Source organism: Ihuprevotella massiliensis (assembly GCA_900095835.1).
In the GTDB taxonomy this organism is placed as follows: Bacteria; Bacteroidota; Bacteroidia; order Bacteroidales; family Bacteroidaceae; genus Alloprevotella; species Alloprevotella massiliensis.
In genome coordinates this window covers 851,173-896,328 of the sequence record LT608321.1, presented here as the reverse complement: position 1 = coordinate 896,328, position 45,156 = coordinate 851,173, and the positions used below count along the sequence as shown (strand labels likewise).

The 45,156-nt window shown below is 48.0% G+C and carries 30 protein-coding genes and 1 tRNA gene (1 of these 31 only partly in view); 13 read left to right on the top strand and 18 right to left on the bottom strand.

The window, feature by feature from the left end:
* Window positions 1-7 precede the first annotated feature (7 nt).
* From BQ2633_RS03785 to infC, 6 genes are all read right to left on the bottom strand, one after another.
* The gene (locus BQ2633_RS03785) at window positions 8-889 is read right to left on the bottom strand and encodes a glycoside hydrolase family 25 protein (RefSeq protein ID WP_075565213.1); all 882 of its coding nucleotides are present in this window, start codon (window positions 887-889) and stop codon (window positions 8-10) included.
* An 80-nt stretch (window positions 890-969) separates the two neighbouring features.
* Complete coding sequence (locus BQ2633_RS03780) at window positions 970-2,610, bottom strand: diphosphate--fructose-6-phosphate 1-phosphotransferase (RefSeq protein ID WP_075565211.1); 1,641 nt, start codon at window positions 2,608-2,610, stop codon at window positions 970-972.
* Window positions 2,611-2,743: 133 nt separating this feature from the next.
* On the bottom strand, window positions 2,744-3,538 hold the full coding sequence (locus BQ2633_RS03775) for a tRNA1(Val) (adenine(37)-N6)-methyltransferase (RefSeq protein WP_075565209.1): 795 nt from the start codon (window positions 3,536-3,538) through the stop codon (window positions 2,744-2,746).
* A 198-nt stretch (window positions 3,539-3,736) separates the two neighbouring features.
* Window positions 3,737-4,081, bottom strand: a complete 345-nt coding sequence (rplT, locus tag BQ2633_RS03770; protein ID WP_009437356.1) for a 50S ribosomal protein L20 — start codon at window positions 4,079-4,081, stop codon at window positions 3,737-3,739.
* A gap of 115 nt (window positions 4,082-4,196) precedes the next feature.
* Window positions 4,197-4,394: a 50S ribosomal protein L35 gene (rpmI, locus tag BQ2633_RS03765; protein WP_075565207.1), complete on the bottom strand. Its 198-nt coding sequence runs from the start codon at window positions 4,392-4,394 to the stop codon at window positions 4,197-4,199.
* Window positions 4,395-4,579: 185 nt separating this feature from the next.
* Window positions 4,580-5,257, bottom strand: coding sequence for a translation initiation factor IF-3 (gene infC / locus BQ2633_RS03760; RefSeq protein WP_075565205.1), 678 nt, complete (start codon window positions 5,255-5,257; stop codon window positions 4,580-4,582).
* Window positions 5,258-5,594: 337 nt separating this feature from the next.
* On the opposite strand from infC, the gene BQ2633_RS03755 reads away from it, so the two are divergent.
* Window positions 5,595-6,038, top strand: a complete 444-nt coding sequence (locus tag BQ2633_RS03755; RefSeq protein ID WP_075565203.1) for a DUF2147 domain-containing protein — start codon at window positions 5,595-5,597, stop codon at window positions 6,036-6,038.
* A 358-nt stretch (window positions 6,039-6,396) separates the two neighbouring features.
* Here BQ2633_RS03755 and glsB read toward each other — a convergent pair whose 3' ends face one another.
* The 6 genes from glsB to BQ2633_RS03720 all read right to left on the bottom strand — a co-directional run bounded on the left by glsB (window position 6,397) and on the right by BQ2633_RS03720 (window position 15,537).
* Entirely contained in the window at window positions 6,397-7,371 is a 975-nt protein-coding gene (gene glsB, locus BQ2633_RS03750) for a glycine N(alpha)-acyltransferase GlsB (RefSeq protein WP_075567174.1), read from the bottom strand.
* Window positions 7,372-7,470: 99 nt separating this feature from the next.
* The gene (gene glsA / locus BQ2633_RS03745; RefSeq protein ID WP_075565201.1) at window positions 7,471-8,310 is read right to left on the bottom strand and encodes a lyso-glycine lipid O-acyltransferase GlsA; all 840 of its coding nucleotides are present in this window, start codon (window positions 8,308-8,310) and stop codon (window positions 7,471-7,473) included.
* A 284-nt stretch (window positions 8,311-8,594) separates the two neighbouring features.
* Window positions 8,595-8,667 (bottom strand) — tRNA-Met (locus BQ2633_RS03740).
* Window positions 8,668-9,052: 385 nt separating this feature from the next.
* Window positions 9,053-11,413: a collagen-like domain-containing protein gene (locus BQ2633_RS03735; RefSeq protein ID WP_075565199.1), complete on the bottom strand. Its 2,361-nt coding sequence runs from the start codon at window positions 11,411-11,413 to the stop codon at window positions 9,053-9,055.
* A gap of 120 nt (window positions 11,414-11,533) precedes the next feature.
* The gene (locus BQ2633_RS03730; protein ID WP_346048100.1) at window positions 11,534-13,525 is read right to left on the bottom strand and encodes a hypothetical protein; all 1,992 of its coding nucleotides are present in this window, start codon (window positions 13,523-13,525) and stop codon (window positions 11,534-11,536) included.
* 638 nt (window positions 13,526-14,163) lie between these two features.
* Window positions 14,164-15,537, bottom strand: a complete 1,374-nt coding sequence (locus tag BQ2633_RS03720; RefSeq protein ID WP_075565194.1) for a UDP-N-acetylmuramoyl-tripeptide--D-alanyl-D-alanine ligase — start codon at window positions 15,535-15,537, stop codon at window positions 14,164-14,166.
* Window positions 15,538-15,650: 113 nt separating this feature from the next.
* On the opposite strand from BQ2633_RS03720, the gene folP reads away from it, so the two are divergent.
* The 8 genes from folP to BQ2633_RS03675 all read left to right on the top strand — a co-directional run bounded on the left by folP (window position 15,651) and on the right by BQ2633_RS03675 (window position 27,048).
* Window positions 15,651-16,508: a dihydropteroate synthase gene (gene folP, locus BQ2633_RS03715; RefSeq protein WP_075567173.1), complete on the top strand. Its 858-nt coding sequence runs from the start codon at window positions 15,651-15,653 to the stop codon at window positions 16,506-16,508.
* Between the two features lie 158 nt (window positions 16,509-16,666).
* Window positions 16,667-17,434, top strand: a complete 768-nt coding sequence (gene cdaA, locus BQ2633_RS03710; RefSeq protein WP_075565193.1) for a diadenylate cyclase CdaA — start codon at window positions 16,667-16,669, stop codon at window positions 17,432-17,434.
* A 413-nt stretch (window positions 17,435-17,847) separates the two neighbouring features.
* Complete coding sequence (locus BQ2633_RS03705; protein ID WP_075565191.1) at window positions 17,848-19,242, top strand: MFS transporter; 1,395 nt, start codon at window positions 17,848-17,850, stop codon at window positions 19,240-19,242.
* Complete coding sequence (locus tag BQ2633_RS03700) at window positions 19,242-20,246, top strand: glycoside hydrolase family 130 protein (RefSeq protein WP_075565189.1); 1,005 nt, start codon at window positions 19,242-19,244, stop codon at window positions 20,244-20,246. Before BQ2633_RS03705 ends, BQ2633_RS03700 begins: the two co-directional genes overlap by 1 nt.
* A 2-nt stretch (window positions 20,247-20,248) precedes the next feature.
* Window positions 20,249-22,483: a GH92 family glycosyl hydrolase gene (locus BQ2633_RS03695; RefSeq protein WP_075565187.1), complete on the top strand. Its 2,235-nt coding sequence runs from the start codon at window positions 20,249-20,251 to the stop codon at window positions 22,481-22,483.
* Window positions 22,473-24,740 (top strand): GH92 family glycosyl hydrolase, encoded by a 2,268-nt coding sequence (locus tag BQ2633_RS03690; protein ID WP_075565185.1) that lies wholly within the window; start codon window positions 22,473-22,475, stop codon window positions 24,738-24,740. Before BQ2633_RS03695 ends, BQ2633_RS03690 begins: the two co-directional genes overlap by 11 nt.
* A gap of 194 nt (window positions 24,741-24,934) precedes the next feature.
* Window positions 24,935-26,047 carry an ROK family protein gene (locus tag BQ2633_RS03680; RefSeq protein ID WP_428829833.1) on the top strand — a complete coding sequence of 371 codons (1,113 nt, stop codon included), beginning with the start codon at window positions 24,935-24,937 and terminating at the stop codon, window positions 26,045-26,047.
* Window positions 26,048-26,055: 8 nt separating this feature from the next.
* On the top strand, window positions 26,056-27,048 hold the full coding sequence (locus BQ2633_RS03675; protein WP_176720131.1) for a type I phosphomannose isomerase catalytic subunit: 993 nt from the start codon (window positions 26,056-26,058) through the stop codon (window positions 27,046-27,048).
* Between the two features lie 254 nt (window positions 27,049-27,302).
* On the opposite strand, the gene guaA is transcribed toward BQ2633_RS03675, so the two are convergent.
* Entirely contained in the window at window positions 27,303-28,913 is a 1,611-nt protein-coding gene (gene guaA, locus BQ2633_RS03670; protein WP_075565181.1) for a glutamine-hydrolyzing GMP synthase, read from the bottom strand.
* 220 nt (window positions 28,914-29,133) lie between these two features.
* Window positions 29,134-29,562 (bottom strand): large-conductance mechanosensitive channel protein MscL, encoded by a 429-nt coding sequence (gene mscL, locus BQ2633_RS03665; protein WP_075565179.1) that lies wholly within the window; start codon window positions 29,560-29,562, stop codon window positions 29,134-29,136.
* Between the two features lie 181 nt (window positions 29,563-29,743).
* On the opposite strand from mscL, the gene gap reads away from it, so the two are divergent.
* The gene (gap, locus tag BQ2633_RS03660; protein WP_075565178.1) at window positions 29,744-30,757 is read left to right on the top strand and encodes a type I glyceraldehyde-3-phosphate dehydrogenase; all 1,014 of its coding nucleotides are present in this window, start codon (window positions 29,744-29,746) and stop codon (window positions 30,755-30,757) included.
* 285 nt (window positions 30,758-31,042) lie between these two features.
* On the opposite strand, the gene BQ2633_RS03655 is transcribed toward gap, so the two are convergent.
* Both BQ2633_RS03655 and BQ2633_RS03650 read right to left on the bottom strand, forming a co-directional pair.
* Window positions 31,043-32,536, bottom strand: a complete 1,494-nt coding sequence (locus tag BQ2633_RS03655) for a hypothetical protein (RefSeq protein WP_075565176.1) — start codon at window positions 32,534-32,536, stop codon at window positions 31,043-31,045.
* 114 nt (window positions 32,537-32,650) lie between these two features.
* The gene (locus BQ2633_RS03650; protein ID WP_141700126.1) at window positions 32,651-33,619 is read right to left on the bottom strand and encodes an ROK family protein; all 969 of its coding nucleotides are present in this window, start codon (window positions 33,617-33,619) and stop codon (window positions 32,651-32,653) included.
* A 309-nt stretch (window positions 33,620-33,928) separates the two neighbouring features.
* On the opposite strand from BQ2633_RS03650, the gene BQ2633_RS03640 reads away from it, so the two are divergent.
* The 3 genes from BQ2633_RS03640 (at window position 33,929) to BQ2633_RS03630 (ending at window position 38,089) form a co-directional block, all read left to right on the top strand.
* Window positions 33,929-35,098: a porin gene (locus BQ2633_RS03640; protein WP_083233932.1), complete on the top strand. Its 1,170-nt coding sequence runs from the start codon at window positions 33,929-33,931 to the stop codon at window positions 35,096-35,098.
* A 365-nt stretch (window positions 35,099-35,463) separates the two neighbouring features.
* On the top strand, window positions 35,464-36,936 hold the full coding sequence (locus BQ2633_RS03635) for an AAA family ATPase (protein WP_075565174.1): 1,473 nt from the start codon (window positions 35,464-35,466) through the stop codon (window positions 36,934-36,936).
* On the top strand, window positions 36,923-38,089 hold the full coding sequence (locus BQ2633_RS03630) for a hypothetical protein (RefSeq protein WP_075565172.1): 1,167 nt from the start codon (window positions 36,923-36,925) through the stop codon (window positions 38,087-38,089). The genes BQ2633_RS03635 and BQ2633_RS03630 overlap by 14 nt, the downstream gene beginning before the upstream one ends.
* Window positions 38,090-39,673: 1,584 nt before the next feature.
* On the opposite strand, the gene BQ2633_RS03625 is transcribed toward BQ2633_RS03630, so the two are convergent.
* Window positions 39,674-40,066 carry a phage minor head protein gene (locus BQ2633_RS03625; protein ID WP_075565171.1) on the bottom strand — a complete coding sequence of 131 codons (393 nt, stop codon included), beginning with the start codon at window positions 40,064-40,066 and terminating at the stop codon, window positions 39,674-39,676.
* 1,154 nt (window positions 40,067-41,220) lie between these two features.
* Window positions 41,221-45,156, bottom strand: the 3' portion of a protein-coding gene (locus BQ2633_RS03620; RefSeq protein WP_083233930.1) for an Ig-like domain-containing protein. Its footprint extends 12 nt past the window's final position; 3,936 of the gene's 3,948 nt are visible here — the last part of the coding sequence; the start codon falls outside the window, past its right edge — the gene reads right to left on this strand; it ends in the stop codon at window positions 41,221-41,223.

The window sequence follows — 45,156 nt, the reverse complement described above, 5'->3', positions numbered from 1 at the left end:
GAAAGCGTTATTGTTTCTCCGTATCCTCTGGTTCTTGCTCACCGATGGTGAGTTGTTGCAGATCGTAGGAAGAGCCGTTGTAGACATTCAAATCCACATCGCCAGAGATGCCATCAATCTTACCACGATCGGTGAATTGCCAAAACTTCCATTTGCCCTTGTAGGACAATTGTTTCACGTAGTAGTGCGCTATCCAAAAATGATAGCGATTGAAAGTAGGTGTGTTGAGATATTTCTCCTTAAACTTTAGTCCCGTGTAGATGATAGGCGTGGTGTTGTAGTGCTTTTCCACGATGTTGAGCCACTCAGCCACTTCACTGCGCAGTTGTTCTGCAGAGAGTGTGCCGATGCTTTCCACGTCGAGCACAGGAGCTAAATCACCTGGTTCGAGATGTACTTGCTTGAGATAATGCTTCGCCTGCACATCGCCCGAAACGAGGGGAGAAAAAAAGTGGTAGGCACCGCGAATGAAGTCGTATTGCCCGATTTGGTAGAAGTTGTCGTTGAAATTCTTGTCCACATGCTCCTTCCCTTCGGTGGCTTTGGCAATGACGAAGCGAATGGGTTGTTGGTCAATCTTGGCAGCTGCCACCTTTTCCCAGTCTATCTCACTTTGATAGCGACTGATGTCGATGCCTCTCACGGCATATTCTTCGGGATATTTGGTGGTGCCAAAGAGCCCCTGCCACAAGTTGGACGTAGGGGCAACGATGTATTTGTAGGTAACGAAAAGATACACCCCTGCCGCAATGATAAGACCAATCCAGAACACGCGTTTGTAGCCGTGTCCAAAGGAGCGTTCAGCCCAAGTGATGGTGCTCTGCTTGCTGTTGCGCGAGGAGCGACGTCTCTTTTTGGGAGGAGTGGAGGAGCGTTTCTTTTGAGTCATGAATAGAGCAGAAAACGAGGGGTGCAAACTTGCGCTTGCACCCCTGGTTGAGTCAATGTCTTATGCGATGCAGACGCTGATTATTTCGCTTGTTCGAGCGCGAGCGTCTTGGTGCATTGGTCGCAAACTTCCGTGGGACCCCAGTATTGGATAGGACCAGGATAAACGAAGGCAGTTTGTTCAGCCCATGCTTCGCGTTGTGCAGCGAAGGTCTTGAAGGGTGCACCGTCGAGTTCAACAAGAGCCTTGCGGATAACGGGCTTCATTTCGCCGTGACGACGCTCCATGTTCATCATCATAGTGATGGGCACACCGCCAGCCACCCATTCAGCAGCAGGAGCAGTGGTGTTCTTCACGATCGCCATGTAGCCAGTCTTGCCGTTAGCTACGAGCTGAGCAGCAGAAGCACCGAGAGCGTAGCAGTAGTCAGCATCGAAGTTGGAAGGAGCTGCGCAACGACCTTCGTAACCGAAGAAGTGGTGGAGAGCAGCAAACTTGCCAGTGTATTTGCCTTCCTTCTTCCATGCAGCGAGCTTTTCAGCCACCATTTCAGAGAGGAGCTTTTCAGTTTCGATGAGAGAAACTTGTACGTTGCCGTGGGGGTCACGTTCAGCAGTGAGTTGCTTAGCCACACCTTCGGGGAGAGAAGCGTAGATAGCTGCGTTTTCAGCAGAAAGACGGCTGAGCACCCATGCACGTTGGTCGGCAGCTTCCACTTGAGCAGCTTCGGGAGTAGAGAGGAGGTCGTTGAGTTCAGCGATGAGCTTCTTCAAAGAAGGAATGAACTCGATGAGACCTTCGGGGATGAGCACCGTACCGAAGTTGTTGCCAGCAGCAGCGCGCTTAGCCACTACTTCAGCGATGTAGGTCACTACGTCGTCGAGGCTTTGTTCCTTAGCTTCCACTTCTTCAGAAATCAAGCACACGTTGGGTTGCACTTGGAGTGCGCACTCGAGAGCGATGTGAGAGGCAGAGCGACCCATGAGCTTGATGAAGTGCCAGTATTTACGAGCAGAGTTAGCATCGCGTTGGATGTTACCAATCACTTCAGCATACGTCTTACAAGCAGTGTCGAAACCGAAAGAAGTTTCAATTTGGTCGTTCTTCAAGTCACCGTCGATGGTCTTGGGGCAACCGATCACTTGCACGCCATACTTCTTAGCAGCGTAGTATTCAGCGAGTACGCAAGCGTTGGTGTTAGAGTCGTCACCACCGATGATCACGATAGCGTTGATGCCGAGTTGACGAATCACTTCCATACCCTTCTCAAACTGAGCTTCTTCTTCGAGCTTCGTACGACCAGAACCGATCATGTCGAAACCACCAGTGTTGCGGTATTCGTCGATGAGTTCATCGGTCATTTCGAGGTAGTTGTGGTCTACCAAACCTCCAGGTCCCATGAGGAAGCCGTAGAGCTTAGAGTTGGGGTTTTGCTTCTTCAAGCCATCATAGAGGCCGCAAATCACGTTGTGACCGCCAGGCGCTTGACCACCAGAGAGGATGATACCGATGTTGATGGGAGCATATTCCTTCTTCTCGTCCGTAGGCTCGAAGTTGACGAGGGGCATGCCATAAGTGTTGGGGAAGAGGGCTTTGATTTCTTCTTGGTTGTCTACACTTTGGGTGGGTGCACCTTCTACGATTTTCACGTTACCGCGAAGACCTGCGGGGAGTTTGGGCTGGTAGGCAGCACGAGCAATTTGCAATGCGCTTTTTTCCATATTGATTGATAGATTGGAGTTTGAAATTATGTGCTACAAAATTACTTCTTTTCTGGCGAACAGACAAGATTTCGCCTTGTTTTCTCTCTGCTTTTTGCGGTGTGGTGTGGATATTTGCAAAGCGAGATGGTTTTTAGCTCTTTTCGTCCTTGGAAGCCCTTGCATCGAGTTGTCCTTGCGTGAGATAGAAATCGGCACAAAGTTGCTGATATTGTGGACTGCGCTCGCCATTTTCTTGCAAGATAAGTTGATCGGTTTGCAAGAAATCGCCTATGATGGTGTGCCCATTCTCGTGCTGTGTGGGAGGTGTGAAATGGAGTTGAAAACGGAGCATCACGCGTTTGGGGGCTTTGCGTGCCACGGTGTGCACGTCGGTCTGACGGATGAGGGTAAATCCGGCATCTTGTGCACAGCGCACGAACCGCGATTGTGCCGTCTTGGGGATAATCACTTGCAGCCATCCCCCACTCTTGAGGAGTTGTACACTGCGCTGGGCGAGGGCTTCAAAGGTGAGTCCGTGGTGCACGTGCCGCGCTTGTGCGCGCTGCTGATTGGGTGAGAGGAGGGTTTCCTCAAAATAGGGAGGGTTGCTCACTATCATGTCGAAAGGTTGCAGCTCTTCTCGCCAATCTTCGCTCATGATGTCGCCTTGTTTCACCACGATTTGGGAAGCAAAGGGCGATGCTGCCACGTTTTCGATGGCTTGTGTGGTGGCATCGGCATCGAGTTCCACGCCCACGATTTGCAGCTGTGGATAGCGCTGTGCGAGCATCATGGCAATAAGTCCACTTCCCGTGCCGATGTCCAGTGCTCGTGCTGCGGAGGGAGTAGGCGGCATTTGGCACCAGGCTCCGAGGAGTACGCCGTCTGTGCCCACTTTCATGGCGCACCGGTCGTCGTGGATGGTGAATTGTTGGAATTGGAACATCGTTAGGCAATTAGCGTGGAAGAGGATAAGGGAATGAAGGAGTTGGCGTGAGAGGTAGTGTTAGCGTAGTAGAGAATGACGTTAAGCCAGATAGGGTGTGCGAGAGAAGGGACAAGTCCACAAAAAAAGGCGACTTCTGGGAAGAAGCACGCCTTTCGATTGGATTGGGAATAGTTGTTTGATTAGGCCAAGCCTGGCTTATTTCGCCTTCTCAACGATAGCTTTAAAAGCTTGAGGGTTGTTTACAGCGAGGTCGGCGAGCACCTTACGGTTGATCTCGATACCGGCCTTGTGAAGACCACCCATGAGTTGAGAATAGCTCAAGCCTTCGAGGCGAGCCGCAGCGTTGATACGCTGAATCCAGAGAGCGCGGAAATTGCGCTTCTTGTTGCGACGATCACGGAACGCATAGGTAAGACCCTTTTCCCAAGTGTTCTTGGCAACGGTCCATACGTTCTTACGGGCACCGAAGTAACCGCGGGTGAGCTTCAGGATTCTCTTGCGCTTAGCGCGAGATGCGACATGATTTACTGATCTTGGCATAGTAATGTTGTTTTTGATTGCTGGCGGCTACTCATTAGCAGCTCTTGTGAGCCAGACATTCGATGAAATAAATGACTTTGGTAGGAGGTTTTGTAGAGACAAAAACCAAAAGAGATTAGCGCATGCAGAGCAATTCGCGAACTTGCTTCACGTCGCAGTTGTCAACGAGACCAACGTGTACGAGGTTACGCTTTTGCTTCTTAGTCTTCTTCGTGAGAATGTGACTGTGGAAAGCATGCTTTCTCTTGATCTTACCGGTTCCGGTGAGCGCGAAACGCTTCTTAGCACCAGAATTAGTCTTTACTTTAGGCATTTGTTTGTAAATTAAATGATGAATGAATGTGTGCGGTTGCGCATACCTGGCACAACGCGCGACTATAATAAAACACACAAGCGTAAGCGCCTCGACGGATGCTTTTTAGTGATGTATGGAAACTGGGGTAGTTCCGCCGAGAATGTCCACTTGCATGGATTATCCAATGGGAAAATGGGAGCAGATTAGAAGTCTTCGCCTTCCACCTTAGGACCGGTGTATTCGCGACGTTCCTTCACTTGAGGGGCTTTCTTCGCAGGAGCCGCCTTTACTTCTGCTTCAGCAGGAGCTTCGTGTACTTCTTCCACTTCTACGTCCTTCTTGCGCACTGGCGCTTTCTTAGGAGCGAGATACATGGTCATGCGCTTACCTTCGAGCACGGGCATTGATTCTACCTTACCGTATTCTTCCAAATCGTTGGCAAAACGGAGGAGCAATACTTCACCTTGTTCTTTGAAGAGGATGCTACGGCCACGGAAGAATACATAAGCTTTCACTTTGTCGCCTTCGCTCAAGAAGCCCTTAGCGTGCTTGAGCTTGAAGTTGTAGTCGTGATCGTCGGTTTGAGGACCAAAACGGATTTCCTTCACTTCTACCTTCACTTGCTTGGCCTTGAGTTCTTTTTGGCGCTTCTTCTGCTCGTAGATAAATTTGGAAAAGTCCACTAATCTACAAACAGGGGGTTGTGCGTTGGGGCTGATTTCTACTAAATCTACGCCTTGTTGTTGTGCCATGCGGAGTGCCTCGCGCGAAGACATCACCACGCTATCTCCTTCTTCAGGGATTACACGCACTTCTCGCGCACGAATTTGCTCGTTGACGCGATACTGCTGCTTGAGTTTATCGTTTTTATTGGGTCTCAAATGTCGATAAATTTGGGTTTGTAAATTAGAGAGTCTATTTATTGCGCTGCAAAAGTAAGCATTTCCTAGCAACCTGCAAAGTTTTCGCCCAAAAACATCGACTATTTTTTGCCCTCCTCCATTTTCTTTTCTGCTAACTTGTGCTATTTGACGGATAAGTTGTAACTTTGCACAGTATTTGCGATAGTGTGCAATCTTGAGTTGTGTGTTATGCTCTGCCTACAGCTTCATTTTTTGTGGCTTTGCAGATGGTTCATGTGCCTCTAACGCCCTCCTTAATATATAGATTTCTCAAAATTTCAATCTCATAGTTTCTCAAATTTCAACTCATTAGTTTATGAAACGCATTCTTTCTTTCCTCCTTATGGCTTTCATTGCCACCACGCTCACGGTGTCTGCCCAGTCGGCTGCGGATAAAATCGTGGGACTGTATCACGTGGTCAAGGACGGTCGCAACTCAAAAGTCAAAATTTTCAAGTATGGCGATGGTTATCGTGCTCAAGTGGTATGGCTCGAAAATATGAAGAATCCCGACGGTAGCCAGCGCACCGACCAGAAGAATCCAGATCCCAAGAAGCGCAACACGCCTTCCAACCAAATCGTGTTGGTGGAAAAGGTGACTTTCGACGGCGATGACACTTGGGAGAATGGACATATCTACGATCCCACGAGCGGGAAGGTGTATCGTGTGGAAATGTATTTCGACAAACCCAACGTGCTCACTGTGAAAGGTAAACTTGGACCTTTCTTCAAACGTGTGTATTGGCAGAAAATCCAATAATCGTGGTGTAATGCAAGCCACCATGGCGCTGCAGATTAACACCGCACGCGAGATTGGCGCAGATGAGCCCTGCATGACCCAGTACATACAGCGTTCTGGTCGCTTCGAGGGGTGATGGCACAGAAGGTTCACTAAGACCAAAAGAAAAGAGGATGTACTCAAAGCGAGTGCATCCTCTTTTGGATTGTTATGTCGTTGTTGTCTTTCGGGGTTGCTCCGCCTTTCTCTTGTAAGCCGATTCCTAGGGCATCGTCCTACCTTGGTGTCTTCTGGAGTGGGCACGGTTGTAGACTGGTGTCCTACGGTGGGGGAGTCTTGGTCGGCTGTTAGTGGAAGAAGGGTAGAGTGCCGAGGGGGATTATCTAGTTTCTTCAAAGAAGAGTTTGGGAATGTCGGTCAGGCTCTGAGGATCGACGTAACTTTCGATGTGACGTTTGCGCTTGTCTTCGAGAATTTCATCCACTGCGATGAGAATGCTCGTTTCCTCCACGTTGCCAAATTCGTTGTTGATGGCAGTGCCAAAGACGCGCATGGTGGGGGAGAGGTTCATATAAGCATTGACCAAGGGAGGAATGTTGAACCCGCGTTCGCGCACAGCTTTATTCAAAATCTTGTAGTCTGCGCGGAAGTCCGTTTCGACAAAGATTTTCTTCAATTCCTCTTCGGGAGTTTCGAGCAACACGGGATTGTTGACCGTGATGAGTCCATCGCGATCGCCAAAGTGACGATTGAGGAAGTAGAGAATCATGTCGCGCGCTTGTCGGTCGAAGCTAGGATACATGGTCATCTTGCCGAAGAAATACTTCAAATCGGGCATGATTACGGTGAGTGCTCCCAGTCCGTCCCAGAGGTTGTCGAGGGCGTAGAGACTTTTGGCAAGGTTGCGCGTGCTTTGGTATTCGAGGGTCACGAAAGATCGTCCCAACTCCACGGTTTGTGGGAGAAAGTTTTCGATGAAATTGTCCGAGAAGGTGAACATGTGACCTGTTGCCAGATAGGGTTGTCCATTTTCGCGGAAGGTGATGTCGCTAGGAGGCAGGAAGCGATAGCCCCCAAGGATTTCTTCTGCATCGGGATTCCACACGATGAGTTGATAGTAGGGGCGTTCGCAAACGTCAAACTCATCGAGGTCCAAGGCTTGTCCCGTACCTCCTCCAGCTGCGCGGAAAGCGATTTCGCGCAATCTGCCGATTTCGCGCATCACGTTGGGTGCGTTGTGGTGGGTGATGATATAAATCTCGTTGCCTGCTTTGTTGGTCTTGCGCAACTGCAACTCTGGAGTGAGTTCGCGACGAAGCAAATCACGAGATACGGGTTCGATGATAGCTTGCATATTGTGGGAGGTATGATTTCCAAAACGGAGCTCCATGCTCGATGTTTCCCCTTGTGTGGGAAGATGGGGAGGGAGTGCTCAGAGTTTTTAGAGAAATAATCAGTGTTGTACTGAGGAAGGGAGGGTGTACACCAGATTTCTCACTTCGGCAGCCCATGCAGTGGGGGACTTCTCCGAGGTAAACGACTGCCAAGGGATAGGCTTGCCGATGTGGATGTCGAAGGTGCTGTGTTGGTGCTGGTAGAGTTCGTCTACGAGATAGAGCATTGCCAAATTGAACTTGATGCCTAGTCGCTTGCTCCAATTCGCCAAGCGATAAAAGAAATCGGAATTTCTGCCACCAAAATGGATGGGAACTACATCGCGTTGATATTCGATGCTTTTGCTCACGAAGGTTTTTGCCCATGGCACATCTTGAATCTGTCCATCAATGCGGCGCGAACATAAGCCAGCTGGAAACATGATCAGATGCTTGTCGCCTGCAAAAGCGGCATTTACCATCTTGGGAAATTCGCGACCTTGACGCCCCGTCTTGTTGATGGGCACAAAGAGAGGGGCAATGCCAGTGAGGTTCATGAGCAAGTCGTTCGCCAGATAGCAAATGCGACCATCATAGTGGCGGCCGAGGATGGCTCCCAATATCACACCGTCTGCTCCGCCCAAGGGGTGATTGCTCACAAAGGTGAAACGACGTCCATCGGCATCTGAGGGCAAGTTTTCCAATCCATGCACATTGAGCTTTAAATCAAGATGGTGCATGCAGTCTTCTAGCCATTGCACGCCTTGAATCTCCCCCTCTTTTGCGATAAACTGGTTAAGCCAATCTTGGTGGATTGTCTTTTTGAGATAGCGCACCAAAAAATCAGGAATGAAACGTGCTTTACGTCCCATCTTGTTGCGCAAAATCTGGTCGATGTCGATGAGATAGGGTTGTGCCATAGAGGAGAAGGTGGATGTGCGACTTGTAGAAGCACGCACATTTATGTCGTGTATGGGTTTGCAAAGTTAGCAATAAAAACTAAAACTTCGGGCTAAAATGACTTGTTTTCTGCACTTTTTTGCCGTTTTGCGCAGTTTTTTGTAGAGTGCGCAAAGTCTGTTTTTCTTGCTTCAAACGCTTCTTTTGCAGGTGAAAAAAGAGGTGGCAGTGAGAGGGGGAAAAGAGGGAGGATAGGGAGAAAAAAGAAAAGCACCAATCAAAATGATTGATGCTTTGGCTTGAGTTGCGGAGGCTCGACTCGAACGAACGACCTCCAGGTTATGAGCCTGGCGAGCTACCAACTGCTCCACTCCGCGATATGATGTTTTGCGCATCGGTTGTTCCCGAATTGCGATTGCAAAGGTAGTGACTTTTTTGTTATCCTCCAAATTTTTGAGGAGAAAAATATACTTTTATGCGCATTTTCTTGTTTTCACTCTGTTTTCACTGGTGGATTTGAGCAAAATGGGGTGGAAACGGAGAGAAGATGGTAAGTGCCTTTCGCATTGGAAAAGCGCCAGCGATGAGGAAAAAAAGAGAAAAGGCTGAGTGCCCAGATAGGGACTCAGCCTTGTTGTGTGGAGTGTGCTACGAGAGGAAGCCGGGGAGTGATGGGCATTCGCACTAAATTAGGGTGCAGCCTATAAAGCGCAGTGCTATAAAGTGCAGTGCTAAAATAGGGCTTCCGCGCTCGAGGTTGGTTTAGAATTCGTCGACAGTGGGGTCAACATTGCGGATACCTTCGATTTCACCGAGGTGGTCGGGTTGGTCGTTTACAAGACCGATGTTCACAGCACCGTCCTTCGTCATGGTTTGTACAGAAGAACTGTAGCCAGGAAGTGTGGGGTGTAGGCGATAAGCTGTGGTGCCGACACAGAAAACGATTTGTCCGCCAGGTCCGGGAATGTTGAGCTGACGAGGATATTCCTTCGTACCAGAAGCAATGACCTTACGCACCACTTGACCATTGGGGCGGGTGTATTCGACCATGAGCTTGAAGTTATTGGAAGATCCTGTGGGGAAGCTCGCAAATTCACCAGAGAGGAGCTTTGTAGCAGGATTGTATTTCGCCACATTGCGAGCGCGGGTCACAGAGAGCAAACCAGCAGCGCCTACTCGTTCGCCACTTACAGCAAGGTGACTGTTGATCTGTGTGCCAGAAGCCAAGTTGAGCACCACCTTAGAGGCGTCGAAAGGTTCACCGGCAGGAAGTTCGAGCCACTTGTGAGGATCTACCATGTAGAAGCGCGTGAGCTGTGAGGCTTTATGCAAACGGATGGTTTGGAAGTCAGAGCGGTCGTTGCTTTGGTAGACGGTCTGTGCCACGTAAGTTTCCCAGGGGATGGGGTGGAAGTAGGCAGCTGAGCCGCTGACACGGATTACACCATTGTCGCCTTGGTGGCTCACCACGAGGAGATATTCGTGGGGTTGCACGTTGCTAGGCGTAGCAGAGTAAGAGATGGCCTTGAGCGAGTCGGTGTGGTAGATGAAGTCCTGCATGAGGAACTGCTGATTGTTCATCGCAGGGTTCTTTTGGAGGATATAAACCACCATGCCGCGCAAGTGCTGCGTGAGAGCAGACGAAGGAATGCCATAGGTTTGCGTGTCTTCCCATCCTTCGATGCCTGTGTAGGTGCCATCGTCTTGGAGGATGAAGCGAGCAAATTCGTGCACAAAGCCAGTACGATTTCGGAGATCAAACTGGTTGGTGCGGCCCAAAGGTGACTGAGTGGGCACAGAAGAGAGTGGATTGTAGAAATAATTGACAAAGGTGCCCTTAGGAAGCATCAACTTGAGGTTGCGGCTGTAGGTGTTGCCCTTGTCGTTGCGTGCCATGAAGACCACTTCGTTGTCGATTTCCACATCGTTGAGGCGTGCCATAGGAGGAGCCGTGATGGTGATGGTCTTGTCAGCTTCGTTGACCTTGTATTTCCAGTTGGCAGGCATAGAAGCGTAGACCGCCTTCAAGTCGTCTGCTTTGGTGAAGGGGAAGGTCATGGTTTGACCTGGAGCAAAGCGAAGTTCGCGAGTGGTGGGCACGTAGCGTCCGCTCATGTCGCTGTTGTCGTCGGCATCGACGCTCTTCTCGGGTTGGATGTCGAAGTTGAGATCGGGAAGTACGGGGATGCGCACCACGGGAAGGGTGGGATAGGTGGTGTTGATAATGATGGAATCGCCAGCCGCATTGAAAGAAATCTTAGAAATAGGGCTGATCACACCAGGTTGTCCGTTGTCTCCCTTGGGACCTTGAGGGCCTTGAGGGCCACGAGGACCAGTTGCGCCGTTCTTACCGTCCTTACCGTCCTTACCATTGACACCGTCTTTTCCGTTGACGCCATCCTTACCATTAACGCCATCTTTACCATTAATGCCATCTTTACCGTCCTTACCGTCTTGGGCTTTTGCCAAAACCTTTTCACCATTTGCCATGACGAACTCGGTGCGGCCGTCACACCAAGTGACAGTCCAGTAGAAACGAGGGTCGCTGTTGTTGTCTTTGTCTTGTGCAGCGCCGAAGACGGGGGTGCAAGCATCTTTACCATTAACACCGTCTTTTCCGTCTTTACCATTCTGACCAGGAAGACCTTGAGGACCTTGTGCAGGCTTGCCAGTATTGTTGCCATTGATATACCAGTTGCCATCGCCACCGATGGTTACTTCAAAGGCAGGAGTCATACCGTCTTTACCGTTGATGCCATCCTTACCATCCTTACCATCCTTACCGTTGACACCGTCTTTTCCGTCGCGACCGAAGGGCACAAAGATGGTGGTGTTGCCGAGTGTGAGGTAAGCACCAGTGGTGTCGGCGTCGTTTTCGACAGCATAGATGAGCTTAGACACGGGTTCGCGATCGCGAATCATGTTGATGGCTTCTTGCAAATCGTTGACTTGACGATTGAAGGCATCGGCTTGGTTTTGGAGATCTGCCAAAGCCACGCTGGTGGTATATTGACGCTGATAGAGTTCTTGAGCATCCTCTTTGTAGCAACTGTGCAAAGTGGCCAAGGATGAGGCAGCAAGACCCAACCAAACGAGCGTTTTAGTGGTGAAATATTTTTTCATTTTGATAGAGCTATTCGTTATAAGTCTGCTTCCGACGCTTTGTTTGACGTGAGTGTCCAAAGCGTCTGAGAGTGCAGTGCCCGGAGTGAGCACTGAAGTCTCTCAAAGCAATGGATGATGTTATCTCAAAGTGATGCGTTGCAAGTTTTGGAGTGCGGCAGGAGCGTCAGAGATTTGGAAGAATTGACGTGCAGCATCCCATTGTCCGTTGCGTGCGAGGGCTACCCCCAAGAGGTTGTAGTAAGCCCCGTCGTTGAGTTTGAAGCTCTGGAGCAAGCGGAGGGCATCGGCATTTTGTTGTGCTTCGAGCAATTGGTGTGCGCGGCAGAGTTTTGCCAAAGGAGCATCGGGGTGGATGCGTTGTAAAGTGGCAAGTGCTGTTTTACCTTCGGCAGTGTTCACACCATAGTCGAGTGCTACGGCAAACATCTCTTCTGCGCCCACGTTTTCGGGTTGCGTCTTCATCATTTCCTTAGCCTCAGGAAGAGCGTAAGCGCGGACGTCAAACTGCACCGTGTAGGAACTCTTGCGGAGATAGGGGTAAACATTTGCCAAAAGTTCGGGATAACCTGCGATACGTTTGATTTCTTGCTTCACCACCTCCGTGTCGGGTTGACGTTGGAGGAGAGCGAGCACTTCGCTAGCGCTGGGGAGGTTTGGATTTTTGGTCAAGGTGTCGCGCAGACCATCCCAGTTTTCTGTCATACGACCGATTTGGAATTGACCACGATCGAGTTGTGGGTTGTGCGCCACGAGATAGTCGATGATGGATTGCGCACGGCCGGTAGACAAACGGAAGTTGTTGTTGAGCGGACCTTCGGGCGATGCAAAACCTTCCACGCGGATATTGCGCACGCGGTAGTCCTTGTTGGCGGTGATGTTGCGGAGTTCGTTGTCCACACGAGCTAACTCAGCTGCATTGTTGTGGAGGTTGCGCACGATATACGTCTTGTTGAGCGGATAGGTGAGCGCGATGCTTGCAGAGTAGTTGCGGGGCTTAGCCTCGGGAAGGGTGATGCGTTCGGGCAATCCCAAGAGGAGTTGTGCAGCCAATTCGGGAGTGAACTGCTGACGTGGTTTTTGTGGCATCACGGGAGAGGGCGCGGGCATGGGTTCGTAGGCCAATTGTGGGGCTTCTTGGCGGAACTTATAGACGAGACCCACAGCCGGTTGCCACACATAGCTGTCGTAGGCATGGCGGATGCTACGCACACCATCGATGGCGCGGTCGTGTTGCCAGATGAGGCGATTGTTCACATCGATGGCCCAGCGTGGAGAGAGGTTGAAGCGAACAGCCACATCACCACCGAGACCGAAGGTGAGTGACTTGTTAACATTAGGAGCAACGGTTTTCCCTGTTTCGCGATTCACGATTTTAGCATCGTAGTGGCTCAAGTAAACCCCAGGGCGCAACCAGAGTTCTACGGGTTTTTCGGTGTAAGCCGATGCGTAGAACAAGCGAGTGAGATTGAAGTTGGCGTTGATAGAAGCCTGCCAGAAGCAGATTTGGCTCTTGAGGTTGGGGAAGGGAGTAGCGGCGATTTGCACTTGCTGCGGATTGTTACCTTGTTCCCCGATGAGTGTTTTTCCGTCACGACTATTGGTAGGGAAATGATACACCGTACCATCAATCATGGTGTAGGGATAGTAGGTGTAAGCGTCGTGCTGACCAAGATAGAAATTGCGTTGGAAGTTGTTGGAGAAGGCATGGCTGCGTCCTGCGCCAAAGGCAGCTTGCAAACCAAATACCGAGGTAAATTGGTATCCACCGCTGAGTTGTGCACCAAGACCCAAGTGAAGATTGCCTTCGTTGGTCCAAGAGTAAAGCGTTCCAAAGGTGAGGGGAGACATCACTTCAGCACCAACAAACCAGTAGTTGGAGCGATATTGACGGCGAGATTCATGGCGAGTCTCTGTGGGATCGGTAGATGCCGTTGCCGTCTTGCTGTTGTTGGACAAAGCTACGACGTTTTCGGCAGAAGTCAGAGGAGAAGTAAGGCTGCTATTACTTGCAAAAGCAGGAATAGAGGTTGTGCTCACCGCCAAAAGTCCAAGAGCCAGCATATAACTCTGAGACTTGGCAGCACGCTTCTTAGTGTTCTGTAGATTCATTTTCATTGATATGATTGTTGTGTAATAAGCTGATTAACTCCAATCGGTCATTAGACTGTTATAGCGCAATTCGTTATAGAGAAGATAACTTCCAGTCATCTTTCATTTTCTTGTTGGCATCTTGTTTCTTGTTGGATTTCATCCTTCGTTTTCTCGCCATGGCATAACTCGAGCAAGCTCGGTTCTGCTCATTTGGCTTAACGAAAACGTTCGTTCTCGACGTAGCCCGCTACGCCTTCGAACGCACAACCAACCATCTGCTCAGCAATCCAATGAAATCTGTTCAGGATCTAATGACCGATTTGGGTTCACAAAGAGTGTGAATAGGCACACTTGCTCATTCGCGCTCCTTAGAAATATCTAAAAGTTCGCCCACATCTGGACTGAACGTAATATGTATGCAGATTTTATGCTGCGAAGATACTGCTAATTCATCGATAAATCCCTAAGAAACTTGGGATCAGGGTGATGATTTAACTTATTTTGCATGTAATAACGTAGGTAGACACGTCAAATACATCATTCAGACTCTTTCTAGTTTTTTGTAAACAGGGTTCTTTCTATCAGTTACGTAACACTTTACGTTGTCGTTTGAATACGAAAGGATTTTGTAGAGTTTTAGGGAAAACATTAGCGCGCTACAACAATTCGGGGAGTTGGAACAGACGCGTGCCGTTGGATCCCTTGATGAGAATGAGGTGGTCGTTGAGAGGGTGCGCTCCGAGTTCGGCTTTCACCGCTTCCACATCTGCGAAGGTGCGGAAGAGGGCAGCTTGGTCGGCAGAGAGAGTGGTAAGGGCTTGGGAAAATTCGCTGCCCACGAGCCACACTTGTTGGCAACCGGTAGTGAGCGCCAGTTGCAACACCTCAGCATGAGCATCGGCAGATGCTGTGCCCAGTTCGCGCATATCGCCGAGAATCATCATCTTGTGCGCATCTTCCGTCTGTGCAAAGCTGTGGAGCGCTGCGTGCATGGAAGAAAGGTTGGCATTGTAGGCATCAATGATGAGGCGGTTGTGCTGGGTCTTGCGATATTCCGAGCGGTTGTTGTTGGGGGCATAGTTGCGCAGTGCCTTGTCGATGGATGCCACGTGGACATTGTAGGTGAGTCCTACGAGAACTGCCGCCAAAGCATTGTCGAGATTGTAAGCCCCGATGAGCTGCGTCGCCACTTCGTGCCATTGTCCTCCGTTTTTACGCCAACGGAAGGTGAGGAAGGGGTCGCATGACACCACTTCGCCCTCGACCACATATCCGTGGTCGGGCGAACCATAAGTGAGGGTGGGCAGTCCTTCTGCACGGGGAGCAAGGTAAGGATTGTCGCCATTGAGGAAGACGAAGAGGGGAGTAGAGCCTTCGCGGAATTGTACATTGCCTTCTACTTCCTCGAGCAACTCCATGTTGCGTTTGCGGATGTTCTCATAGAGTTCCGTTTTCGCTTGGATTACTCCTTCAAACGAACCGAAACCTTCGATGTGCGCTTTGCCCACATTGGTGATGAGGCCGCAGTTGGGCTTCACGATGTTGGAGAGCAAAGCAATTTCCCCGATGTGGTTAGCCCCGGTTTCGATGACGGCAAACTCGTGTTCGTCGGTGAGACGGAGTAGGGTGAGAGGCACCCCGATGTGGTTGTTGAGATTGCCCTCAGTAAAGAGTACATTTAATTTTTCAGCAAGCACAGCAGCCACCAGTTCTTTGGTGGTTGTCTTGCCGTTGGTGCCGGTGATTTGAAGGATGGGAGTGTCTAGTTGACGACGATGGTAGGCTGCCAAAATTTGGAGGGAGATGAGGACATCTTCCACCAAAATGCAGCGCTCGTCTAGTTGAGCTATTTGAGCATCGTCGACCACAGCGTAAGCACATCCAGCTTCTAGGGCTTGGAGGGCAAACTGGTTGCCATCAAAGCTCGCACCTTTGAGGGCGAAAAACATGCTGTCTTTCACCAAATGGCGCGTATCGGTGGAGATGTGGGGGTGACGAAGAAAGAGTTCGTAAAATTCTGCTATAGACATAATCTAAAGATTTAGGTGCAAAAGTAGCAGTTCTCGGCGAATAACAAAAAATATAATCCAATTATTTGCCTGTCGAGAAACAAAAAAGTACCTTTGCAGCAAACTCAAAGACCATGTTTCCTGCTCCACAGTATACAATGAACCTCCGCGGAAAGCTCGTGGATTTGCAACGCCCTTGGGTGATGGGCATCTTAAACGTCACCCCCGACTCATTTTATGCCGATTCGCGCACTCCAATGGCTGAGCCAGAACGCATCGCGCAGCGAGTGCGCCAAATGTTGGCAGAAGGGGCAGATGTCATTGATGTAGGAGCTTATTCGTCACGTCCGGGAGCCGACGACATCTCTCCGATGGAAGAAATGCGCCGTTTGGAGGTGGCGCTCACTGCGGTGCGTGAAGTGTTTCCCGAGGTCTATGTGTCGGTCGATACATTCCGTTCAGAGGTGGCGCATCAGTGCGTGGAGCACTTTGGCGTGGATATAATCAATGACATTTCGGGGGGCGTGCTCGATCGAGCCATGCCCAAGGTGGTGGCGCGACTAGGTGTGCCCTACATCATCATGCACATGAAGGGGAATCCCGAAACGATGCAGACGTCTCCCGAATATCAAGACGTCTTGGCAGAAGTCTTGGAGTTTTTGGCGCGTCAGCAACAGCGATTTTTCGATGCTGGTGGTAAAGATGTAATCATCGATCCTGGATTTGGTTTTGGAAAGACCTTGCTGCACAACTATCGCTTGATGGACCGTCTCGAAGACTTTCACGAACTTCATGCACCGCTCTTGGTGGGCGTGAGTAGGAAGTCTATGATTTATAAATTGCTGGAAACGACTCCTCAAGAAGCCCTCAATGGGACAACCGTGCTCCACACGATTGCTATGATGAAGGGCGCGCATATCTTGCGTGTGCACGATGTGCAGGCGGCTGTGGAAGCGCGCACCCTTGTAGAAACCATGTGGCAAGCCTGTTGACCCTAGGCACTGATATGGCTCACTCCATACTATATAAGGACTGAGCGTTGTTTGTACAAAGGATTATCGTCCTGTGGTCGGAGGAAGAGAGTAATAATCAAAGGAAGAGACTAGCGTCTGACAGCGCCTAGCATCTCAGAAAAGATAAACATCGATTCATGTTAGAATTAGGATTTAAGGACATCTTAGATATAGTGCTCGTAGCACTGTTGTTGTTCTATTTGTATCGCTTGATGCGCGCCTCGAGTTCTGCCAATATCTTCACGGGCGTGCTCGTGTTTATAGTGGTGTGGATTTTGGTGTCGCAGGTGTTAGAGATGCGTTTGTTGGGCGGAATCTTCGACCGCATGGTCAATGTCGGTTCGCTCGCCCTCATCGTTTTGTTTCAAGGGGAGATTCGTCACTTTTTCTCCACCATCGGCACCCAGCGTGCCACGCGCCTGTTCAAATGGCTGCGACGCACTCCGCAAGAAGAGGTGTCGCGCGAACTCATCATGCCCATCGTGCGCGCTTGCATGGCGATGGGGCGTCAAAAGGTGGGAGCACTCATCGTGGTAGAAGGCATGGGAAGTTTGCAAGATGAAATCAACACCGGTGAAATCATTGACGCGGCTATTTCGCAACGCCTCATTGAAACGATTTTCTTCAAGAATTGTCCGCTCCACGATGGAGCAATGATTGTGGGCAAAGGACGGGTGAAGGCTGCGGCTTGTATTCTCCCCGTGTCGCACAACAATAACATTCAGAAAAACTTAGGTTTGCGCCACCGCTCAGGCTTGGGCATCTCTCAGAAGACTGACTGCCTCTCCATCATCGTGAGTGAGGAAACGGGTTCTATCTCTATTGCTTACCAAGGCGAACTGAAATTGCGCCTTACTTCTGAGGAACTCGAGGAACGCTTGGCACACGCTGTGGAACTTTGGTAATCCATTATCCCAAATAACCACCTGCTTATGCGACGAGGCTGTTGGGCATTGTGCCTGACAGCCTCGTCGCTATAGAGATACTTTGTGAAAGGACTTTGCTATAGATGGACTTTGTGCAAGATGATGGACTTTACTATTGTCGGACTTTGCGAAACATTCGTTATGCGACACGCAGAATAAGTAGGCACAGACCACCGTTGTGCTGTGATTTGATGAAAAATAATTCGGGTTTTATTCTGTATTCTCTCAGATTTCATTATCTTTGCGAATAGATTATTCGAGCAGAACCAGGCATTTTGCCGTACAGAAGAGTAGACCAACCCGAACTATACCATATTTCTGCCTTAGCGCACGTCTTCTTCTTGATATTCAGATGCTTGATAGTCTTCCTTGGTTCAGAAAGATTTACCACCATGACAACCGATAATACCAAAACTTCCCTCCGTGAAAAAATAGGATACGGACTCGGTGATATGTCTTCCAGTATGTTTTGGAAGATATTTTCGTACTACCTCCCTATTTTCTATTCCGATGTGTTCGGGCTTCATCCTTCCGATGCAGCAATACTGCTCTTGATTACCAAACTTTATGATGCTGTGTCAGACCCTGTGATGGGACTGATAGCTGACCGTACTCGCACGCGCTGGGGACGCTATCGTCCGTGGTTGTTGTGGGTGGCTTTGCCCTTCGCCTTGGTCGGCATCTTGTCGTTCTACACTCCCGATGCTAGCTACTCCTTTAAGCACGTGTATGCCTATGTCACCTATCTGATGATGATGACGGTCTACACGGCTATTAACGTGCCTTATGGTGCGATGCTGGGTGTGATGACAGAAGATAGCAACGAAAAGTCTGTGTTCTCATCCTATCGCATGTTCTTTGCCTACATCGGTAGCTTTTTGGCGATGGGATTGTTTGGACTCTTCGAGAAAGAAGTCATCGGTACTGTCAATGAAGCTGGCAAGGTCATCAAAGGTGTGGGCGATGCGTCTCCCATGCAGTGGACCTTGATTGTGACGGTTATTGCTGCGCTTTGCGCCATCCTCTTTGTGTTGTGCTTTGCCATGACGCGCGAACGAGTGCAGTTGCCCGAACAGAAAGAAAAGCAATCTATCAAGGAAGATATGAAGCACCTGCTCAAAAATAGCCCTTGGTGGCTGTTGTTGGGTGCAGGTATCGGACAACTCTTGTTTGGTTCCATCCGTGGTGGTGCCGCAGCTTATTATTTTGCCAACATCTTGGGCACAGATGTGCTCATCACCTGCGCGGTGTTCTTGACCATCGGCGAATTGGCACAGATGGCAGGTGTGGCATTTGCTGTGCCTCTCGCACAAAAAGTTGGTAAGAAGACCACTTTCTTTGCTTCTCTCATCTTTATTGCGGTGGTGAGTGCTGTAATCTGGTTCCTCCCCGTCGATACGAATGCCGGCATGATTGGGCTTATCGCCAGTCAAATCGCCATTTGCATCGGCATCGGTGTGGGCGCGCCCATGATTTGGTCGATGATGGCAGACGTAGCCGACTATTCCATCTGGAAACACGGCAACGCTAGTACGGGATTAATCTTCTCTTCTTCGTCCATGGCACAAAAGTTTGGTGGTGCTATCGGTGGTTTCATCCTCTTGCAGGTGCTCGCTTTTGCAGCCTATAACAAAGATGTCACTGTTCAAGCTCCCGAAACCTTGGCGGCTATCAAGGCATTGATGAGCTGGATTCCCGCAATAGGAGCACTTATAGGAGCTTTGTGCTTGTTCTTCTATCCCTTGACCACGAAGAAAATGACTGAAATACAAAATAAACTATCATAATGGATAACAAACTGACCATACAAGGAGCACCGCTCCCCAATATGCCCTGGGAGAATCGTCCCGAATCTTGCAATGATGTTTTGTGGAGATATTCCGCAAACCCCGTGATTCCTCGTGATCTCTTGCCCGACAGCAACAGTATCTTTAACTCTGCTGTAGTTCCTTTCAAAGACGGTTATGCAGGTGTGTTCCGCGTGGACGACAAAAACCGCCGCATGACCCTCCACGTGGGTTTTTCCAAAGATGGCTTGAAGTGGGACATGAATCCCGATACCATCAAGTTTGAAGGTGCTGCTCCCGAAGTGGCAGAGTGGGGCTATGGCTACGACCCTCGTGTGGCTGAGATTGATGGCCGCTACTATGTGTCGTGGTGCAACGATCATCACGGACCTACTATTGGCTTGGCTTGGACCGATGACTTTGTGACCTTCCACCAACTGGAGAATGCCTTCTTGCCCTACAACCGCAATGGTGTGCTCTTCCCCAAGAAAATTAATGGTCGTTTTGCCATGCTTTCTCGTCCTTCCGACACGGGACACACTGCGTTCGGTGACATTTTCTATAGCGAATCTCCCGATCTCGAATTTTGGGGACGTCATCGTCACGTGATGGCGCCTGCAGAGTTCAAAGAGAGCGCATGGCAGTGCATGAAGATTGGGGCAGGTCCTGTGCCTATCGAGACTTCTGAAGGCTGGTTGCTCATCTACCATGGCGTGCTCCATTCTTGCAATGGTTATGTCTATGCCTTCGGTTCTGCGCTTTTAGATTTGGAACAACCTTGGAAGGTGCTGGCACGTAGCGGACAATACTTGATTTCTCCTCGTGAAATCTATGAATTGGCAGGCGATGTGCCCAATGTGACCTTCCCTTGCGCTTCATTGCACGATCCCGAAACTGGAAGAATCGCCATCTACTACGGATGCGCGGACACCGTGACAGGATTGGCGTTCGGATATATCCCCGAAATCATTGAGTTTACTAAACGCACCAACATATTAAAATAGCAATGAGATTTCTTGTCGCCGTAATCGCTCTACTCATTCCCTTCTTTTCCAGTGCGAGACAGCTGACGGATTATGTGCATCCATGGGTGGGGTCGTCCAATTTTGGGACGACCAACCCTGGTGCCGTTTGTCCGAACGGCATGATGAGCGTCTCTCCCTTCAACGTCACTGGATCGGAGAAAAACAAGTGGGACAAAGACAGCCGATGGTGGTCTACTCCCTACACTTCAGACAACTGCTGGTTTACTGGTTTTTCTCACGTCAATCTGAGTGGAGTGGGATGTCCAGAATTGGGAACGATCCTCACGATGCCAACTTCTGGAGAGCTTTCAACCGACTATCTGTTGTATGGGAGCGAATACACGGGCGAGACGGCGCAACCAGGCTATTATGCCTTGAAACTCTCAAAATATGACATCTTGGCGGAGGTGGCATCTACAATGCGCTCTTCCATCGAACGCTACACTTATCGCAAGGGTAAGGCGCATGTCATTGTCAATCTCGGACAAGGTCTCACGAACGAATCGGGTGGTTTCATCCGAAAGGTTAGTGACACCGAAATTGAAGGCATGAGATTGTGTGGTGGATTTTGCTATCACTCTCAAGCGGTCTTCCCACAATATTTTGTGATTCGTGTGAACAAGAGTCCTAAAGAAGCTGGTTTTTGGAAGAAGCAACCCAACATGACCGCCGAAGCAGCGTGGGACGAACATGCAGGCAAATATAAGGTTTACACCGATTATGCCCGCGAAATGGCAGGCGATGATCTCGGTTATCGTTTCACCTACGACGCAGAGGATGGAGAACAAATCTGCGTGCAGATGGGCGTATCGTTCGTGAGTTGTGAGAACGCGCGCCAGAATCTAGATGCTGAACAGCTAGGGTGCAACTTTGATCAAGTGCGTGCTGAGTCCCATCGCCAGTGGGAAGAAGCCCTCGAAAGAGTGAAAGTGAGTGGCGGCACCGAAGAACAGAAGGAAATCTTCTACACGGCACTCTATCACGCGCTCTTGCATCCCAATGTACTCAATGATGTCAATGGTGAATACCCCTTGATGCAAGGCGGAAAGTATGCTGCACAAAATGGCATCGAGGTGGTGCGCCCCGGCATTGGTAAGGTGGCAAAAGGTCACAATCGTTACACGGTGTTCTCCCTTTGGGACACCAGTCGCAACCTGCACCAGTTACTCACCTTGGCATATCCCGAGAAACAAATAGACATGGTGCGCAGCATGGTGGACATGTACAAAGAATGGGGCTGGATGCCTAAGTGGGAACTGTATGGTCGCGAAACTTTCACCATGGAAGGCGACCCCGCTATTCCAGTGATAGCAGACACCTATCTAAAAGGACTGACCGACTTCGACATCCAAGCGGCATATAAAGCCTGCCTCAAGTCTGCCAACACACCGGGCAAAGACAATAAGATTCGCCCTGACGTGGATCCTTACATCGCGAAAGGCTACATTCCTCTAGGTTATTTCGCGCAGGATTTCTCTGGAGATAACTCCGTGTCTCACGCTTTGGAATATTATGTGGCCGACAATGCTTTGGCTTTGTTGTCTGACAAACTAGCACAAGAAGCAAAGAGTAGCGCGCAGAAGGCAGAATACCAAAAGTATGCAAAGGAGTTTAGAAAGCGCTCCAAAGGTTGGCGCCATTACTACAGCAAAGAGTCCGGTACTTTGCGCCCCTTGAACAGCGATGGCACGTTCCTCGCTCCCTTCAACCCCAAAGATGGGGCAGACTTCTCCAATACCCCCGGTTTTCACGAGGGTAGTGCGTGGAACTATACCTTCTACGTGCCCCACGACATCGAAGGTCTGGCGAAGGCTATGGGCGGTGATAAAGCCTTTGTAGCCAAACTCCAAAAAGTGTTTGATGAAGGACTTTATGATCCAGCCAACGAACCCGACATCGCTTATCCTTTCCTCTTTAGCCGATTCAAGGGTGAGGAACACCGTACGGAAAAAACTGTGTCTGCCCTCTTGAAGAAGTATTACACCACTCGCCCCGATGGCATTCCTGGCAACGACGATACAGGAGTGATGTCTGCATGGGCAGTATTTAGCATGATCGGAATGTATCCCGATTGTCCTGGCGAACCCCAATATACGCTTTTCTCTCCTGTCTTTGACAGTGTGGAAATCAATGGGAAATACGTCATCCGCAAGGATCAGAAAATAAAGAAACACCGTATCACACACCAAGAATTTGTCAGAGATTATGCAAAATAACGGAGGATTCAGTCTCAAAGAGGCTTTCAGAGGCTTCCGCACGATAGCGCTATTTACCGCTTTGTCGTGCAGTGCTTTGTCGTGTGTCAATGCGAAGATGGACACTTACGCCAAACACGTAGACACCCGCATAGGCACCGGAGGACATGGTCACGTCTTTGTAGGGGCGAATGTACCCTTTGGTATGGTTCAGTTGGGACCAACCAGTGTGCCGCAAGAATGGGACTGGACATCGGGCTACCATGCTTCGGATAGCACGGTGATTGGATTTTCCCACACCCACTTGAGTGGTACGGGAATTGGCGATTTGTTTGACATCACCGTCATGCCTGTGGTTGGTAAGTCTGTGTATGAAAGAGGCAAAGTGGGACAACCCGAAACGGGGCTTTGGTCGTATGCCGATCGCTCCAAAGAAATTTCTATCCCGGGATATTACAGTGTTCCCCTCACCCGCTACGGCATTTTGGCAGAACTCACCGCCACTGACCGAGTGGGGCTCCACCGCTACACCTTCCCAAAATCGGATGAGGCAGCCATCGTGCTCGATCTTGAGAATGGTGGTTGCTGGGACAAGGCACAAGATACTCACATCGAGGTGGTAGACGGCAATAGCATCCGTGGTTGGCGTCACTCCAAAGGATGGGCAAAAGCGCAAAAGATGTTCTTCTATGCTGTGTTTTCTAAGCCTTTTGAAAGGAACGAGAAAATGTTTATCCAAAAAGATGGACAGACCAGATATGCCCGATTCTCTTTCCGTACGCAGCAAGGCGAGCAGGTGTTGATGAAAGTCGGCATCTCTGCCGTAAGCATGGACGGTGCGAAGATGGCTGTGGAAAAGGAACAACCTGCATGGGAATTTGAAAAGACGAAAAAGAAGGCTTGGGAACGCTGGAACAAGGAACTTTCTAAAATCAAGATTGAGACCTCCGACGAACCTTCTCGCAAAATCTTCTACACTGCCCTCTACCACACGATGGTAGCACCTTCGCTCTTCTCAGATGTCGACGGAGCTTATAGAGGTGCTGATGGAAAGGTCTACAACAAGTCGCGCAACGTCTACACGACCATGTCGCTTTGGGACACTTACCGCGCTGCGATGCCCTTGTATCACATCATTCATCCCTCCAAGCGTGCGGATTTGATCAACACGATGTTGGACATCTTCGACGAACAAGGGAAGTTACCCGTATGGCATCTCATGGGCAACGAAACCGACTGTATGGTAGGTAATCCTGGGGTGATTGCCGTGGCTGAGGCCATCGTCAAAGGAATAGAAGGCATCGACAAAGAGAGAGCTTATAAGGCTTGTAAGGCTTCGGTGATGCTCGACGAGCGCGGACAAGATATTCGCAAGAAATATGGTTACATCCCTTGTGACTTGTACGAAGAAGCCTGTGCCAACGACATGGAATATGCCATTGCCGATGCTGCTGTAGCCAATGCGGCTCGCGTGCTAGGTCATCATGAAGACGAAAAGTTCTTCAGAAATCGCAGCCACAGTTGGAGAAACTTCTTTGACAAAGAGACCCAGTTTGTGAGAGGTCGCACTGCTGATGGCGGTTGGCGCACTCCTTTCAATCCTTTCTCCGCTGAACACCGCGCCAATGACTATTGCGAGGGCAATGCTTGGCAATACACGTGGCTTGCTCCTCACGATTTGAAAGGATTGCTCGAGGCTTTCGGAGGCAGAGAAAAGATGACGCATCGTCTCGACTCTCTCTTTAAAGCTCCCTCAGTACTTGGCAAGGACGCGTCTCCCGACATGTCTGGCTTGATTGGGCAATACGTTCATGGCAACGAACCCAGCCACCATATCATCTATCTCTACACCATGTCTGGGCAACCTTGGAAGACGGCTGACAAGGTGCGTGAGATTCTCGAAAGTCAATATCACGCAGCCCCTGATGGACTCTCGGGCAATGAGGATGTGGGTCAAATGTCGGCTTGGTACATCTTGACTGCGATGGGCTTCTACAACGTAGAACCTGCTTCGACAAAGTATTGGTTTGGTAGTCCCCTCTTTGACAAAGTTTCGATTGTAGTGAGCAAAGACGGCAAGACGAAGTTTGACATCAACACGGTGAATAACAGCAAAGAGAACAAATATATCCAAAGAATCACACTCAATGGCCAAGAGTGGAACAAGCCTTATATAGAATATGGCGACATCGTCAAAGGTGGCAAACTCACTTTCTACATGGGGGCACAACCTGCAGTGTGGTATAACTGGGAAACTGCCAATGAAGCGGCAGAATAAGTCATCCCCAAAGCCGACAATAAAGACTTTTCTTGGGATTTAGCTCAGGCACTACTGGCAACATTACTTCTGAGTTTTGGGAGGATAGGGTGAACGTTTCCCCATCCTCACCAAGAGCGGAAGCCGTGATGCGCAAGCCCAAGACTTTTCCCTCCTTCTCGAACAAATCTTTGAACAACGCAAAATAGCAAAGCATGAATATATATGAAGATAGCCGTACTGTGCTGACATTGGATGCAGGCGGTACTAACATGGTTTTCGGAGCCATGAAAGGTGGCAAACCCACTCCTTTCTCTGTGACACTCCCTTCCAATGCCCACGATTTGGACCTATGTCTAAATACAATGGTCGAAGGGTTCAACCGTGTGATTGAGACTCTCTCTGAAAAACCGCTTGCCATCAGTTTCGCCTTCCCTGGCCCTGCTGATTATCCCAACGGCATCATCGGAGGATTCCTTCCCAACTTTCCCTCCTTCCGCGACGGTGTGGCACTCGGTCCTTTCTTGCAAAAAAAGTTTGGTATCCCTGTCTTCATCAACAATGATGGTGATCTCTATGCTTATGGCGAGGCACTCGGAGGTGTGTTGCCAGAGGTCAATGCCAAGATTACTGCACAAGGCGGAAAGAAGCAATACAAGAACCTCATCGGCTATACCTTCGGCACGGGTTTGGGCATTGGTTGTGTGATTGGCGGCAAACTCAACATCGGAGACAATTCATGCGTAGAAACTTTCTGCTTGCCACACCCCGATAATCGCGAAGTCATCATCGAAGATGGTGCAGCCATCCGTGCGGTGAAACGTGTCTATGGAGAGTTGTCGGGAGATGCCAACCACGGTTTGGAACCCAAAGACATTGCTGCCATTGCTCACGGAGAGAAAGAAGGGAATCAAGAAGCTGCCATCAAAGCCTTTGCAAAAATGGGTGAAGTAGCAGCAGAAGGCATTCGTTTGGCAGTCACCCTCATGGACGGTCTTGTGGTCATTGGTGGTGGCATCATGGGCAGTCACGATTTGCTCATGCCTAGCATCCTCAAGACCTTGCGTGGCAAGATTCATACGATGTCCGGGGATGAACTCGATCGCGTGTTGATGAAGGTGTATAACCTCGATGATGATGCCGAATTTGCAGCCTTTGCCAAAGGTGACGCTCGTGAAATCAAAATCTATGGCTCGGAAGAAACTGTGGTCTATGATCCACAAAAGCGTATTGGTATCATGCGTTCCAAGATTGGAGCTTCTGCTGCTATCTCACTTGGGGCTTATGCTTTTGCCCTTTCTAAACTAGATGAGCTATCAAATAACTAATGAATATGTTGTATCCTATTAAGTTTAATCCACTCTTGAAGTCCTTGGTTTGGGGTGGAGAGAAAATTGCACCATACAAAGGTATCAAGACCGAACAGCACCATGTCGGCGAAAGCTGGGAAATCTCAGGAGTGCCTGGTAATGAGTCCGTAGTGGCAGAAGGCAGTCTGGCTGGAAAGACCGTCGTAGAACTCCTCGAAGAATATAAAGAACAGATTGTGGGACGCCATGTCTATGACAACACAGGCAATCAGTTCCCCTTGCTTATCAAGTTTATTGATGCAGCTTCCGATTTGAGCATCCAAGTGCATCCCGATGATGCCTTGGCTGGTGTACGCCACAATGGTTCTAAGGGTAAAACCGAAATGTGGTATGTCATCGAAGCCGACAAAGATGCTTACCTGCTTTCTGGATTGTCCAAAACGATTACTCCCGAAGAGTATGAGAGAATGGTGGAAGACAACACCATTACTGACGTCATTGCTCGTCACAATGTCAAGAAAGGCGATGTCTTTTTCTTGCCTGCGGGTCGCATTCATGCCATTTGTGGCGGATGTTTCATTGCTGAAATCCAACAGACTTCTGACATCACCTATCGCATCTACGACTACGGCCGTATGGGATTGGATGGTAAGCCTAGAGAGTTGCACACGGAATTGGCGAAAGATGCCATTGACTTCAAGGCGTATTCTGACTACAGAACGGACTATGTGACGCGTGAGAACGAGAACACTCCTTTGGTAGAGTGCCAATACTTCACGACCTCTCTCTTGGATTTGACACAACCTCTTACCCAAGGATTGGCAGATCGAGATTCTTTCACCATAGTAATCTGCACAGAAGGTGAAGGTACGGTGACTGTGGAAGGCGACAACATCGACCAACAATACAAGACCGTCTCCATGCGCCAAGGTGAAACAGTACTTGTGCCTGCATGTGCCACTAGTATGACCGTGACTCCTTCAGGCAACATTAAGGTGCTCACCAGCTACATCAAGTAAGCGTGTAAGCCATCTCGTGTAGGCTATCTGTTATCTCTCGCCCATCCCTCACGCTCCTTCTGTGAATTCACTCACACAGGCTCGGGAATAGGCACATTGGCTCAAAAGAGTGCTTGTACGATTCTTTCACGTAGAAAGCCTTATCAGGTAAGCCCCACTCCAAACAAAACACCTCATTATGATTCGATGCCATAATGAGGTGTTTTTTGTGTTCTCCCTGCTGTGGAGCAGCGGAGAGGGTAGTCGTGAGAGGATTATTCCCACTCGATGGTTGAAGGTGGTTTTGAGGAGATGTCGTAGCAAACGCGGTTTACGCCACGCACATTGTTGATAATCTCATTGCTCACCTTTGCCAAGAAGTCGTAGGGGAGGTGACTCCAGTCGGCAGTCATTGCGTCGGTAGAGGTTACGGCGCGGAGTGCCACGGCTTGTTCGTAGGTACGTTCGTCACCCATCACGCCCACACTCTTCACAGGGAGGAGCATCACACCAGCTTGCCATACTTGGTCGTAGAGTGAAACCTCGATTTCTCCATGTTCGGGAGCATCGTTAGGCACACCAGCAGCAAGCACACGGCGAGCCGTATCCACATCCATCTTCACCTTGTAGTCGTGGAGACCACGGATGAAGATATCGTCGGCATCTTGAAGGATGCGCACCTTTTCGGGAGTGATGTCACCCAAGATGCGCACGGCAAGACCCGGACCAGGGAAGGGGTGACGGTTGATGAGATGTTCGGGCATACCCATTTGACGACCCACACGGCGCACTTCGTCCTTGAACAACCATTGGAGTGGTTCGCAAATCTTGAGGTGCATCTTTTCGGGAAGACCGCCCACGTTGTGATGGCTCTTGATTACCTTGCCGGTGATGTTGAGCGACTCGATGCGGTCGGGGTAGATGGTGCCTTGTGCCAGCCACTTCGCATCAGTAATCTTCATAGCTTCAGCATTGAAGACGTCGATGAAACCAGCACCGATGATTTTGCGCTTGCTTTCGGGTTCTTCGACACCAGCCAGTTCTGTGAAGAACTTTTCGCTAGCATCCACACCGATTACGTTAAGACCAAGGCATTTATAGTCTTCCATCACCGCGTTAAACTCGTTCTTGCGGAGCATACCGTGGTCCACAAAGATACAAGTGAGGTTGCTGCCGATGGCCTTGTTGAGCAACACCGCAGCTACAGAAGAGTCCACACCACCGGAGAGACCGAGGATCACACGGTCGTTGCCGAGTTGCTCCTTGAGTTCAGCCACAGTCGTTTCAACGAAAGAGGCAGGGCTCCAGTCTTGGCGGCTACCACAGATGTCGACCACAAAGTTGCGGAGCAAAGTGCTGCCTTGGAGTGAGTGGAACACCTCGGGGTGGAATTGTACGCCCCACAACTGCTCGTTGTCCGCTTGATAAGCTGCATACTTCACTTGTGGAGTAGAGGCAATGCAACGGAAACCTTCGGGGATGGCAGTGATGGTGTCGCCGTGGCTCATCCACACTTGAGAGTTTTCGTGAAAATCACGGAAGAGAGGATTGGTGTGCTCAAACGTGGTGAGGTTAGCACGACCATATTCGCGCGTGTTGGCTGGTTCCACCTTGCCACCATAGGTGTGTGACATATATTGCGCACCATAGCAGATGCCCAAGATGGGGAGACGACCGCGAATCTTGGAAAGATCCACCTGGAAGGCTTCTGGATCGTAGACACTGAAAGGCGAACCTGAGAGGATGACACCAATCACAGAGGGATCATCGTGCGGAAACTTGTTGTAAGGCAAGATTTCGCAGAAAGTGTCAAGTTCACGGACGCGACGACCAATGAGCTGAGTGGTCTGCGAACCGAAGTCGAGGATAATGATTTTCTGTTGCATATATAGAGTTTAGAACGCTTCTATAGTGTTTAGAATGCTTCTGTGAGATGATAATGCTTCATTAGAGAGGGACACCTGCTAGGAGGCACCTACTAAGGAGCATCGTCGTGTGGCGAACTGGAAGTCACAACGCCGGTGCTGGTAAGAAAAGGCTTCCTCTACATCGGCGGAAAAAAGTGACAAGTGGCGCGCACGTTCGTTCGTCCGCGCCACTTGGGCATTAAGCTTTAGATTGCTTTTCGAGCAAGTCACGAATCTGCGTGAGCAGTTCTTCCTGCGTAGGACCAGCAGGAGGTGCAGGAGCAGCCTCTTCTTCTTCCTTGTCCTTTCTCTTCAAAGCCTGGATGCCTCGCACGAGTAAGAACACGCAGAAAGCCACGATGATGAAGTCGAGAACAGTTTGGATGAAGTTACCATAGTTGATAGTCACCTCTGTTTGTCCTTCTATAGCTGCGGGAAGTTTCACAGAAAGGTCCTTGAAGTCTACACCACCAATGAGCCAACCGATGGGAGGCATGATGAGGTCGTCTACAATAGAGGATACGATTTTACCGAAGGCACCACCAATGATGACACCGACAGCCAAATCTACTGCGTTTCCTTTGATGGCAAACGCCTTAAAGTCTTGAAAAAATGTGGATTTAGACATTTGTCTGATTTTTTTATCTGTAATGCACTGCAAAAGTAAAACTTTCTTCGTACTTTTGCGGTACGAAAGTGGGAAAAAAGTGTTTTGAACCCTATTTTTCTCCTTTTTCGTTCAGCAAGACATCTATTTGATGTTCAAAACCTGATCCTAACAACTCAATTTCATAACAACATCATCTATCATGATTAAAGTAGGTATCAACGGTTTCGGTCGTATCGGCCGTTTCGTATTCCGCGCCGCTGTAGAAAACCGCAGCGACATCCAAATTGTAGGTATCAATGACCTCTGCCCTGTAGACTACTTGGCTTACATGCTCAAGTACGACACTATGCACGGTCAATTCAGCGGCACTATCGATTTCTGCACTGAAGAAAACGTGCTCATCGTTAACGGTCAAAAGATCCGTGTCACTGCAGAACGCAACCCTGCTGACCTCAAGTGGAACGAAGTAGAAGCTGAATACGTGGTTGAATCAACTGGTCTCTTCCTTTCTAAGGACAAGGCTCAAGGTCACATCGACGCTGGTGCTAAGTACGTAGTTATGTCTGCTCCTTCTAAGGACGACACTCCTATGTTCGTAACTGGTGTTAACCTCGACACTTACGTGAAGGGTACTCAATTCGTTTCTAACGCTTCTTGCACCACCAACTGCTTGGCTCCTATCGCTAAGGTTCTTCACGACAAGTGGGGTATCGTTGATGGCTTGATGACTACTGTACACTCTACTACTGCTACTCAAAAGACTGTAGACGGTCCTTCTCTCAAGGACTGGCGTGGTGGTCGTGCTGCTGCTGGCAACATCATTCCTTCTTCTACTGGTGCTGCTAAGGCTGTAGGTAAGGTTATCCCCGAGCTCAACGGTAAGCTCACTGGTATGTCTATGCGTGTTCCTACTCTCGACGTATCTGTAGTTGACCTCACTGTTAACTTGGCTAAGCCTGCTAAGTACGACGAAATCTGCGCTGCAATGAAGGAAGCTGCTGAAGGTGAACTCAACGGCGTTCTCGGCTACACTGAAGATGCAGTTGTTTCTTCTGACTTCCTCGGTGACGTTCGTACTTCTATCTTCGACGCTAAGGCTGGTATCGCTCTCACTGATACTTTCGTGAAGGTTGTATCTTGGTACGACAACGAAATCGGCTACTCTAACAAGGTGCTCGACCTCATCGCTCACATGAAGAAGGTTAACGGCTAATCATTGCCCCCTTGTTACTTCGTCTGAAGTAGACAAAACATTTGCCATCCTACTCTAGAGTAGGGTGGCATTTTTTGTTTCTAGTTAAACGCTCTCTGCCGTCCGCTCTCTGTCGTTCTCAAGAAACACTTGTACAGCCTGCTAACCCACTGCAACCTCCCATATATGCTGCTGTCCGAAAAGCTCCACAAGCGGAGGGGGGTGGCAACAAAAGCCCCGAACATCTCACGGATGCTCGGGGCATATCAACTAGTAAGAAGGTAGGTAAGTGCCCTAGGGTCACCATCAATCCTCATTCTTCTTCATGTTGTAGAAATCCACGTCGCGGCGATAAACTTGGAAAGCTGCAAAAGAAGTGTCGTATTGTTTAAAGAATTCGAAGGCGGCATTGCACACCTCTCGGATATCGTAGGCGAGGAAGTCCACATAAACGTGGAAGCGTCCTACAGCACGACCGATGAAGTCAACACAATTGCCTTCTTGGTGCGTGCGGAGGTGGTTTTCGAGGGCAGAGCATGCCGCATCGACGGCAGCTTCTCGCTGAGATTCGTCCATTTCGTCAAGCCCAGGCACGTCGAAAGCGAAGAAGCCGCCTACACAACCGAAACGATGGAAGAGGTCCATGAGCCCCGATTCGTCTTTCGCAAACTCGCTTACGAGACGCGGAATAGTCGTTGTGCCGGTTTGGATGTCAAAGCGGAGGTCGCTGGGTTCAATACCCTCTCTTTCTTTGAAACGATAGTTCATCGTGCCTTGCAAGATGACATCAATGTTTTCCCAACGGGGATCCTTGGAATAAAGCATGGCAAGCATATCACGAAGTTCTGAGAGTTTGATGCAATCTTCTTCGTTCGGTGCTTCTTCCAACACGTTAATCGCTGATACAAACTCCGTGTTGACCAATTCGCCCACAGCATTATCGACCAACACTTCGGCACGCCACCAAGCGGGGCTGTCGCCCTCTAGCAACAGTGGGTGGTAAACACTTACACTAACGCTTTCGCCACCTTCATCTTTGGTGAAATACACTAGCACTTCTTCTGCAGAAATCACACCTTCACCAAAATTGACAGACAAATCGGGGGTGGCAGTCCTGCCGATGGAGAATTTCCAATGCTCGCGCACTGATTCGGGCATACGACTCAGGAAGAAGCGGAAAAGAGGATAGAGCATCCAAGTGCCATCGGCAGAAAGGATGATATGGTAGTTTTTTGCGCCTATCTCAAACGCAAGATTCGGGAAGGCTAATTTCAAACTAGAGAAAGCCAACTGTTGGATTTCATCGCCAGAGGCTCCGTTGTCCACGAGCTGGCGCAGCTCTGCTTCATGCTCCTCAAAGGCTTCCCACGCTTTTTTCACGCGGGCTGCAAACGAACCTTGGGTGTATCTGGGAAAGGCAAGGAACTTGTAGCAGTCGGCGAGCATTTCTTTTGTGTCGGCAGCAAGCGACTCATAAGGCTCACCCTCAAGTGTGCGAATAAAGTATTCGGCAGCTTCCCCCTCGCGGTCAAGGTGATAGAGCGCGAAGCCCATACGGTGATTCCAGAGTTCGTCTTTTTCCGTCTCTTCGTCTCTAATGCTTTCGAGCACGCGAATCGCAGTTTCGTAGTGCTCGGGGTTGTCTTCTTTACTGGCTAAGTTGTTGTAGGCTCTTGCCAACCAGCCCATACGTTCGTTGGTGAGGGAGCTTTTGGGAAGTGATTCGAGAAATTTAATAATCTTGGCAGGCTCATTGTTTTCATGCCACTCCGCTATTTGCTGATTGAGATCTTTAATCATGGTTCTGTTGGTATAGAATAGACGTTCTGTAAAAGGTATATCGAAAGGGTATATAGCGCAAATGTGGTATCATCGAGCGGTGTCGATGATACCACATTTTACATTCTAGTAGGCTTATTCCCAACCGAGGGCAGAGGCACCAAGCACGGCAGCTTCAGCACCCTTGAGGGTAGAAACGAGCAACTTAGCTTTCACCTTGAAAATCTTCAGCACATGTTGGTCGTAAGCGCGACGGAGGGGGTCCATCAAATACTCACCAGCCTTGGCAAGACCACCGAAGAATACAAATGCTTCGGGAGTGTTGAAGGTGGCGAAGTCAGCGCAGGTGCGACCGAGAAGAGTACCCGTATATTCAAAGATGTCGAGTGCAATCTTGTCACCCTTTTCTGCTGCTTGGAACACGTCGAAAGAAGTAATCTTATCTGGATCGATGTCACGCAAGGGAGAGGGTTCATCAGATTTTACCAAAAATTCGCGAGCAGTGCGCGCCACACCAGTAGCAGAGCAGTAAGTTTCGAGACAACCCTTGCGACCGCAACCGCATGTACGACCAGCTTCTGTGTGATCAATCACTACGTGACCGAGTTCGCCCGCAAAACCATCAGAACCATAGACCACGCGACCATCTACCACGATGCCAGAACCCACACCAGTGCCGAGGGTAATCATGATGAAGTTCTTCATACCACGTGCCACACCATAGGTCATTTCACCCAAGGCAGCAGCATTAGCATCATTCGTCACGCGAACGGGGATGCCCAATGCCTTTTCAAAAAGGTCGCAGATGGGCACTTCACCTTGCCAAATCAAGTTGGCTGCGCGTTCAATCGTGCCATTATAGAAGTTACCACTCGGAGCACCAATGCCCATGCCGCGGATGTTGTCTATACCACCCACCACGTCCAAAGCAGGTTGCAAAGCCTTTACTGCTGCTGCCACATAGTCGTTGATGTCGGGATAGTCTTTTGTAGAAATAGCTGTTTGCGCAATGATAGTACCGCGCTGATCCACAATTCCGAATACGGAGTTCGTGCCGCCCATATCAAGGCCAATCACGTAGGGTTTTTCGAGAATTTCTTCCATAATGGATATGATTGAGATATATTTTACTGAGTGGAGGGAGCTTTTTCGCTCACTTCTATGCTGCAAATATAAAAAGAAAAAATGAACTCTCCAACGCTTATATAGTTATTTTTGCAAGTAGACGTGACATTTTTGTGTGTTAATCGCAGCTCCTGCGCGATAGGCTTTTACCGAAGGCAAGAGGGGCAAAGGGACATTGCGTCGATGGTGCAGGAGGGGAATAAAAATAAAGGCAAACTTTAGGTAGTTTCCATTCTTTTTGTATCTTTGCAAGCGAAACCCTAATAACATAATAGATAGCTCAAGCCCATGAGACATTCTGCTTTCCTACTAGCCTGCGCCGTTTGTGGTTGTTTTGCCACAAAAGCCAATGCGCATGTCCTCCTTCCTACAGATAACCACCAGGAAGACTTGTCTTCATCTTCTCAATTAACGAATCTATCTACTCCCGCTGAGGATTTTTTTGCTTCTTCTGCCCAAACTTCAGAAAAGCACCGACCAGAGTTCAAGCCCACCCTCAATCTTGGAGGATGCATCATCACACAGTATTCTCACACCGATCGCAAAGATAAAGCTACTGATGGTAGTTTCAATGTCCGCATCGTTCGTGCCCTTGCGCATGGTAAGGTGTGGAATGATGTGGGCTATCGTTTGCAACTAGAACTCAGTGGGGCACCCGGCATTGATCGAGGGGCTAGAGTGCTAGATGCTTACGCAGAATGGACTAGATTTGCCGAATGGCAACCTCGTTTGGGGCAGTTCAAACGCTGCTTCGGTTTTGAAAATCCCATCCATCCCATGAATGTGGGCATGGGATCCTTTTCACAAATGACCCAGAGACTACAGAGCATCAACGATCGTATTGGTGAGCATGTGTCGAATGGTCGCGACATCGGTTTCCAGATGCAAGGTGATTTCTTGCCACAAGCCGATGGACATCGCCTCTTGCACTATCAAGTGGGCGTCTACAATGGTCAAGGCACCAACCACATGGACATAGACAAGCACAAAGACCTCATAGGTGGTTTGTGGGTGATGCCCACCAAGGAATTGCGCATCGGTGCTTTCGGATGGAATGGTTATTACACCAATGAGAAAAATCCCACCGAGAGCCTACGTCGTGTGCGCTACGACCTCGGTTTCACCTACGAAGGTGCCGTGAGTGCACGTGCTGAATATGCGCACAGTGTGGGAGGTACCACCAAAGGAGGTGCCACCAGAAGTGATGGTTGGTATGCCATGTTGGGTGTGCCTGTGCCACAATGCCAAAACCTCAAGTTTTATGGTCGTTGGGATTGCTACCGCGATGATGCCACTCGTTGGGATGGTCTAGTCACCAACTGGGGGCTTACTGCCAATTACTCCCTGGGCAAGAACTACAACTTCCAAGTGAACTACACCCACACTGTAGACCGCAATCTCTCTCTTCGTGCTGGTCACTACAACACGATTGATGTGCAGGTGGGTGCACGCTTCTAAATATGGTTCATCCGACAATTGGAGTGATAACCTATGAATGATACTCAAAATCTGAGACATAATTCTCTTCATAACCTTCTCATTAATAATGGATTTAGACTAAATGAAGTGAAGATGGAGGTTCTTGAAACTCCTGCACTACTAATTAGCATATTATAAATCTCCGAAAATAAAGGGCTTAATATATAGAGTGATGGTGCTAGTAGTTGATAATCAACAACTAGCTGTTATCACTCCAAATGTCGGGAGACCCTTATATAACTTAATCGAAATTACAAAAAGTAGTAGATTTGAAGAGTACAAATAGTGGATATTACACTAGATACTCTATGATTATATTTATATTGTTTTGATGTATAAGGAACATGAAACTAGAATCGTTGATAATCAGAAATTTCAGAGGCTTTAAAGAATGTCGAGTCTCTTTTACGCCACAAACAACAATCGTTATAGGACAAAATGGCGCAGGTAAAACTGCGCTAATAGATGCTATAAAGATAGCTTTAAGTTTTATCTTTTCCAATAATAATAAATTAGGAGATGATATTCTCTCAGCTGGCAATCCTTCTTTGAATGTTAACTCCTTTTCTAACTCCGACTATTATTATGATTCTGGTTCTAGAACTACCGTTACAGACGCCTCAATAAAAGGAGTTGCATGCTATAATGGTCAACAATTGGAGTGGGAGCTTTATAAACGTTCTACAGCTAATGCAGCTCTTTATTCTACTAGGTATAAGAAAGCGTTTGAGCAATTTATGTTTCAGTGGAAAGAAAAATCTGCTGATTTACCCTTGATAGCATGTTTTTCAGATTCTTTCCCACATAAACCAACAAAATTGACCAAATTTGCTCTTAATACTATTGACAAAGAGAGAATCCCCCGAAATTTTGGTTATTATCAATGGGATTTAGAAACAGCATGTATTTCAATTTGGGAAACCCGTTTATGTAAACAATTATTAGGTATTGCTCCACTTTATCAGAGGCTTAATAAAATATCAAGCCTTATGCAAAGCCTGGAGATAAAGTACACTAAGGAAGAGCTGCTGTGTAATGATGACTATCAATCTGCAAAGGATGAGGAGAAATCCATTAGTATTCAGTATATCCCACTCTATGAAGAAATTAATTTCGTACAGAGTAAATTGGTAGAGTTTTCAAAACTGCTACCCAATATGAAGGATAGACAGTATGACATAGATTCTTTAGTTTTTGCAACAACAAATGATAGTCTGGAATTGAAGATTATGTTTAAGAATGGGAAAAGTAGTCCATTTAAAGATTTGCCAGCAGGGTATCGTCGTCTTTATTCTATAGTTTTGGATTTAGCTTACCGTTCTTATATACTTAATGAAAAAAAAGAACCAAGTGGTGTAGTGCTAATAGATGAGATTGATTTACATTTACACCCTTCTTTAGAGGAAGAGGTTGTGCAGTGTTTTACTAAAGTATTTCCTTATGTGCAGTTCATATTCACGTCTCATTCTGCTGCTGTAGTAGCAAATCTAGAGACAAACAAAAAAATGATCGCTGAAGGATATAGCCCTGATGTTTTTGCAAACCAAGTATTATTTCTGGAAGAAAATCAGGAAGTAGCAGAAAGACTGCCCATTATTTATGGTCTAGATTATAATTCCACTTTGAGAGATTTTATGGGAACAGCTTCTCGAAATCGAGAAATAAAAAAAGGGGGAGATGATTATCTAGTGTATTGTTCTTTGGGGATGAAGACAGAGGCAGAGACAACCCTTAGGGAATTAACTGATAAGTTAGGGCATGAGCATGAATTTATCAAAGAGCTAATAGAAAAAGCAAGGTCTTATGATGTATATTGATAAATATAGTAAGCACAAAGAAACTCATGCTGTTAATATTCGATTTTTAAAAGATTGTTACAAGGCAGATGTCGCTAAACCTTTACCAGACCCTAATAATTATGTAAGTTCTTATAAAGATTTTAAAAAGAGTCTTTATCGAGATGGGAATAGTGGGTGGCAGAATCTACTTTTTGAAGAACAGAGGTCATATGGAGAGTCACGTTGTTGTTATTGTATGCGTAAGCTTAGTCGAGAAGCAGGTAAAGTTAACTTCGAACATGTAATACCAAGATCTCTGTCTAGAAAGTCAGAACAAGAGCAAGCGATAGAGTATAAATACTATACAGACCATGCACCAGCTTTGCGTGATTATGTTGTAATGGCTTATGAATTTGCAAAAAAGAGATTCAATAGTATTGATGATATCGAAAATGAATCTAAAATACCACATATAACAGGGCTAGCTAATTTAGTGGTGGCTTGTAATGGGCAAAAAAGTAAGGGGTTAAAAAATGGATGTTATTGTAATGGAAGTAGAGGTGATCGTCGGATTATGCCCATAATGCTAATGGAAAAAGCAGAATCATTAGTGAAATATGATAGAAACGGCCTGCTTGCTATAGATTGTAAGGATGATACTTTAGGTCCTATTGTAGATGAACTCAATATGGATACACTTCAAGAGATTAGAGCTGTTTGGGCTCAACTAAGTTGTGTGAAAATAGATGTTGCTTTAGCGCACATTATGTCACAACAGGCTAGGGCAATTTGGTTTAAGTGTGCTTATAGAAAAAACGATTTTACAAAGATTCCTGACGTAGCTAAAAAGTATTGTTGTTTGGGTAGTGAAGAAGACTTTTATTGGAAGTTACTACTTACTTATGACTGGTTTTATCATTACCCAGGTTATGCCAAATTCAGAAAGTTTTATTGTAAAGTAGAGCCTTGTTTAGACCGATTTAGAAGAATGCTTTGTGCGAAAACTCTTAATTCTAATTTCTGTTCTTCGCTAGTTTCTTTCTTATATAGTAAAGAAGGCAATCATTACGAAAATCTACCTATATTTCTACGCAAAAGTAGGAACCAATATAAGAAATATCGAAAACATAAGAGTAAATATCGGAGCTTTCTCAAAAAAAGTCGTTTGTTTTTGAGCAAGTCTCCATGCTAAGTTGTATAGTTCTTTTAGATTTGTCAGTGAACGGAAAACAGCAACGTCCGTGTCAAGGAAGTATTACTTGGCACGGACGTTGTAGGGAGACAAAGGATAAAGCGGTAAGACCTTTTAACCCCAATTCGGGACGTCGTTTCTTAAACAAAGTGAGTAATAAATGAGCTGAGCAATGAGTCAATAAGTCTCTTCTGCTTTATTTGATGCAAAACAGCTGGAAATAAGCGATTCCGAACAAGAGAGTACGTTAGCAACGAAATATCAGCTTCTAGAGTATGCTCTAAAGAAAGAAAAGTTTGAAAGTAAATTAACAAGATTGCAAAGAGCGCAAGAAATATGGGATTGGGGCATTTTTTTCTGGTGGTAGGCTATCTTGCCGTTGTTTTGGATTTGGTTTTTTCATTGGTTTTGGATGTGCAGTGCTAGAAACCCCAGTACTCATAGATCTCGTTACAACATTGGCAACAAACGTCCTAGGGGAGTTCTACTTTGTTATGAAGTATCTCTTTTGTAAATAGTATCTTACTCGAAAAAACTCCGCAAATCATTTGGTGGTTTGCGGAGTTGTTGTTATCTTTGTTACATTATTAGGACGCTATACAGGAGTGGCGAGATGACTTTTCTATGTCTAAGTGCCGCCTTTGGAGCGTTCTTTTCTATTTACAGCATACAGGATATGCTCGACTTCGTTTTTTCAGAACCCCTACCATCATTTCTCTTTTTTTTCTAGGCGAAGGACATTTATCCCAAACTTTTGTCCTACGAAGTAGTGAACATTTGTAGCCGTTTTCACCTTGTTCTTTGTGTCGGGAGCAGTACTATGATAACGAGCTTTATTGAGAATTTCTTTAATATCAAGACGGTCGTCATAATCTATAAAAGGAATTATTGCTGTCCGCTAAACTTCAAAATGACACGATTTTCCTATCCGCAACGCCCATCAAAAGGCGTTGCGGATTTCTTTCTAGAATAGTAAGCCCCTATTTCCGACTATCATTCATCGGCTGTCCGCTAAAACGAGAGAATGGAAGACACGAGATGTGACCAAATGTGTACTTTTAGTCTCTGAGAGCCTTAGAGTATGGCGAAGTCTATTGATTTTCGTGTATCGGATCTTCGTATACAACGGCTGTACGCTAGAAAAGCGCTTGCGAAGAACAGAAAAAGGGGAACTTTAGATGAGGTAAGATGAATCAACCTGTTTAGCGGAGGTCAGAAAACAAATTTGCTGTGGCTAAACTTTTACCGGACAGCAATAAAAAGGAATAGTCCTATCTTCCTCGTATTTTTTATAAGCCCTGTGCAAATCGTTAATCATGTGGTCTATTCCCTTCATGACGATAGAAATCGTTATATCGCATTACTGAGGCTTCTGTTTTATCTTAGGGTCTGATTCTGAACTATTCTCGGTAATTTTTCTTTTTACAGTCTTCTTATTTAGCGTTTGCATCATTTCTTTCTTGTAGTGTTTGCGCAGCTTCCCAAATATGTCTTTAGTTTTGTCGTTGAAACAATTTTTTAAGAGCTTGCACCCAGCGCAATTTTCGCTATTGGGTAGAAAGGTTAAAGAACCCTTGCCTCTTGCTAAGTCGCAGTCGTTACATCGCTTGATAGTGTAGGGATTGTAGTCGGGAAATACCTTGCGTTGCTTGTCAGAATTAAAACGAAATATCCCACTCTTGCCTTACTCTTTGCCTGCTGCTCAGCTAGAGCCTTGGTGCGCTTAGACAGTTCCTCCTCGGATGTCTGCTCGTGAGAAGAGTTGCGCACCTGCACCGCCAAACAGCGACAATTCCATCCATTAGTTTGGAAATGAGTGTCCCAGAATAGGTGCGAGACTGGCAAGGCCGTACCCTTGAGTGCAGCGTGCTCTTCGCGGACATGACTATCTCCCACCGTGCGATATTGCAGGTAGTATCTATCCTCATCCCTTTCGTATTGCTCCCACTTGGCAGCCTTTGAGTTGTCAGATCGCATTTGCTCCGGTGTTAGAGGGTTACGAGGTGAGCACTTCCACGGCAAGGAGCTTATCACGACCCACACCAACCACAACCACGAAGAGTTGCTGGAGAACATCGATGTATATAGGTTCTTGGGGAAATTACACACGGGTAAAGAACAACTCCGCAAATCACTTGGTGGTTTGCGGAGTTGTTTTTATATTTGCAACAAGAAAGGCTCTCAAGGAATGGCGAACTGACTACTGCATGTCTAAGTGCTGCCTTGAGTGCTTTTCTACTTTGTTATGAAGTATCTCTTTAGTAAATAGTGTCTTACTCGGAAAAAACTCCGCAAATCACTTGGTGGTTCGCGGAGCTTTTTCTAACTTTGCAACGTGGGAGCGTAACGAAAACCATTGAAAGCAGGGGATACCCTGCAGAACCTGAAGCCATAGTACAACTTACTATGGCTTCTTGTATATTCTTAGTTCACCCTTGATAACCCAGTACATAGTCGTGAAGATACTCTGGACTATTCCATATAGCATTTGTTCTATCATCAATTTGCTTTTCTGTTATAGCTCCTCCGTTTTCAAAGCAATCGTCGGTAATACATACTCGCGGACATGACTATCTCCACCGTGCGATATTGCAGGTAGTATCTATCCCAATCCCTTTCGTATTGTTCCCACTTGGCAGCCTTCGAGTTGTCAGAGCGCATTTTCTCCGTTGTTAGAGGGTTACGAGATGACCACTTCCACGGCATGGAGCTTATCACGACTCACACTAACCACAACCACGAAGAGTTGCTAGAGAACGTCAATGTGTACAGGTTCTTGGGGCAAATTACAAGGTAAGAAAGCAGTAGCTCCGCAAATTACTTGGTGGTTCGCGGAGTTTTCGCTATTTTCGCGATATTATATATAGGGAGATGTTACGCTTCGGGCGGCTTCTACCAGATATTCCCCCCTCATTATAGTATTATAATGAGGGGGGTCTTATTATAATTGAATGACGTTTTTATTATTAACTCCAATTCTGTTTAAGGTCACCTCCTTTTTTGGACAATACCATATCTCGAATGAGAAACGCCTGCTCTGGGCAAGTAGGAAAGGAATGAAGACACAAAAATCTCCCCTCATTCCGTCTCTGCGGAATAAGGGGAGAGTAGAAGGTGATGAGTGACGCAAGTTATTTCACCACTTTACGACCATTCACGATGTAAACACCATGGTCGGGGGTAGAGGTTTGGCGACCAGAAAGGTTGTAAGTTTGAGTCGTTGTGGTAGCATTCGCTGTGTTAGTCTTAATGCCAGAGGGATTCACCACTTCGACTAGGATATCCACCACTTTACCATCGTTGCTCAAGAGCGAATTGCCCTCAGCGATAGAACCGCCTGCGTCAATGTTGTCCCAGTCAATCTTGAAACGAAGGCGATAGCGTCCAGCCTTTTCGGGAGCCTTGAAGCTGAACTCTTTCGACATGCCCGGGTTGTTGTTGGATTGTGCGCTCACTCCCTCAGCATTCTTTTGTTCGTTGTGGTAGTAGCTGCAAGCCACAAGTTCGGGGTCGGAAATTTTCTCCACTTCAAATTGTCCGCTTTGGTCAGCATCGAGATAGAAGTATGCGTGCATCCAGCTACCTTGCCAGTTCACTTGAGAAGTCACCAGAGTACCACCCTCTTCTACTTTGAGGTATTGAGCAGCATCGGTGGTCAAATCCACATAAGCCTTCTTGTTGCTGGGCATTGTGTAGGTCATCTTCTTGCCATCAGCAAGGGTGAACACTAAATTTTTGAGTTCGCGTCCTTTGTTTGTCGTATTGGCATTGGCATCAAAGTTGAGGGCATAGAGAGGTTTCTTCACCTGCACTTTGATAGTGGCTGACTGTCCACCAGAAGTAGTGACTTTGAGGGTTGCTTCACCTTCCTTCACGCCGTAGACCACACCATCTTTAATCGTAGCGATTTCGGGATTTTCAGAAGTCCACTGCAAAGACTTGTCTGTAGCATTGGTGGGAGCCAAGAACCACACGAGAGCTTTGTGCTGTCCAGGAGCCACTTCCACAGGAGCATTCTCAAAGCTGATGCCTGTGGTGGCAACCGCTGGAACTTTACTATCGCGTCCGTCAAACACAAATACAGAAGATGCAGGGAGTGTAAGTGTGAGTTCGGTGTCGAGATTGATAGCTTGTCCTTCTTGGAAACCCTCAAGTGTGGCTTGATTACCGAAAGCCTTGGTAAAGATGTAGGTGTCTGTCACGTGTGCGGGCACTTCGAGGGCTTTGCGCAAAGTGGTTTTGAACACTTGTGGTGTAGTAGCGGGATTGCGCAGTGCGAGGGTGGCTTTCGGTCCATTCCAAGAAGCCCAACCGTAGACTTCCGCTTTAGAACCCGTCCAAGGATTTCCGCCTACCCAGTGTGCGTCGGGCAACACGTCGGCATTGTTCTTTTGCCATTGCAAGCACTCGGCGAGGTCGCCCCATAGACGTCCACCGTTGATGCGATTCATCAAAGCGTAGTCGTTGTAGAGTTCCACCATGCCCGAACCACAAGCGAAGGCACAACGCAATTCGCGCACGATGCCGTCATAGTCACGCGACTTAGAGACATTGCCAAAGTCGGAGAGGATGAATCCGTGTGTCATCAAGGTGTTGATGGGGCAGATAGGAGAGTTTTGCACGAAGTTTTGATACACCAAGCGGTCGCGATAGGTAATCCACTTTTCACGGTCCGTACCTTGGTTACCGATTTCTCCATAGTCATTCTCTTGACGCCACACTGCATCGGTGTAGTGGAACCAGAAGGGAGAAGCCCATGTGCCCACAGTGGTGTTGAAGAAGATGTCGGGCTTGATGGTTTCGCGCACCATGCGTTCTGCATTGATGATACCTTCTGCATTCTCATCGCCGTTTGCATCGTTCTTAGGTCCTGTGGCAGAGAAGAGGTCACTGATGCCATCAAACTTGAAGAAGCGGAAGTCGTAGCCGCGCTTGTTGCAAAGGTCGGTAATAGCATCGGTGAACGCCTTATAGTAGGCTGGATTAGAGAGTTGCATGCCGCCTTTACCATTCCAGTAAGCACGGCGGTAGTTTCCACTCTGTCCATAGCCACCTACAGGACCGAGCCAAGCACCGATGCCCGAGCCCATAGACCGAGCCAGTCGGTCGGTTTCTGCAAATCCGTTGGGGAAGTTCTTATTAAAAGTCCATGGTCCATAAAAATCCCAACCATCGTCCCAAACAAAAGAGTTTACGTTCGTTTTATAGCGGTCGTAAAGTTGTTTTTTCCATTCGCGCATCACATCTTCGCACTGATAGTCGTGCATATTGCCCGTGTAGTTGCGGTCATTGTTGCGATCGATATTCAGTTCGTACCATGAGATGTAGGCAGGCATAGCACGCCAGGGCACTGCACGCTCGCGCTCACTATAGGCAAGGAATGAACGACGAGGCTGATCTTTAGCCACCAATCCCACTACAGCACTCACTTTCCAAGGTTGTGAAGGAAGAAGTGTGGTGTTGCGGCTCCACAATCCTTGCAAAGCCACACTCTCGGCAGCTGCTAGGTGTAAAGTGTCGGTTTGTTGCAGAGTTACGTTGATTACACCGTTTGATTCGATGGTCTCATCTTTGCTTTGCGCCAAGAAGCGAAGGGTATAGTTGCCTGCAAAGGGGACATTAAATTGGAAAGTATTACGATTGTTTTGAGTTCCTGTCTTTCCTTTGTGATAATCATAAGCTACCGCTTTTCCTTCGGCATCAAGGAGGTCGACACCCACGAGGTTGAGAGCGTGATTTCCACTCTTATATTGGAACTCTGTAGTCATGACACCAAGTGCGGTGAAATATACAGGTATTTCTATTTGTCGTGTGTGGTTAGCCTCATAGCCCAACTCTCCTACACGTGAGGGGTAGTGCGTCACGGGTTTCCAATCAGCCACTGTCCACTTAGTATTGAATGAAGCATCTTCCCCCATGGTTCGGCTACCTTCTTTGGCGGTTTCCGTGGGAGCTGCTCCTTTCTCAGCCTTCTTGTATTGAAGTGCCGAACCTGGTAGCAAATCATTCACCACCACCACTTTGCCTAGAGGCTTGGAGAGCGAAATCTGTCCGTTGGAAGTGATTGTCTCAGTCTTGGTCTCTGCAAAATAGCGAAGAGTGTAGACCCCAGCTTCGGGAATGTTGAGCGTATATTTGTTTTGCCCGTGGCTGCCACCTGCAAATCCCTTGTGATAATCCTTTGCCACCACTTCGCCCTTAAGGTTGACAGCGTCCACACCAATAATGTTGAGACGATGGGTTCCTCCTTTGTAGGTGAAAGTGAAATGCTGTTCGCCCTTTTCTTTGAAATTTACATAGCCTCGAGTGCCTGCAATCTCTTCAGCCTTAAATTGTTTTAGCAATTCTTGGGGAGCAGCCTCACCAGGTGTCCATGAAAACGACTGGTCAGTCCATGAGTTGGGTGAAAATTCCCCCATAGTCTCCAAGCCACCGACAGAGTTTTTGCCCGTAGGCGTTTCTAGTCCGGCAAAGATTTTGTCGCTAAGCAGCACAGCACCGCGCGTGTTGCCCACAACTTTGGGAGTGGTCTTGGCTTTCACGGCATCCACTTCGTAGAGCATGGGAAGCACAGCATTCATTTTCACGTTATCGGACGCCTTGAGTTCGATTTCGGTGCGAATGTAGTGGCTACCATCTCTGAGGATAGCGCGCCATGTCACTGTGAGTTTGTCTTTGGTGAAGGTTGCTTCGATGGCTTTTCCTGCAAGTTTTTCAGCACCACGAGTGGCTTTATCGTTGGCTGTGTAGTTGATTTCTTTTACACCACCCACGAGTGTCATTTCAGACGACTTGATCACTTGACTACCGTTGCCGAGACGTAGTTCAAAGAGTTCTGTGCCTGCTTTAAGGTCCATTTCTGGGCATCCTCCGAAGCGAAGTTGCTGACCTTGCAGTGTGAAAGTGGCTGTGAGGAGCTGATTTTTCAGCACAAAGTTGCTTCCGCTATGTTCGAGAAGTGCTGTGCCAGCTTGTTGCGTTTGTGGGAAAATCACACTTTGCGCCTTGGCAGCAGGTATTTGCAGGGCAAGTGTGAGTAGGGCGGCGGTGAGCGCCATCGTTGTAGA

Bases quoted from the DNA above. Each gene is read 5' to 3' on its own strand.
- BQ2633_RS03785 (WP_075565213.1), bottom strand. From the start codon at position 889: ATGACTCAAAAGAAACGCTCCTCCACTCCTCCCAAAAAGAGACGTCGC.
- BQ2633_RS03780 (WP_075565211.1), bottom strand. From the start codon at position 2,610: ATGGAAAAAAGCGCATTGCAAATTGCTCGTGCTGCCTACCAGCCCAAA.
- BQ2633_RS03775 (WP_075565209.1), bottom strand. From the start codon at position 3,538: ATGTTCCAATTCCAACAATTCACCATCCACGACGACCGGTGCGCCATG.
- rplT (WP_009437356.1), bottom strand. From the start codon at position 4,081: ATGCCAAGATCAGTAAATCATGTCGCATCTCGCGCTAAGCGCAAGAGA.
- rpmI (WP_075565207.1), bottom strand. From the start codon at position 4,394: ATGCCTAAAGTAAAGACTAATTCTGGTGCTAAGAAGCGTTTCGCGCTC.
- BQ2633_RS03755 (WP_075565203.1), top strand. From the start codon at position 5,595: ATGAAACGCATTCTTTCTTTCCTCCTTATGGCTTTCATTGCCACCACG.
- glsB (WP_075567174.1), bottom strand. From the start codon at position 7,371: ATGCAAGCTATCATCGAACCCGTATCTCGTGATTTGCTTCGTCGCGAA.
- glsA (WP_075565201.1), bottom strand. From the start codon at position 8,310: ATGGCACAACCCTATCTCATCGACATCGACCAGATTTTGCGCAACAAG.
- BQ2633_RS03735 (WP_075565199.1), bottom strand. From the start codon at position 11,413: ATGAAAAAATATTTCACCACTAAAACGCTCGTTTGGTTGGGTCTTGCT.
- BQ2633_RS03730 (WP_346048100.1), bottom strand. From the start codon at position 13,525: ATGAATCTACAGAACACTAAGAAGCGTGCTGCCAAGTCTCAGAGTTAT.
- BQ2633_RS03720 (WP_075565194.1), bottom strand. From the start codon at position 15,537: ATGTCTATAGCAGAATTTTACGAACTCTTTCTTCGTCACCCCCACATC.
- folP (WP_075567173.1), top strand. From the start codon at position 15,651: ATGTTTCCTGCTCCACAGTATACAATGAACCTCCGCGGAAAGCTCGTG.
- cdaA (WP_075565193.1), top strand. From the start codon at position 16,667: ATGTTAGAATTAGGATTTAAGGACATCTTAGATATAGTGCTCGTAGCA.
- BQ2633_RS03705 (WP_075565191.1), top strand. From the start codon at position 17,848: ATGACAACCGATAATACCAAAACTTCCCTCCGTGAAAAAATAGGATAC.
- BQ2633_RS03700 (WP_075565189.1), top strand. From the start codon at position 19,242: ATGGATAACAAACTGACCATACAAGGAGCACCGCTCCCCAATATGCCC.
- BQ2633_RS03695 (WP_075565187.1), top strand. From the start codon at position 20,249: ATGAGATTTCTTGTCGCCGTAATCGCTCTACTCATTCCCTTCTTTTCC.
- BQ2633_RS03690 (WP_075565185.1), top strand. From the start codon at position 22,473: ATGCAAAATAACGGAGGATTCAGTCTCAAAGAGGCTTTCAGAGGCTTC.
- BQ2633_RS03680 (WP_428829833.1), top strand. From the start codon at position 24,935: ATGAATATATATGAAGATAGCCGTACTGTGCTGACATTGGATGCAGGC.
- guaA (WP_075565181.1), bottom strand. From the start codon at position 28,913: ATGCAACAGAAAATCATTATCCTCGACTTCGGTTCGCAGACCACTCAG.
- mscL (WP_075565179.1), bottom strand. From the start codon at position 29,562: ATGTCTAAATCCACATTTTTTCAAGACTTTAAGGCGTTTGCCATCAAA.
- gap (WP_075565178.1), top strand. From the start codon at position 29,744: ATGATTAAAGTAGGTATCAACGGTTTCGGTCGTATCGGCCGTTTCGTA.
- BQ2633_RS03655 (WP_075565176.1), bottom strand. From the start codon at position 32,536: ATGATTAAAGATCTCAATCAGCAAATAGCGGAGTGGCATGAAAACAAT.
- BQ2633_RS03650 (WP_141700126.1), bottom strand. From the start codon at position 33,619: ATGGAAGAAATTCTCGAAAAACCCTACGTGATTGGCCTTGATATGGGC.
- BQ2633_RS03640 (WP_083233932.1), top strand. From the start codon at position 33,929: ATGAGACATTCTGCTTTCCTACTAGCCTGCGCCGTTTGTGGTTGTTTT.
- BQ2633_RS03635 (WP_075565174.1), top strand. From the start codon at position 35,464: ATGAAACTAGAATCGTTGATAATCAGAAATTTCAGAGGCTTTAAAGAA.
- BQ2633_RS03630 (WP_075565172.1), top strand. From the start codon at position 36,923: ATGATGTATATTGATAAATATAGTAAGCACAAAGAAACTCATGCTGTT.
- BQ2633_RS03625 (WP_075565171.1), bottom strand. From the start codon at position 40,066: ATGCGATCTGACAACTCAAAGGCTGCCAAGTGGGAGCAATACGAAAGG.